The sequence below is a fragment of the Nocardia sp. NPDC050412 genome (genome assembly GCF_044458825.1).
In the GTDB taxonomy this organism is placed as follows: domain Bacteria; phylum Actinomycetota; class Actinomycetes; order Mycobacteriales; family Mycobacteriaceae; genus Nocardia.
The window spans coordinates 56377-114047 of the sequence record NZ_JBITIJ010000018.1 but is presented as its reverse complement, the minus strand read 5'-3'; the positions used below and the strand labels follow the sequence as shown (position 1 = coordinate 114047).

The 57671-nt window shown below is 66.3% G+C and carries 47 protein-coding genes (2 of these 47 only partly in view); 32 read left to right on the top strand and 15 right to left on the bottom strand.

Features of this window, described 5'->3' with window-relative positions:
* From ACIBI6_RS35350 to ACIBI6_RS35240, 23 genes are all read left to right on the top strand, one after another.
* Window positions 1–2, top strand: a 2-nt sliver of a protein-coding gene (locus tag ACIBI6_RS35350) for an SAV_6107 family HEPN domain-containing protein (RefSeq protein ID WP_396959331.1). The gene continues 439 nt to the left of window position 1, outside the view; only 2 of the gene's 441 nt are visible here; the start codon falls outside the window, past its left edge; only part of the stop codon is in view: it crosses the left edge, with 2 bases visible at window positions 1–2.
* 122 nt (window positions 3–124) lie between these two features.
* Window positions 125–547, top strand: coding sequence for a DUF3040 domain-containing protein (locus ACIBI6_RS35345; protein WP_062988705.1), 423 nt, complete (start codon window positions 125–127; stop codon window positions 545–547).
* Window positions 548–994: 447 nt separating this feature from the next.
* Entirely contained in the window at window positions 995–1426 is a 432-nt protein-coding gene (mraZ, locus tag ACIBI6_RS35340) for a division/cell wall cluster transcriptional repressor MraZ (RefSeq protein ID WP_036535307.1), read from the top strand.
* Window positions 1427–1633: 207 nt separating this feature from the next.
* Entirely contained in the window at window positions 1634–2611 is a 978-nt protein-coding gene (rsmH, locus tag ACIBI6_RS35335) for a 16S rRNA (cytosine(1402)-N(4))-methyltransferase RsmH (RefSeq protein WP_357475111.1), read from the top strand.
* A complete protein-coding gene (locus tag ACIBI6_RS35330; protein ID WP_396959269.1) occupies window positions 2608–3420 on the top strand; it encodes a hypothetical protein in 813 nt (270 codons plus the stop codon). The genes rsmH and ACIBI6_RS35330 overlap by 4 nt, the downstream gene beginning before the upstream one ends.
* A 2-nt stretch (window positions 3421–3422) precedes the next feature.
* Window positions 3423–5348 carry a peptidoglycan D,D-transpeptidase FtsI family protein gene (locus tag ACIBI6_RS35325; RefSeq protein ID WP_396959328.1) on the top strand — a complete coding sequence of 642 codons (1926 nt, stop codon included), beginning with the start codon at window positions 3423–3425 and terminating at the stop codon, window positions 5346–5348.
* A 66-nt stretch (window positions 5349–5414) separates the two neighbouring features.
* Window positions 5415–7238: a Mur ligase family protein gene (locus ACIBI6_RS35320; RefSeq protein WP_396959267.1), complete on the top strand. Its 1824-nt coding sequence runs from the start codon at window positions 5415–5417 to the stop codon at window positions 7236–7238.
* Window positions 7235–8899: a UDP-N-acetylmuramoyl-tripeptide--D-alanyl-D-alanine ligase gene (gene murF, locus ACIBI6_RS35315; protein WP_364353246.1), complete on the top strand. Its 1665-nt coding sequence runs from the start codon at window positions 7235–7237 to the stop codon at window positions 8897–8899. The genes ACIBI6_RS35320 and murF overlap by 4 nt, the downstream gene beginning before the upstream one ends.
* A gap of 103 nt (window positions 8900–9002) precedes the next feature.
* Window positions 9003–10079, top strand: a complete 1077-nt coding sequence (gene mraY / locus ACIBI6_RS35310; protein ID WP_364353243.1) for a phospho-N-acetylmuramoyl-pentapeptide-transferase — start codon at window positions 9003–9005, stop codon at window positions 10077–10079.
* Between the two features lie 49 nt (window positions 10080–10128).
* Window positions 10129–11568 carry a UDP-N-acetylmuramoyl-L-alanine--D-glutamate ligase gene (murD, locus tag ACIBI6_RS35305; protein ID WP_364353368.1) on the top strand — a complete coding sequence of 480 codons (1440 nt, stop codon included), beginning with the start codon at window positions 10129–10131 and terminating at the stop codon, window positions 11566–11568.
* The gene (gene ftsW, locus ACIBI6_RS35300; RefSeq protein ID WP_396959264.1) at window positions 11565–13043 is read left to right on the top strand and encodes a putative lipid II flippase FtsW; all 1479 of its coding nucleotides are present in this window, start codon (window positions 11565–11567) and stop codon (window positions 13041–13043) included. Before murD ends, ftsW begins: the two co-directional genes overlap by 4 nt.
* On the top strand, window positions 13040–14167 hold the full coding sequence (gene murG / locus ACIBI6_RS35295; RefSeq protein ID WP_364353237.1) for an undecaprenyldiphospho-muramoylpentapeptide beta-N-acetylglucosaminyltransferase: 1128 nt from the start codon (window positions 13040–13042) through the stop codon (window positions 14165–14167). The genes ftsW and murG overlap by 4 nt, the downstream gene beginning before the upstream one ends.
* Before the next feature lie 92 nt (window positions 14168–14259).
* Complete coding sequence (murC, locus tag ACIBI6_RS35290) at window positions 14260–15699, top strand: UDP-N-acetylmuramate--L-alanine ligase (RefSeq protein WP_364353365.1); 1440 nt, start codon at window positions 14260–14262, stop codon at window positions 15697–15699.
* A 6-nt stretch (window positions 15700–15705) separates the two neighbouring features.
* Complete coding sequence (locus tag ACIBI6_RS35285) at window positions 15706–16398, top strand: cell division protein FtsQ/DivIB (RefSeq protein WP_396959261.1); 693 nt, start codon at window positions 15706–15708, stop codon at window positions 16396–16398.
* A gap of 323 nt (window positions 16399–16721) precedes the next feature.
* Window positions 16722–17963 (top strand): cell division protein FtsZ, encoded by a 1242-nt coding sequence (gene ftsZ / locus ACIBI6_RS35280; RefSeq protein WP_364353231.1) that lies wholly within the window; start codon window positions 16722–16724, stop codon window positions 17961–17963.
* A gap of 315 nt (window positions 17964–18278) precedes the next feature.
* The gene (pgeF, locus tag ACIBI6_RS35275; protein WP_396959259.1) at window positions 18279–18974 is read left to right on the top strand and encodes a peptidoglycan editing factor PgeF; all 696 of its coding nucleotides are present in this window, start codon (window positions 18279–18281) and stop codon (window positions 18972–18974) included.
* Window positions 18971–19720 carry a YggS family pyridoxal phosphate-dependent enzyme gene (locus ACIBI6_RS35270; RefSeq protein ID WP_364353224.1) on the top strand — a complete coding sequence of 250 codons (750 nt, stop codon included), beginning with the start codon at window positions 18971–18973 and terminating at the stop codon, window positions 19718–19720. Before pgeF ends, ACIBI6_RS35270 begins: the two co-directional genes overlap by 4 nt.
* A 105-nt stretch (window positions 19721–19825) precedes the next feature.
* Window positions 19826–20602 carry a cell division protein SepF gene (locus ACIBI6_RS35265; protein WP_364353221.1) on the top strand — a complete coding sequence of 259 codons (777 nt, stop codon included), beginning with the start codon at window positions 19826–19828 and terminating at the stop codon, window positions 20600–20602.
* Window positions 20603–20726: 124 nt separating this feature from the next.
* Window positions 20727–21017, top strand: a complete 291-nt coding sequence (locus tag ACIBI6_RS35260; protein WP_040688811.1) for a YggT family protein — start codon at window positions 20727–20729, stop codon at window positions 21015–21017.
* 80 nt (window positions 21018–21097) lie between these two features.
* Window positions 21098–21961 (top strand): DivIVA domain-containing protein, encoded by an 864-nt coding sequence (locus tag ACIBI6_RS35255; RefSeq protein ID WP_364353218.1) that lies wholly within the window; start codon window positions 21098–21100, stop codon window positions 21959–21961.
* 87 nt (window positions 21962–22048) lie between these two features.
* Entirely contained in the window at window positions 22049–22249 is a 201-nt protein-coding gene (locus ACIBI6_RS35250) for a hypothetical protein (protein ID WP_062988683.1), read from the top strand.
* Window positions 22250–22543: 294 nt separating this feature from the next.
* Window positions 22544–25711 carry an isoleucine--tRNA ligase gene (gene ileS / locus ACIBI6_RS35245; RefSeq protein ID WP_396959255.1) on the top strand — a complete coding sequence of 1056 codons (3168 nt, stop codon included), beginning with the start codon at window positions 22544–22546 and terminating at the stop codon, window positions 25709–25711.
* 338 nt (window positions 25712–26049) lie between these two features.
* On the top strand, window positions 26050–26616 hold the full coding sequence (locus ACIBI6_RS35240) for an NlpC/P60 family protein (RefSeq protein ID WP_396959253.1): 567 nt from the start codon (window positions 26050–26052) through the stop codon (window positions 26614–26616).
* 130 nt (window positions 26617–26746) lie between these two features.
* Here ACIBI6_RS35240 and ACIBI6_RS35235 read toward each other — a convergent pair whose 3' ends face one another.
* On the bottom strand, window positions 26747–27622 hold the full coding sequence (locus ACIBI6_RS35235; RefSeq protein WP_364353207.1) for a UTP--glucose-1-phosphate uridylyltransferase: 876 nt from the start codon (window positions 27620–27622) through the stop codon (window positions 26747–26749).
* A 304-nt stretch (window positions 27623–27926) separates the two neighbouring features.
* Between ACIBI6_RS35235 and ACIBI6_RS35230 the strand changes: the two genes are divergently transcribed.
* The 3 genes from ACIBI6_RS35230 to ACIBI6_RS35220 all read left to right on the top strand — a co-directional run bounded on the left by ACIBI6_RS35230 (window position 27927) and on the right by ACIBI6_RS35220 (window position 33460).
* A complete protein-coding gene (locus tag ACIBI6_RS35230) occupies window positions 27927–29441 on the top strand; it encodes a DNA polymerase IV (protein WP_396959325.1) in 1515 nt (504 codons plus the stop codon).
* 96 nt (window positions 29442–29537) lie between these two features.
* On the top strand, window positions 29538–30041 hold the full coding sequence (locus ACIBI6_RS35225) for a hypothetical protein (protein ID WP_364353204.1): 504 nt from the start codon (window positions 29538–29540) through the stop codon (window positions 30039–30041).
* Window positions 30042–30208: 167 nt separating this feature from the next.
* A complete protein-coding gene (locus ACIBI6_RS35220) occupies window positions 30209–33460 on the top strand; it encodes an arabinosyltransferase domain-containing protein (protein WP_396959323.1) in 3252 nt (1083 codons plus the stop codon).
* Here ACIBI6_RS35220 and rarD read toward each other — a convergent pair.
* Window positions 33454–34422, bottom strand: coding sequence for an EamA family transporter RarD (rarD, locus tag ACIBI6_RS35215; protein ID WP_396959250.1), 969 nt, complete (start codon window positions 34420–34422; stop codon window positions 33454–33456). The two genes, ACIBI6_RS35220 and rarD, sit on opposite strands and share 7 nt — an antisense overlap.
* On the opposite strand from rarD, the gene ACIBI6_RS35210 reads away from it, so the two are divergent.
* Together ACIBI6_RS35210 and ACIBI6_RS35205 are read left to right on the top strand one after the other, a co-directional pair.
* The gene (locus tag ACIBI6_RS35210; protein WP_364353195.1) at window positions 34421–36844 is read left to right on the top strand and encodes an HAD-IC family P-type ATPase; all 2424 of its coding nucleotides are present in this window, start codon (window positions 34421–34423) and stop codon (window positions 36842–36844) included. The two genes, rarD and ACIBI6_RS35210, sit on opposite strands and share 2 nt — an antisense overlap.
* A 79-nt stretch (window positions 36845–36923) precedes the next feature.
* Complete coding sequence (locus ACIBI6_RS35205; RefSeq protein ID WP_364353192.1) at window positions 36924–37742, top strand: PhzF family phenazine biosynthesis protein; 819 nt, start codon at window positions 36924–36926, stop codon at window positions 37740–37742.
* A 49-nt stretch (window positions 37743–37791) separates the two neighbouring features.
* Here ACIBI6_RS35205 and ACIBI6_RS35200 read toward each other — a convergent pair whose 3' ends face one another.
* The 3 genes from ACIBI6_RS35200 to lspA form a co-directional block, all read right to left on the bottom strand.
* The gene (locus ACIBI6_RS35200) at window positions 37792–38451 is read right to left on the bottom strand and encodes a hypothetical protein (RefSeq protein ID WP_396959247.1); all 660 of its coding nucleotides are present in this window, start codon (window positions 38449–38451) and stop codon (window positions 37792–37794) included.
* Complete coding sequence (locus ACIBI6_RS35195) at window positions 38444–39370, bottom strand: RluA family pseudouridine synthase (protein ID WP_364353186.1); 927 nt, start codon at window positions 39368–39370, stop codon at window positions 38444–38446. The genes ACIBI6_RS35200 and ACIBI6_RS35195 overlap by 8 nt, the downstream gene beginning before the upstream one ends.
* Before the next feature lie 64 nt (window positions 39371–39434).
* Window positions 39435–40133 carry a signal peptidase II gene (gene lspA, locus ACIBI6_RS35190; protein WP_396959321.1) on the bottom strand — a complete coding sequence of 233 codons (699 nt, stop codon included), beginning with the start codon at window positions 40131–40133 and terminating at the stop codon, window positions 39435–39437.
* An 80-nt stretch (window positions 40134–40213) separates the two neighbouring features.
* Between lspA and ACIBI6_RS35185 the strand changes: the two genes are divergently transcribed.
* Complete coding sequence (locus ACIBI6_RS35185) at window positions 40214–41167, top strand: hypothetical protein (RefSeq protein ID WP_396959245.1); 954 nt, start codon at window positions 40214–40216, stop codon at window positions 41165–41167.
* A gap of 92 nt (window positions 41168–41259) precedes the next feature.
* Window positions 41260–41727, top strand: coding sequence for a VOC family protein (locus tag ACIBI6_RS35180; RefSeq protein ID WP_357474891.1), 468 nt, complete (start codon window positions 41260–41262; stop codon window positions 41725–41727).
* A 55-nt stretch (window positions 41728–41782) separates the two neighbouring features.
* Here ACIBI6_RS35180 and ACIBI6_RS35175 read toward each other — a convergent pair whose 3' ends face one another.
* The 8 genes from ACIBI6_RS35175 to ACIBI6_RS35140 all read right to left on the bottom strand — a co-directional run bounded on the left by ACIBI6_RS35175 (window position 41783) and on the right by ACIBI6_RS35140 (window position 51096).
* A complete protein-coding gene (locus ACIBI6_RS35175; RefSeq protein WP_396959242.1) occupies window positions 41783–42238 on the bottom strand; it encodes a Rieske (2Fe-2S) protein in 456 nt (151 codons plus the stop codon).
* Between the two features lie 285 nt (window positions 42239–42523).
* On the bottom strand, window positions 42524–44452 hold the full coding sequence (gene acs / locus ACIBI6_RS35170) for an acetate--CoA ligase (protein WP_396959240.1): 1929 nt from the start codon (window positions 44450–44452) through the stop codon (window positions 42524–42526).
* Between the two features lie 53 nt (window positions 44453–44505).
* Window positions 44506–46143 carry a cation acetate symporter gene (locus ACIBI6_RS35165; protein WP_364353174.1) on the bottom strand — a complete coding sequence of 546 codons (1638 nt, stop codon included), beginning with the start codon at window positions 46141–46143 and terminating at the stop codon, window positions 44506–44508.
* A complete protein-coding gene (locus ACIBI6_RS35160) occupies window positions 46140–46502 on the bottom strand; it encodes a DUF485 domain-containing protein (RefSeq protein ID WP_364353171.1) in 363 nt (120 codons plus the stop codon). Before ACIBI6_RS35160 ends, ACIBI6_RS35165 begins: the two co-directional genes overlap by 4 nt.
* Before the next feature lie 139 nt (window positions 46503–46641).
* The gene (locus ACIBI6_RS35155) at window positions 46642–48399 is read right to left on the bottom strand and encodes a cation acetate symporter (RefSeq protein ID WP_396959238.1); all 1758 of its coding nucleotides are present in this window, start codon (window positions 48397–48399) and stop codon (window positions 46642–46644) included.
* Between the two features lie 177 nt (window positions 48400–48576).
* Window positions 48577–48945 (bottom strand): hypothetical protein, encoded by a 369-nt coding sequence (locus ACIBI6_RS35150; RefSeq protein WP_364353165.1) that lies wholly within the window; start codon window positions 48943–48945, stop codon window positions 48577–48579.
* Entirely contained in the window at window positions 48942–49739 is a 798-nt protein-coding gene (locus ACIBI6_RS35145) for a LytR/AlgR family response regulator transcription factor (RefSeq protein WP_396959235.1), read from the bottom strand. The genes ACIBI6_RS35150 and ACIBI6_RS35145 overlap by 4 nt, the downstream gene beginning before the upstream one ends.
* Window positions 49740–49896: 157 nt before the next feature.
* Window positions 49897–51096, bottom strand: a complete 1200-nt coding sequence (locus ACIBI6_RS35140; protein WP_396959319.1) for a histidine kinase — start codon at window positions 51094–51096, stop codon at window positions 49897–49899.
* 180 nt (window positions 51097–51276) lie between these two features.
* Here ACIBI6_RS35140 and ACIBI6_RS35135 point away from each other — a divergent pair, with 180 nt between their 5' ends.
* On the top strand, window positions 51277–51675 hold the full coding sequence (locus ACIBI6_RS35135; protein WP_364353156.1) for a DUF3052 family protein: 399 nt from the start codon (window positions 51277–51279) through the stop codon (window positions 51673–51675).
* 213 nt (window positions 51676–51888) lie between these two features.
* Window positions 51889–55440, top strand: a complete 3552-nt coding sequence (gene dnaE, locus ACIBI6_RS35130; RefSeq protein ID WP_396959233.1) for a DNA polymerase III subunit alpha — start codon at window positions 51889–51891, stop codon at window positions 55438–55440.
* A gap of 562 nt (window positions 55441–56002) precedes the next feature.
* Here the strand turns inward: dnaE and ACIBI6_RS35125 are convergent.
* Both ACIBI6_RS35125 and ACIBI6_RS35120 read right to left on the bottom strand, forming a co-directional pair.
* Window positions 56003–57202, bottom strand: coding sequence for a Cmx/CmrA family chloramphenicol efflux MFS transporter (locus ACIBI6_RS35125; RefSeq protein WP_396959231.1), 1200 nt, complete (start codon window positions 57200–57202; stop codon window positions 56003–56005).
* Between the two features lie 188 nt (window positions 57203–57390).
* Window positions 57391–57671, bottom strand: the 3' end of a protein-coding gene (locus ACIBI6_RS35120) for a TetR/AcrR family transcriptional regulator (protein WP_364353143.1). Its footprint extends 292 nt past the window's final position; the window shows 281 of its 573 coding nt (coding positions 293–573); the start codon falls outside the window, past its right edge; the stop codon is at window positions 57391–57393.

Below are 57671 nucleotides of genomic sequence, written 5' to 3'. Positions count from 1 at the left end.
AGTTATCGGCGAGTAGGTGGTACGGCACTGATCGAACTCGTATCATTGGTGGCAGATAGTCGACCTTGGCTATCTGTCGCCTACCCGGAGGCGACAGCCACGTCCTAGTGCCGGGGGAGGTACCGTGCCACTCTCCGAGCACGAGCAGCGCATGCTCGAACAGATCGAGAGCGCGCTCTATGCTGAGGATCCGAAGTTCGCGTCGTCCGTCCGCGGCGGACGCCTTCGCTCGACCTCGAGTCGCCGCAGACTCCAGGCCGCAGCCCTGTTCGTCCTCGGTCTGTTTCTACTTGTCGCCGGCATAGCCGCTCCGGTGAAGCTCGGCGACTTTCCGATCATCAGCCTGATCGGATTCATCGTGATGTTCGCCGCGGGCGTGCTGTTGCTGCTCGGCAGTTCCAAGGGCATCGCCAAGGGCGACCGGTCGGGCAATGCCCAATCCGGTGGCGCGAGTGGCGGATCGGGCGGACGGGGACGAGGGCGCAAGTCCGGTGGTTTCTCCGAGCGCATGGAGGATCGGTTCCGCCGCCGCTTCGATCAGGAGTAGCGCGCCCGTAGCCGACATCGACATATCGAACGCGCCGCCGCACCGAACAGGTGCGGCGGCGCGTTCTCATGCGTGCACCACCTGACTGCTGACTGCTCGCCGCGCGCGGTTCCCCACAACGCCCCACGATCTTCCCCCACAACCTCCCACCGCCCACCTCCGCGCCGTCCCGTGACCGGCTGAAACCAGAGGAACCTGGGTGTTTGCTGATAGTTGTCGGGCGCTTGTCTCGCTGCGCGCGCGTGTCGCCAGAACACGGAAAAAGTTCTCCACCACCGTGATAGCTGGGGTGACCTGCGTAATCGACGACGCGGGGAGCCAGATCACCCTGAGTTTCGATTGAAAGTGGGGGAAAGTGGGGTAATGTGGAGCGCGCACAAGAGGAAGGGCATACATCCGAGGTGATCGTGCTCCCCGAAACTCGGGGTTGATCCGGGAGGTAGCGGGTTGTTTCTCGGTACCTACACACCTCGGTTGGATGACAAGGGGCGACTGACGTTGCCTGCGAAGTTTCGAGACGATCTGGCGGGAGGGTTGATGGTCACGAAGGGTCAGGACCACAGCCTTGCCGTATATCCCAAGGAAGAATTCACCGCACTCGCACGGCGGGCCGCGGCGGCATCTCGAAGCAATCCGCAGGCGCGCGCATTCGTTCGGGCACTCGCGGCCGGTACGGATGAACAGCGTCCGGACGCTCAGGGCCGGATCGTGTTGTCGGCCGATCATCGTCGCTACGCGAACCTTTCGCGGGATTGCGTGGTGATCGGATCGGTCGACTTCCTCGAGATATGGGATAAGCAGGCGTGGGAGTCCTACCTCGCCGAGCACGAGGAGGACTACGCGCAAGCGAGAGACGAGTCGCTGGGCGGAATCTTCTAGCCCTGAGCGAACGAGTGCCACGCGGCCTCTGCCCGGACGCGCGGACCCTGACGTACTTCCCCGACGCCAGGTGCCGAGGCTCCGGTCAGAGACCCCGCGGCATTCGTATTTTCGAAAGTAGCTGTGTAGCAAGGCGACCCGCAGCGAGTGATCCCACTGACACGGCTCGATGCGCAACGACGCGAGGCAGGATTCCGGGAGGTCGAGGTGAACCGTGAACAGGACGGTCCTCGCCATGTTCCGGTTCTGCTCCAGCGAGCCGACGCGCTGCTCGGCCCGGCGCTCGCCGAACCCGGCGCGGTATATGTCGACGCCACATTGGGTTTGGGCGGACACGCCGAACACTTCCTGCGGACCTACCCGAATATCCATCTCGTCGGACTCGATCGCGACACCCATGCACTGGCATTGGCCGGTGCGCGATTGGCGCCCTTCGCGGACCGAATCACCTTGGTACACATCCGATATGACGGGATCGCGGCCGCGCTGAAGCAGGCCGGATTGCCGACCACTGGTTCGGTGAGTGCCATCCTGATGGATCTCGGCGTGTCCTCGATGCAGCTCGACGAGGCCGAGCGCGGCTTCGCCTACTCCGTCGACGCGCCGCTGGATATGCGGATGGATCCGACTACCGGCATCACCGCCGCGGATGTGCTCAACACCTACAGTCACGGTGATCTGGCGCGCGTACTGAAAACCTATGGTGAGGAACGCTTCGCGGGCAAGATCGCATCCGAGGTGCTGCGCCGCCGGCAACAGAAGCCGTTCCGCACGAGCGCCGAATTGGTCGAATTGCTTTATGCCACAATTCCGGCCGCCGCCCGGCGGACGGGCGGTCATCCGGCCAAGCGGACCTTCCAGGCGCTGCGGGTGGAGGTGAACGGCGAGCTCGACTCGCTGCGCGCCGCGCTGCCCGCCGCCCTCGACTCGCTGCGGGTCGGCGGCCGGATCGTGATCATGTCATATCAGTCGCTCGAGGATCGGGTGGTCAAACAGGAGTTGGCGCCGCGCACCACATCGCGGACACCGGTCGACCTGCCGGTCGAATTGCCCGGTATGGGACCGGAATTCAAGTTGCTGACCCGAGGTGCCGAGAAGGCGACCGAACAAGAGATCGAAGAGAACCCGAGGGCGGCGCCCGTGCGGATGCGCGCGGCGGAGAGAATCCAGGAGGGGACAGCATGAGTGTGCGCACGCGTACCGTCGAGGCGCCGGGCCGGATCGCCCGCCGGGTTCAGGCCGCCGAACGGGTGAAATCGGGTGCCGCACAACGGGCCTATGCCAAACGTCGGATGCGGGCCGAGCAATCGGGGGACACTCACGACCTGCCCAAGCAGCGCGCGTCGGCGATGGCCACGCGAATCCCGTTCGTGGCGGCCATCATCGCGCTGCTCGGCTGCGGCCTCGCGCTCACCCTGCTGCTCACCACTCGTTCGGCCGAGGACAGCTATCAGCTCGGCGATGCCAGGGCGACCAACCGCAAGCTGGCCGACGAACGCGCGGCGCTGCAGCGCGAGGTCGAGGCCGCCGACTCCGCGCCCGAACTCGCCGCGCGGGCCCGTGAACTCGGGATGATCCCGGCCAAGGATCCGGCCCGACTGGTGATCGGACCCGATGGCGGGGTAACGGTGATCGGCAAGCCGACGCCCGCACAGGGCGCACCGGTGCCGCCGCTGAACAGCTCGCCGGTCGCCCCGACCGCCCCACCGACGGTCAATGCCCAGGCCCGCGGCGAACGATTGATTCCGGTGACGACCACGCCGACCGCACCACCCACCCAGCCGAATACCGGCCAGCCCGCGAATGCCCCTGCGGGACAGGCGAGCCCGACACCGGCGACGCCGCCGACGTCGACGTCGACGTCGAGTACGGTCGCGCAGGCTCCGGTGGAGACGCCGCAACCGGAAACTCCGCAGCCCGTCCCGGCGCAAGCCCAAGCGGCGCAGCCCGAGGCAGCCCAACCAGCGCCCAACCCTGACGAGGGCGCCCGATGAGCATGCGGCAGACCAGGCCCGCGTCGCGTGAGCGCCGCGGGCCGTCGGCATCCAAGGCGGGCTCGACCAGAGCCGCCGGAACATCGAGGCCGGCAACCGCATCCAGACCGCGCACGTCCGCCCCGGATCGTCCGCTGCGCCTGCGTCTCGGCGTCGGGCGGGTGATCATGCTGGTCGCATTGGCGGTCGTCGCGCTCCAATTGCTGTGGGTGCAGAGCATTTCCGCGCCCAGCCTGTCCGCGCAGGCGGCCAGCCAGCGCACCACCCGCAAGATCGATACGGCGACCCGCGGCCCGATCACCGACCGCTACGGCAAGTCCCTGGCGTACACCCTGAGCGCGCAGGCGCTGACCTTCCAGCCGGTGGTCGTGCGCAAACAACTCGCCGATGCGAAGGAGAAGTCGGCCAAGGCCCCGGATCCCGATGAGCGGTTCAAAATCATCGCCAAGACCATCCACGACAAGATCGGCAAGGATGCGCCCGCCGAATCGGCGCTGCTGGACAAGCTGAAGAGCGATACAGCCTTCGTTTACCTGGCCCGCAATGTCGATCCGCGCATCGCCTCCGATATCACCGTGCAATTTCCCGAGATCGGCGCCGAACGCCAGGATGTGCGCGAATATCCGGGCGGCTCGCTGGCGGCCAATGTGCTCGGCACCACCGGCTGGGATGGACACGGCCAGATGGGGCTCGAATCGTCGCTGGACTCGCTGCTGGCGGGTACCGACGGTTCGCACACCTACGACCGCGGCTCCGACGGTGCGGTCATTCCGGGCAGCTGGCGCGATAAGCAGCCCGCGGTAAACGGCTACTCCGTCGAATTGACCCTCGACTCGGACCTGCAGTATTACGTGCAGCAGCAGGTGCAGCAGGCCAAGGAGATGTCCGGCGCGAACGCGGCCTCCGCCGTGGTATTGGATGCGAAGACCGGCCAGGTGCTGGCGATGTCGAATGACAACACCTTCAATCCCGCGCTGGGGTCGCAGCATTGGGGCAATGCCGAAATGCAGAATCCCGCGGTGCAGGATCCGTTCGAGCCAGGTTCGGTCAACAAGATCGTGACCGCGGCCGCGGCCATCGAATACGGCTTGACCAATCCCGATGAGGTGCTGCAGGTGCCCGGTGAGATCCGGATGTCGGGCGTCACCGTGCACGACGCCTGGGAGCACGGCACCTTGCCCTACACCACCACCGGCATCTTCGGTAAGTCGTCCAATGTCGGCACACTGATGCTGGCGCAGCGGGTCGGTGAGGACCGGTTCGCGGATATGGTCAACCGCTTCGGCCTCGGCCAGCGCACCGGTGTCGGGCTGCCCGGTGAGAGCCCCGGCCAGGTGCCCGCGCGCGACCAGTGGTCCGGCGGTACCTTCGCGAACCTGCCCATCGGACAGGGCCTTTCGATGACCACCCTGCAGATGACCGGGATGTACCAGGCCATTGCCAATGGCGGTGTGCGGATTCCGCCGCGCATCGTCAAGGCCGAGACCGCCCCGGACGGCACCCGCACCGAGGAGCCGCAGCCCGACGGCGTGCGTGTGGTGAGCGCACAGACGGCGGCCACGCTGCGCACCATGTTCCAGGCGGTCGTGCAGCGCGATCCGATGGGCGTGCAAATGGGCACCGGTGCGTCGGCGGCGGTCGATGGTTATCAGGTTGCGGGCAAGACCGGCACCGCGCAGAAGGTCGACCCGAGTTGCCGCTGCTATTCGACCTCGTCGTACTACATCACCTTCGCCGGTATGGCCCCCGCGGACAACCCGCGCTACGTCATCGGCCTGATGCTCGACGCGCCGATCCGCAGCTCCGACGGCAGCGGTGGCGGGTCGGTTGCACCGCTGTTTCACAGCATCGCATCCTGGGTGCTGCAGCGCGATCGGATCCCGCCATCACTCGAGCCGTCGCGACGATTCGTTCTGCAGGCTTCATAAGATTGGAGCCGCGTTGCCCGGCGGTGAGCCGACGTCGGTAACCTGACTCGACACCCAATCCCGTCCATGCCGAATCCCGAGAGGAGCCCTGTGCCCGCGCAGTCCAGCCAGCACGTGCTCCGGCCGACCCATCCGCGGTCGACGCCGTTGTCCACCGTACTGGCCATGACCGGTGCCGGCTCGTCACGAGCCGACCTCGCGCAGATCCAGGTCACCGGCATCGAGCAGCGCTCGCATGCGGTGCGACCGGGTGATCTGTTCGCCGCACTGCCGGGCGCGCAGGCGCACGGCGCCCGTTTCGCGCGCGATGCCGTCGAACGGGGCGCGGTAGCCGTCTTCACCGACCCTGCGGGCGCCGAACTGGTGGGTGAGCTCGATGTGCCGGTGTTGGTGCGTGAGCAGCCCAGGTCGGTGCTCGGCGAACTTTCCGGCGCGCTCTACGGCAATCCGTCCGAGCGGCTGCGCATCGTCGGCATCACCGGCACCTCGGGCAAGACGACCACCGCGTATCTGGTGGAGGCCGGGCTGACCGCCGCCGGCCTGTCCACGGCGCTGATCGGCACCATCGAGACCAGGATCGGCGGTCGCCGCGTGCCGAGCGCATTGACCACGCCCGAGGCGCCGCAGTTGCACGCCATGTTCGCGCTGATGGTCGAGCAGGGCGTGGACGCGGTCGTGATGGAGGTTTCCAGCCACGCACTGGCGCTGGGCCGGGTGGACGGCGTGCGCTTCGCCGTGGGTGCGTTCACCAACCTTTCCCAGGACCACCTGGACTTCCACGCCGACTTCGAGGATTACTTCGCCGCCAAGCGCAGGCTTTTCGAAGCCGATTCGCCGATCGCCGCGCACACGTCGGTCATCTGCGTCGATGACGAATGGGGCCGGCGCCTCGCCGCCGATCTCGCGGCTCCGATCACCGTATGCACCACCGGTTCCGGCACCTGGCAGCTGACCGGCGAGGTATCCGCGCACGGCGGTGAGCAGGAATTCACCGCCGCCGGACCGGACGCGAATGTCGATGTGCGCCTGCGGCTTCCGGGGCGCTACAACATCGCCAACGGACTGCTCGCGGTCGCGGTCTGCACCGCGGCCGGTGTGGATCCCGCCGTCGCCGCGCCCGCACTGGCCACCGTCGACGTGCCGGGCCGGATGCAGCGGGTCGAGCGCGGACAGGACTTCCTGGCCATCGTCGACTACGCACACAAGCCCGCGGCGGTGGAGTCGGTGATCGCCACGCTGCGCGGTCATCTGGCGGCGGGAGCGACGAGCCCGGAGGCGGCAGGTAGTGGGGGGCCGTCGACGTCGGGCACCGGAAGGGATACGCGCATCCACGGCGGGCACCGCGAATCCGATACTGCCGCCGATACCGGTGGTCGGCTGGCCGTGGTCGTCGGCGCGGGCGGCGACCGGGACGCGGGTAAGCGCCCCCTGATGGGTGCGGCCGGTGCGCGCGGCGCCGATCTGCTGATCATCACCGATGACAATCCGCGCAGCGAGGATCCGGCCGCCATCCGCGCCGCGCTGCGCCGGGGCGCGCTGGCGGTGCCGGAGGCTGAACGCGGCGCGGTGCGCGAAATCGGGGACCGGGCCGCGGCCATCGCCGCCGCCGTCGACTGGGCCCGTCCCGGCGACGTGGTGCTGGTGGCGGGTAAGGGACATGAGGTAGGGCAGGAGATCCAGGGTGTGAAGCATCCGTTCGACGACCGCGAGGTGCTCGCGGCGGCGTTGGAGCGACGGGAGCGGGGCCCGCGGGACGACAACACCGCCGCGGGAGCGACGGGCCCGGAGGTGGCAGCGAAGCGTGACCACGCAGGGCCCCGCGAGCGCGGCCGATCCAATACTGAGCAGAGTCCGCAGGGGTCGGACGCGGAGGACTTGACGGTTTCATGATCGAGATGACACTGCGGGAGATCGCGGAGGTCGTCGGCGGCACGCTGCACGACGCCCCCGACCCGGAGGTGACGGTAACGGGTTCGGTCGAATTCGATTCGCGTCGAATCGGTTCCGGGGATCTTTTCCTGGCCCTGCCCGGTGAGCACGCCGACGGCCACGACTATGCGAAGTCAGCTGTCGACGCCGGTGCGGTCGCGGTGCTCGCGGCGCGCCCGGTTGGCGTGCCCGCGATCGTGGTGACTCCCAGTCCGGGTACTGTGCCCGCGAAATCCGTTGCGCTGGCCGGTGATTCGGATGGGTCGGGTGCCGCGGTACTGGCCGCGCTCGCTACGCTCGCCCGGGTGAGCGTCGAACGTCTTTCCGCCGCGGGAGCGACGGGCCCGGAGGCGGTAGCGGAGCTGGACCACGCAGGGCCCCGCGAGCGCGGCAAATCCAACACTGCGAGAGGCGGACTCACCGTGATCGGGGTGACCGGCTCCTCGGGCAAGACCTCGACCAAAGATCTGCTCGCGGCCGTGCTAGCGCCGCTGGGTCCGGTCGTCGCACCGCCCGGATCATTCAATAACGAACTCGGTCATCCGTGGACCGCGTTGCGCGCCGATGCCGACACCCGCTTCCTGGTGCTGGAACTGTCCGCGCGTGGACCGGGCCATATCGCCGCGCTCGCGCAGGTCGCGCCGCCGAAGATCGGTGTCGTGCTCAATGTCGGCACCGCCCATCTCGGTGAATTCGGCAGTCGCGAGGCGATCGCGCAGACCAAGGGGGAACTCGTCGAGGCATTGCCGTCGACGGGACTGGCGGTACTCAATGCCGACGATCCGCAAGTGGCTGCGATGGCCACGCGCACGCAGGCCCGCGTGGTGACGGTCGGCCAGGCGAGCAATGCCGAAATCCGCGCCACCGATGTGCATCTCGATGCCGAGGCACGCGCGGGCTTCACGCTGCACACCAGCAAGGGCAGCGTCCCGGTGCAGCTCGCCGTGCACGGCGAACACCAAGTCGGCAATGCGCTGTCCGCCGCCGCCGTCGCGCTCGAATGCGGTGCGGATCTCGACACCGTCGCGCAGGCACTCGGCGGCGCGCATGCCGCATCGGCCCGCCGCATGGATGTGCGCACCACCGCCGACGGCATCACCGTCGTCAACGACTCCTATAACGCCAATCCGGATTCGGTGCGCGCCGCGCTCAAGGCGCTGGTGACCATGTCTCGTGCGGGCGGAACCCCGCGCCGCAGCTGGGCCGTCCTCGGCGAAATGGGTGAACTGGGCGAGGAATCCGTCATCGAACACGACCGGATCGGCCGCCTCGCGGTGCGCCTGGATGTTTCCCGGCTGATCGTGGTCGGCACCGGAAGGCCATCCCACGCGATGCACCAGGGCGCGGTAATGGAAGGCTCGTGGGGCGAGGAGTCGATCCTCGTGCCCGATATCGGCGCGGCCATCGCGCTGCTCGACAACGAGGTCGAGCCGGGCGATGTGGTGCTGGTCAAGGCGTCCAAGGCGGTCGGACTGTGGGCGGTCGCCGAACATTTGACCGGTGCGGAACGTGCGGGAATTAGTCGGGGTAGCACGGAGGCGCGAGGCGTGAGCGAGCGAACCAAAGGCACAGCGGCCATCGGCCGAACGACGGAGCCGAGCGGCAGCGAGGCGGAGTCGTGAGTGAGCGAAGCGAGCGAACCATGAACGCCGTGGCTTCCTGCCGAACCATGGGCACTGCGGCATTCTGTCGAACGATTGAGCCGAGCGTCAGCGAGGTTCAGTCGTGAGACAGATTCTGTTCGCGGCTGGGATCGCGCTTGCGGTCTCCATCCTGCTGACTCCGCTATTGATACGCATCTTCGCCAGGCAGGGCTTCGGGCAGGAGATCCGGGTCGACGGTCCGGCCAGTCATCAGGCCAAGCGCGGCACCCCGACCATGGGTGGTGTGGCCATCCTGGTCGGCATGTGGGCGGGCTACCTCGGCTCACATCTGATCGGCATCGGCTACGACGCCGACGGGCCTTCCGCCTCGGGCCTTCTGGTGCTCGGGCTGACCACCGCACTCGGTGTGGTCGGCTTCCTCGACGACTTCATCAAGCTGCGCAAGCAGCGCAATCTTGGGCTGTCGGCCGCGGGCAAGTACGTCGGTCAGATCAGCGCGGCGGTACTTTTCGGTATCCTCGCCCTGCAGTTCCGCGGCGGCAACGGGTTGACTCCGGCGAGTAAGCATCTGTCCTATGTCCGCGATATCACCACGGTGTCGATGGGCGTGATCATCTTCCTGTGCTGGGTCTGCCTGCTGGTCGTGGCCTGGTCGAATGCGGTGAACCTGACCGACGGCCTGGACGGTCTTGCCGCGGGGTCGATGAGCCTGGTGCTGGGCGCCTACGTGATCATCACGTTCTGGCAGTACCGCAACGCCTGCGCGACGATCCCGGAGGCGGGCTGCTACAACGTGCGCGATCCGCTGGATCTGGCGCTGGTCTGCGCCTCGGCGGCAGCCGCGTGTGTCGGGTTCCTGTGGTGGAATGCCGCGCCCGCCAAGATCTTCATGGGCGATACCGGTTCGCTGGCCCTCGGCGGCATGCTCGCGGGCCTGTCCATTACGACGCGCACCGAGTTGCTGATGGTCGTGATCGGTGCGCTGTTCGTCGCGGAAACCGCCTCGGTGGTGTTGCAGGTCGCGGTGTACCGCACAACCCGCAATCGGCTGTTCAAGATGGCGCCGTTCCATCATCACTTCGAACTCAGCAAATGGGCCGAGACTACGGTGATCATCCGGTTCTGGCTGTTGGCGGCCATGGCGTCGGCGGTCGGACTCGGCCTGTTCTACAGCGAATATCTCTCAGCGGTCGGGTGAAGTAGCGATGGTCGAACATTCTCCGCGGGCCCTGCGAACACCGGGGCCCATGCTCGAATTCCTGCGTGGCCGCGAGGTTCTGGTGGCCGGATGGGGTGTCTCGGGCCGCTCGTTGATCGAACCGCTGCGCGACATCGGCGCACGTCCGGTGGTCACCGACGGCGGTGCCGCCGCATTGGCGGAGGCGGCCGGGCTCGGTCTGGACATCGCGACCTGCACCGAACTGGAAACCGCGGACTGGAGCCGCTTCGCACTGGTCATCACAAGTCCGGGCTGGCGGCCGGATTCGCCGGTGCTCGCCGCCGCGGTGACCGAGGGCACCCCGGTCTGGGGCGATGTCGAATTCGCCTGGTGGGTCGATCAGGCCAGGATCTATGGCCCGGTCCGCAAATGGCTGGTGGTGACCGGTACCAACGGCAAGACCACGACCACCTCGATGGTGCATTCCATCCTGCGCGCGGCCGGTATCGCCAGTGTCGCCTGCGGCAATATCGGGCTGCCGATCCTGGATGCGCTGCGCCGCAATCCCGGTCCGCAGGTGCTCGCGGTCGAACTGTCCTCGTTCCAATTGCATTGGGCGCCTTCGGTGCGGCCCGAGGCCGGTGTGGTGCTGAATGTGGCCGAGGATCACCTGGATTGGCACGGCGGCCTCGACGCCTATGCTGCCGCCAAGTCCAGGGCACTCTACGGTCGCGTCGGTGTCGTCGGACTCGACGATCCGGTGGCCGCCTCGCTGGCCCGGCGCAGTAAGGCGCGCCGGACGGTCGGCTTCCGGATCGGCGTACCCGCCGACGGCGAACTCGGTGTCGTGGACGGCAAACTGCTCGACCGCGCCTTCACCAAGGCCGCCATCCTGGCCGAGGTCGGCGATATCAGCCCCAAGGGACCAGCCGGTGTCGCCAACGCACTCGCCGCCGCCGCGCTGACCAGGGCCATCGATGTGGCGCCGCAATTCGTGCGAGAAGGCCTCATCGAGCACAAGGTCGGTCCGCATCGAGCCGCCTTCGTGCGCGATGTGGCCGGTGTCGAATTCATCGATGACTCCAAGGCCACCAATCCGCATGCCGCGCGCTCGTCGATACTCGCTCACCCGCAAGTGGTTTGGATCGCCGGTGGGCAGTTGAAGGGTGCGTCGGTCGAGGATCTGGTCGAGGAGATCGCCGATCGCCTCGCCGCCGCCGTGCTCATCGGGGCCGACGCGCCGGTGATCGCGGCCGCATTGGCGCGACACGCGCCCGAGGTCCCGGTTGTCGAGGTCCGCGCGGGAGACCATGCAGGGATGGGTGAGGCCGGTATCGATGAGACAGCCGACGCCGTGATGACGCGTGCCGTGCGCGCCGCGGCCGGGCTCGCTCGTCCCGGGGACACCGTACTGCTGGCTCCGGCCGCGGCCTCCTTGGATATGTTCGCCGATTACACCCACCGCGGGCGCAGTTTCGCCGCCGCGGTGGCCGCGCTGGAAGACGGTGACATCGGGCGGCATCTATGACCGAGACGACACGGCGGAATCGGCTGGCTGCCACCAAATTCGGCGCCTGGCTGGCGCGCCCGCTCGCGTCGTTCCATCTCGTCGTCACGATCGCGACACTGCTGACGGTGCTCGGTCTGGTCATGGTGTTGTCGGCATCGAGCGTCGAGGCGTATGTCGACGGCGGATCGGCGTATTCGCTGTTCATCCAGCAGGCCATGTTCGCCGCGATCGGCGCGGTGCTGTTCTATCTGGCACTGCGGATTTCCTTGCGCCGACTGCGGCAATGGTCGTTTCCGCTGTTCGCGATCTCGGTGCTGGCGCTATTGCTGGTGTTGATTCCCGGCATCGGCTCCGAGGTGCAGGGTGCGCGGCGCTGGTTCTTCATCGGGCCGATCTCGGTGCAGCCCTCGGAGATCGTGAAAGTGACGCTGGTGGTGTGGGGTGCGCATCTGCTCGCTTCGCGTCGCTCGGAACAGGCCGGCCTGAAAGATATTCTGGTGCCGCTGGTGCCTGCCGGTCTGCTGGTGTGTCTGCTCGTCGTGCTGGAGCCGAATCTATCGACCACCATCGCGCTGGGCATCGTGCTCGCCGCACTGCTGTGGTTCGGCGGACTGCCGGTGCGGTTGTTCGTCACTATCGCGATTTCGGGCGTGATCGCCGCAGGCGTCCTCGCACTGTCCGCGGGGTATCGCTCGGACCGGATGCGCGCCTTCTTCAACCCGGGTGATGATCCGCAGGGCATCAATTACCAAGCGCGCCAAGCGCTGTACTCGCTGGCAGACGGCGGCATCTGGGGTCGTGGCCTCGGCCAGAGCCGGGCCAAATGGCAGTACCTGCCGAATGCGCACAACGACTTCATCTTCGCCATCATCGGCGAGGAACTCGGATTTCTCGGCTGCGCACTGGTGTTGGGCCTGTTTGCACTGTTCGTCTACACCGGCCTGCGCATCGCGAGCCGTTCGGTCGATCCGTTCCTGCGGTTGCTCACCGCGACCGCGACCACCTGGATCACCGGCCAGGCGCTGATCAACATCGGCTATGTGGTCAACCTGCTGCCAGTGACCGGTCTGCAGCTGCCGCTGGTTTCGGCGGGCGGTTCGTCGCTGGCGATCACTCTGTTCATGTTCGGCATCATCGCCAATGCGGCCCGGCACGAGCCCGAGGCGATTGCGGCGCTGCAGGCCGGACAGGACGGCAGATTCAGCCGACTGCTGCGACTGCCCAAGCCGGAGGTGTACTCACCGGCGCGGGCGGATGCGGCACGTGCGCGCTCGGCCGCGGCCAAGACCAAGGCGGCCGAACAGCGGGCACGGGCCGAAGGGGCCAAGGCCGACCGGGCGCGGGGCGCACGGCCGCAGGGGCAGCGGAGTCAGTCCGAATCCGGTCGACGGCGCGTGCCAGAGAGCCGAGGGACGAGTTCACTGCGGGCGACCAGGGCGTGGGAGCCGAGCTATCCGATAAACCATGCGAGAGATCGGGGAAGATCCAGGTGAGTGCGGAGCGACCCCGCAAACCACTGTCGGTGATCGTCGCGGGCGGTGGTACCGCGGGACATATCGAGCCCGCGCTGGCCGTCGCCGACGCGCTGCGGCGACTCGACGAATCGATCCGGGTCACCGCACTCGGCACCGAACGCGGACTCGAGACCAAACTGGTGCCCGAGCGCGGCTATCGGCTGGAGTTGATCCCGCCGGTTCCGTTGCCGCGCAAGCTGAGCGCGGATCTGCTGCGGCTGCCCGGCCGTGTCCGTGCGTCGGTGGCCAAGACCAGGGCGGTCATCGATGCGGTCGAGGCCGATGTGATCGTCGGCTTCGGCGGCTATGTCGCATTGCCCGCCTACCTCGCGGCGGGCCGGGGCGCGCTCGGCCGCAGGCGCGCGGTGCCGGTGGTGGTGCACGAGGCAAATGCCAAGGCAGGTATCGCCAATAAGGTCGGCGCCAGGCGCGCGGCCAGAGTGCTCGCCGCCGTACCCGATTCGGGGCTGGCGAAGGCCGAGGTCATCGGCATTCCGGTGCGCGGGTCCATTACCTCGCTGGATCGGGCCGCGCTGCAGGCCGAAGCCCGTGCCCATTTCGGCCTGCCTGCCGAGGGCCCGGTTCTGCTGGTCTTCGGTGGCTCGCAGGGGGCGGTCTCGTTGAACAAGGCGATCTCCGGGGCGGCGCCACAGCTGGCGGCGGCGGGCGTTTCGGTGCTGCACGCGCACGGCCCCAAGAACACTCTCGAGGTCCCGCAATCGGATGAGGATGGGGCGCGGTATATCGCCGTGCCGTATCTTTCCCGAATGGACCTGGCCTATGCCGCCGCCGATGCGGTCGTCTGCCGCTCCGGTGCGATGACCGTCGCCGAGGTGTCGGCGGTCGGCCTGCCCGCGTTCTATGTGCCGCTGCCGCACGGCAACGGTGAACAGGAACTCAATGCCAGGCCGATCGTCCGCCAGGGTGGTGGCAGAATCGTCCCCGATGCCGAGCTGACCCCGAAATATGTGATCGACGAGGTGATACCGCTGCTGACCGACCGCACACGGCTGATCGAAATGAGCCTGTCCGCCGCAGGCGCCGGACACCGCGATGCCGCCGACGCGCTCGCGCGCATTGTCGTCGAGGTGAGCGGCCGGTGACCACGGGAGCCGATGCCACCGAATCCGGGGCGGTCGAATCCGGCGCCGACCAGGCGCGCTCGGCTCTGCCGCCCGAATTGGCGCGCGTGCACATGGTCGGGATCGGCGGTGCTGGCATGTCCGGAATCGCCCGCATCCTGCTCGCGCGTGGTGGCTCGGTCTCCGGTTCGGATGCCAAGGAGAGCCGCGGTGTGCTCGCGCTGCGGGCCCGCGGTGCGCAGGTGCGCATCGGGCACGATGCCAGTGCCCTCGATCTGCTGCCCGGCGGCCCGACCGCGGTGGTCACCACCTATGCCGCCATCCCGAAGACCAATCCCGAACTGGTCGAGGCGAATCGGCGCGATATTCCGGTGCTGTTGCGCCCCGCCGTACTCGCCTCGCTGATGCGCGGGCATCGCACGCTGCTGGTCTCGGGCACACACGGCAAGACCTCGACCACCTCGATGCTGATCGTGTCTTTGCAGCACTGCGGATTCGACCCGTCCTTCGCGGTCGGCGGCGAACTCAACGAGGCGGGCACCAATGCCCACCACGGCACCGGCGAAATCTTCGTCGCCGAGGCCGACGAAAGCGACGGCTCGCTGCTGCAGTACGACCCGGATGTCGCCGTGGTCACCAATATCGAATCCGATCACCTGGACTTCTTCGGCTCCGATGAGGCCTACGTCCAGGTCTTCGATGACTTCGCCGACCGTCTCGGTCCCGGCGGGCTGCTGGTGGTGTGTCTGGACGATCCCGGTTCGTGGGCGCTGGCCGAGCGAGTCGGTGCGCGGTTGGCGGAGAAGAACGTTCGGGTGCTCGGCTACGGATCGGGTGAACTGCCCGACGCGCCGGTGCCGGTGGGCGTGCGGCTGCACAGTTGGGAGCCACGCGATGTCGGCGGGCTGGCCCAATTCCAGCTCATCGATGAGGCCGCGCCGCGCACCCTGCGGCTCGCGGTGCCCGGTCGGCATATGGCGCTCAACGCATTGGCCGCGCTGCTCGCCGCGCGTGCCGCTGGGGCGGATGTGGACGAAATCATCCAGGGGCTGGAAGGTTTCGGCGGCGTGCATCGCCGGTTCCAGTTCGTCGGCCGGGAAAACGGCGTGCGCGTCTTCGACGATTACGCCCACCACCCGACCGAGGTTCGGGCGGTCCTCGGCGCGGCCGCGGAACTGGTGCAGCAGGAGGCCCGCGACGGTGCGCGCTCACGACAGGGCCGGGTCATCGTGGTGTTCCAGCCGCACCTCTACAGCCGCACCGCCACCTTCGCCCAGGATTTCGGCGCGGCGCTGAGCCTTGCCGACGAGGTCGTCGTGCTGGATGTCTACGGTGCGCGGGAGAAGCCGCTGCCCGGCGTCAACGGCGCACTCGTCGCCCAAGCCGTCACCAAACCCGTGCACTACCAGCCGGATATGTCGCGGGTCGGCCGCCAGGCCGCGGGCCTGACACTGCCCGGCGATGTGGTGATCACCATGGGCGCGGGCGATGTGACGATGCTCGGCAGCCAGATTCTCGATGGGCTGCGCGCGCGTCCGCAATACGGGCGGTGACCCGCGATGCGAACCGCGGGTGACTGGTTCGACCGGGCACACCGGGGTCGCCTACGCCTGTGGGGTCTACTCGGCGTGTGCGTCCTTACCGTTGTCGCGGTACTGGCCTGGTTCACCCCGATGCTTTCGGCGAGCACGGTCGAAATCGACGGTTTGATCGTGGTTCCCGAGGAACAGGTGCGCGACAAACTCGAGATCCCGTCCGGCCGCTCGATGTTGCGCATCGACACCGATGCGATGGCCCGGCGGGTGGCGAGCATTCCGAAGGTCCGCAGCGCACGGGTGCAGCGCGTATTTCCCTCCACCGTCAAGGTGACGGTGGACGAGCGCACGCCGGTCTTGTTCTGGGATAGCCCGCAAGGCGCGCATCTGCTGGATGCGGAGAGTGTGGAGTTCGCGATCGAGGACGCACCCATCGGCGTTGCGAAGCTCATTACCGAACATCCCGGCAGCGATGATCCGGTCACCCGGGCCGCGGCATCGGTGCTGTCGGTACTGCCTGCGGCGCTGGTCGGGCAAGTGGACGAGGTTGTCGCGCGGTCGATTTCGAATATTTCCCTGAACCTGCGCGACGGTCGCGCGGTATTGTGGGGAGGAACTAATGACGCGGAACGCAAGGCGGCCGTGGTGATGCCGCTGTTGACCCGCGATGGAACGGTGTTCGATGTTTCGAGTCCGAATCTGGTCACGGTAAAGTGATCGATACCCATTGTGCCCAGGGGTTTTTCGATGGAACTGTGACCGCAGTGGGAACAGCCCAGCGAGACCGGGGGTTCGGGGGCAACCGTTCACGATACGACGTGTTGCGCGGTGAGACGAGAGGGATCACACAAGATTCTGTCAGTCGTTTCGGCGCGCCTGCGCGCCTATCGCGGCGGCTGCGAATAGCGTTCCGCAGCAGTCGGATACTTGACATAACGCTAACCCTATGGTTGAGCTTTAGGGTTGGCTCGGACCTGCCACAGACCGAATGTCGAGAATTCGAAAACGACAGACTTTAGATCGAAGGAAGGCGAGAGCCCATGACGCCCCCGCACAACTACCTTGCTGTGATCAAGGTCGTCGGTATCGGCGGCGGCGGTGTGAATGCCGTCAACCGGATGATCGAACAGGGACTCAAGGGAGTCGAGTTCATCGCGGTCAACACCGATGCGCAGGCGCTGCTGATGAGCGATGCCGACGTCAAACTCGACGTCGGCCGTGAGCTCACCCGCGGTCTCGGCGCCGGTGCCGATCCGGAGGTCGGGCGTAAGGCCGCCGAAGATCACAAGGACGAGATCGAAGAGGTGCTCAAGGGCGCCGACATGGTCTTCGTCACCGCGGGTGAGGGCGGCGGCACCGGTACCGGTGGCGCGCCGGTCGTCGCGAGCATCGCGCGCAAACTCGGCGCGCTGACCATCGGTGTGGTCACCAGGCCGTTCTCCTTCGAGGGCAAGCGCCGTGGCAACCAGGCCGAGGTGGGCATCAACCTGCTGCGCGAATCCTGCGACACGCTCATCGTCATCCCGAACGATCGGCTGCTGCAGCTCGGCGATGCGGCGGTCAGCCTGATGGACGCCTTCCGTTCCGCCGATGAGGTACTGCTCAACGGTGTGCAGGGCATTACCGATCTGATCACCACCCCGGGTCTGATCAACGTCGACTTCGCCGACGTGAAGAGCGTGATGTCCGGCGCGGGCAGCGCCTTGATGGGCATCGGTTCGGCACGCGGCGAGGGCCGTTCGGTCAAGGCCGCCGAATCGGCGATCAATTCGCCACTGCTCGAGGCATCGATGGACGGTGCGCACGGCGTACTGCTCTCGATCGCGGGCGGTTCGGATCTGGGTCTGTTCGAAATCAACGAGGCGGCCTCGCTGGTGCAGGAAGCCGCGCATATCGAGGCGAATATCATCTTCGGCACCGTCATCGACGATTCCCTCGGCGATGAGGTTCGCGTCACGGTAATCGCGGCCGGTTTCGATGGCGGCGGCCCGGCCCGGCGCACCTTCGAGGCGGGGCGCGGCGCGATCGGTTCGGCTCGGGCCGGTGAGATCGGCCAGAGTAGCCGGGCCAGTGAGATCGCCGCCGCCGCGCGCACCGAAACCGCTTCCGCCGCAGGTCAAACCGGCTCCACCCGGGGCGCGGTGCCGAGCTACCGGGATTCCGAACGGGCCCGCACGCTGGCCGAGCCGACGGTCACGCACAACACGCGCTCGCATATCGACCCGCCGGATTCCGATGACGACGACGATGATGTAGACGTGCCGTCGTTCATGCGTCGCTAGGCCGCCGTTCGCACGATTCGGTCGCCTGGGCTGGCAGACTGGCGGTATGCCAAAGCAACGACAGATCTCGTTCGTACATGGGTAACTCATCGGGTACACCCAAAGCTCAGCCACTCCGCCAACCGCCGGACCGGTCGAGTACTGCCGAGGCACATAACGACCGGCAAAAGACTCGGGGAGGCGGGGGAGCACATGGGTAACTCGGCGGGTACGTCCAGCACCCAGCTGGGCACACGACCGTCGGCCCGCGACGGCGCCGTCGACGTGCACGACGACCGGCAAAAGTTCCGGGGAGGCGGGGGAGTCGTTCGACGAGTGACGACCACAAGGGCGGGCGGTTTCTCGGCGCCGCCATACGATTCGTTCAATCTCGGGGATCATGTGGGGGACGACCCGGCGACCGTGCAGCGGAACCGGGACCGGCTGGCCCAGGGTATCGGCCTGACACCGGATCGGCTCGTGTGGATGGAACAGATCCACGGGCGCAATGTCGAAATCATTGATGGGCCACGGGATGCACCCGTAGCGGCCACCGACGCATTGGTGACGACCGTGCCGGGTCTGGCACTGGTGGTGCTCACCGCGGACTGCGTGCCGATCCTGCTATCCGATGACGAAGCCGGTGTGATCGCGGCCGTGCACGCCGGGCGAATCGGCGCGCGCATCGGCATCGTGCCGCGGGTACTGGACGCAATGGTTTCGGCCGGTGCCCGCATCGAACGGATCGGCGCCTTCCTCGGCCCGGCCGCATCGGGCCGTCAATACGAGGTGCCCGCCGCGATGCGCGCCGATGTCGAGGCGCATCTGCCCGGCAGTGCGACAACCACCGTGCGCGGCACCCCCGCCCTGGACTTGCGGGCCGGAATCAGCAGACAGCTCACCGAAGCCGGAATCGGCGGGGTGGCCATCGATCCGCGCTGCACGATCGAGGACAAGACGCTGTTCAGTCATCGCCGCGGCGCGCCGACCGGGCGCATCGCCGGTGTCATCTGGATGCAGGCGGACACATGAGTACCGAATCCATTGCGGCCGAGGCAATGGACGGCCGGACCGCCGAACTCGCGGCGAATCTCGCCGATCTGAACAAGCGAATCGGCGCGGCTTGTCATGCGGCCGGGCGTGCTGCGGACTCGGTGCGGCTGCTGCCCGTGACGAAGTTCTTCCCGGCCACCGATATCGCCATCCTGCATCGCTTGGGCTGCAGGGAATTCGGTGAGTCCAGGGAGCAGGAGGCCACCGCGAAGGTCGCCGAACTGACCGACCTCGCGGAGGTGCGCTGGCACATGATCGGTCGGCTGCAGCGCAACAAGGCGCGGATCGTCGCGCGCTGGGCACATGCGGTGCACTCGGTCGACAGCGAACGCCTGGCAACGGCCCTTGACACCGCGGCGCGGGCCGCCTTGGACGCGGGCGAGCGCGGCGAACCGGTTCGCGTATTGGTACAGGTGAGCCTGGACGAGGATCCGGGTCGTGGTGGGGTCGCCCCGGAAGATCTTGCGGCACTGGCCGATCGGGTGGCGACCGCGCCGGGACTGCAGCTCGCGGGCCTGATGGCGATTCCCCCGCTCGACGCCGTTCCGGACGATGCTTTTGCACGCCTTGCGCATTTGCATGCCCTGGTACGCGCGGATCATCCCGAAGCGGCCGAACTGTCCGCTGGCATGTCCAGCGATCTGGAATCGGCAATCGAACACGGTTCTACCTGTGTGCGTGTCGGTACCGCCTTGATGGGCGCTCGACCGATAACCTCGGCGTAGCAAAGAAACCTCATCAGTCACATTCGACACATATGCTGGGACTGGAGAGGACTGAGCAAGACTTCAACACCCGGCCGCCACCGGGGCCGAAGGAAGGTCTATGAAATGAGCACGCTGCACAAGTTCAAGGCGTACTTCGGCATGGTTCCGCTCGAGGATTACGAAGACGACTATGTCGCCGAGCCGGCCCCCCGGGGTGTGGACGAGCGCGGCTCACGTCGTCCCCGGCCCCGTGACTATTCCGAGCGCGCCGGTTACGGCGCGGACCGCTATGCCGAAGACCGCTACGACGATGAGCCGGATTACGCTGAGCCGGCGTACAAGTCGCCGTACAAGGCGGGATATCCGGTGTCTCGGCGCGACGACTACGTCGAAGAGCCCTACGTGGACGACCGCTATGACGCGCGGCCCCGTCCCACCAGGATCGATGCCGCGCCGGGCGCGTCGCGATTCCGTGCGGGCGGCAGCGCGCCGATGTTGCGGGGAGCCACCAGGGGTGCGCTCGCCGTCGATCCCGAGGCCGAGGAGCGGCGACTGGAGGAGCGCGTGCGCCCCGAGCCCGCGCCCGCACGTCGGCCGGGGATCTTCGAGGACGGAGGTCCCTTGTCCAAGATCACGACGCTGCGCCCGCGCGACTACAGCGAGGCCCGCATCATCGGTGAGCGCTTCCGCGAGGGTAACCCGGTGATCATGGACCTGGTCGATCTGAGCAATGCCGACGCAAAGCGGCTGGTCGACTTCGCCGCCGGTCTCGCTTTCGCGCTGCGCGGCTCATTCGACAAGGTCGCGACCAAAGTGTTCCTGCTCTCACCGGCCGATGTCGATGTCTCGGCCGAAGAACGTCGCAGGATCGCCGAAACCGGCTTCTACAACCAGAAATAGCACTGTGATCCGGGGGTTCTGTTAGACCCGTTGCGTATGGGGCTGACCTTTTCGAGCGACCTACAAGCAGTCGCTAGCGGTGTGGTCACTTTGCGCGACGCGGATTTTGGGGCAGAGTGAGATCGTGGCCTTGTTTGCGGTGCTCTACTTCGTACTGTTCATCTTCTGGCTGTTGTTGATCAGCCGAGTGATCGTGGAGTTCATCCGCAGCTTTGCCCGCGACTGGCGCCCGAGCGGCTTCGTCGTCGTCATCCTCGAGGTGATCTTCACGATCACCGATCCTCCGGTGAAACTCCTGAGGCGGTTGATACCACCGGTGTCATTGGGAGGAATTCGGCTCGATCTGTCGATTATGGTCCTGCTTTTCGTCGTCTTCATCTCGATGACGTTTGTGGGCGGCCACGCCGACGGGTAGCCCTGGTGTGACAGAATGAACCGAGAAGATAGCTTGCTAGATCTGCTAGATCTCCAAAAGACGCGTGAAGGGATCCTTCCATGCCGCTGACCCCAGCCGATGTGCACAACGTCGCGTTCAGCAAACCACCGATCGGGAAGCGCGGCTACAACGAGGATGAGGTAGACGCCTTCCTGGATCTCGTGGAGCAGGAGCTCTCGCGTCTGATCGAGGAGAACGCTGACCTGCGCCAGCGGGTTGCTGAACTCGATGCGGAACTGGCCGACGCCAAGAAAAATCGTGGTCCGGCCAATGCCGCCGCAGTGAAAGCACCGGTCCAGCAAGCCCCGCCGCCCCCGCCCGAACCCATCAAGCCACCGGTGCAACAGGCCCCGCCGCCGCCTCCGATGCCGGTCGCGGCCCCGGTAGCCAAGGATGCGCCGAGCGCGGATGCGAATCTGCAGGCGGCCAAGGTGCTCAGCCTCGCCCAGGAGATGGCGGACCGGCTGACCAGCGATGCGAAGCTCGAAGCGGAGAACCTGCTGTCGAATGCCCGGGCCAACTCCGAACGCCTGGTCGGCGACGCGCGAACCCGCTCGGAGGCGATGATCGCCGATGCACGGCAGAAGTCGGATGCGATGCTCTCGGATGCCCAGACCCGTTCGGACAACCAGCTACGGCAGGCCAAGGAAAAGGCCGACGCGCTGCAGGCCGATGCCGAGCGCAAGCACACCGAGATCATGGCCACCATCACCCAGCAGCGCAGCGTGCTGGAGAGCCGAATCGAGCAGCTCAAGACCTTCGAGCGGGAGTACCGCGTGCGACTGAAGTCGTACTTGGAGTCCCAGCTCGAGGAGTTGGAGAACCGTGGCTCGGCGGTGCCGGTGGATGGCGGCGAGGCCTTCGTCGACTCCAATACCGCGAACAATCTCGCTCCCGCCTCGTTCGCCAAGGGCGCCAAGTAATCTCGTGGTAGAGAGATATCTCCGCTGTAGTTGCTGTTCGAGTAACTAGAGGTACGCCGAGCCGCCTGGCATGCCTAGGGGGTAAATATGCTCGTTTTGACGCTGGTCCTTGCCGCGATCGGGTTCGCCCTGCTCGTGGCCGCGCTGACCACTGGGTCGGTGCTATGGGCCTGGGGGTGCATCCTCATCTGCATCGTGGGTGCTGTGCTGTTGCTGGTGAGCGCGCTTTCCATGCGCAGCTCCGAGGGTGATTCCGCGCCGCCGCCTGGTCGGCATGCGAAACGGTAATTGTGGGCCCAACAAACTGGTTTGACCGTACTGGTTAGAATCAAACATGTAATCGGCGTAGATCCGGCCATCACCGGGGAGCCTTCGGAAGAACGGTGCGCACACCGCACTCAGTAGAACCGAACGGGCGAGCCCGTCACAGCTCGAAACGAGAGGTCCTGGTTGGTCGCGCGGATCGGCGCGCCGCCCGGACAAGCGGGGTGGTACCGCGGTTTCGACGCAACCGGCGTCGTCATCGTCCCCGTGCTGACACATACGCGCCACGGCGCGGCGGCACGAGGAGACGTATCCGCGATGGCGGACGAACCTTCCAGCAGCGCATACCCGCGCGTCGATCTGGCAGGCCCTTTCGAGCGACCTGCAAGCAGTCGCTACGGAACCGGCAGCGGGTCATCTTTCCCCGACCTGGAGCGTCGGGTCCTGGATGCCTGGGCCGCCGACAACACCTTCCGCGCCAGTATCGAGAACCGTTCGGGTGCAGCGGAGTTCGTCTTCTACGACGGGCCGCCGTTTGCCAATGGTTTGCCACATTATGGACATCTGCTCACCGGGTATGTCAAGGATCTCGTGCCGCGTTTCCAGACGATGCGCGGCAAGCGGGTCGATCGACGTTTCGGCTGGGACTGTCACGGATTGCCCGCGGAAATCGAAGCGGAAAAGCAGCTCGGTATCACGGACAAATCACAGATCGATGCTATGGGTCTCGCGGAATTCAACGCGGCCTGTAAATCTTCGGTTCTGCGCTACACCGGAGAATGGCGCGATTATGTGACGCGTCAGGCCCGTTGGGTGGACTTCGACAACGACTACAAGACGTTGGATCTCGACTTCATGGAGTCGGTGATGTGGGCGTTCAAGTCGCTGCACGAGAAGGGCCTGATCTACCAGGGCTTCCGGGTGCTGCCATACAGCTGGTACGAGCAGACCCCGCTGTCGAATCAGGAAACCCGGCTCGACGACGCCTACAAGATGCGCCAGGATCCGGCCGTCACCGTGGATATGGTGCTGCGCGTGCCGGGCGAGCATCCGCTGCACGAACTCGACGGGGCCAACGCACTCATCTGGACCACCACGCCGTGGACCCTGCCATCCAACCTCGCGATCGCCGTGCATCCCGATTTCCGCTACGTGCATGTGCGCGTCGGCGACGGGAAGCGCTATCTGCTGGCCGCCGAACGGGTCTCGCATTACGCCCGTGAATTGGGCGACCAGCCCGAGGTGCTCGGCGAGTTCGACGGCGCGGCTCTCGCGGATCTATCCTACGATCCGCCGTTCGACTTCTTCGTCGGTCATCCCAATGCGCATCGCGTGCTGACCGCCGACTATGTGACCGCCGAGTCCGGCACCGGAATCGTGCACCTCGCACCGGCTTTCGGTGAGGAGGATATGGATGTCGCCGCCGCCAACGGCATCGAACTCGTGCAGCCGCTGGATCCGGGCGGCAAGTTCACCTCGATGGTGCCGCCGTACGAGGGCCTGATGGTCTTCGATGCCAATCCGGTGATCATCAAGGATCTCAAGGCGGCCGGAAAGCTGCTGCGGCACGAGACGATCGAGCACTCCTACCCGCACAGTTGGCGCTCTGGTCAGCCGCTGATCTACATGGCGGTGCCGTCCTGGTTCGTCGCGGTGACCAAGTTCCGCGACCGGATGGTCGAGCTGAACAAGCAGATCACCTGGGTGCCCGAGCACATCCGCGACGGACAGTTCGGCAAGTGGCTCGAGGGTGCACGAGACTGGAATATCAGCCGTAACCGGTACTGGGGCAGCCCGATCCCGGTGTGGGTCTCCGATGATCCGGACTATCCGCGCACCGATGTCTACGGCTCGCTGGAGGAGTTGGAGCGCGACTTCGGTGTGCGCCCGACCGATCTGCACCGGCCGATGATCGACGAGCTGACCCGACCGAATCCCGATGATCCGACCGGCAGGTCGACCATGCGCCGGGTGCCGGAGGTGCTGGACTGCTGGTTCGAGTCGGGCTCGATGCCTTATGCCCAGGTGCATTACCCGTTCGAGAACAAGGAGTGGTTCGACAGCCACTTCCCGGGCGATTTCATCGTCGAGTACAATGGGCAGACCCGCGGCTGGTTCTACACCCTGCACGTGCTCTCGACCGCGCTGTTCGACAGCCCGGCCTTCAAAACCGTTGCCGCGCACGGCATCGTGCTCGGTGACGACGGACTGAAGATGAGCAAGTCCAAGGGCAACTATCCGGATGTGAACGAGGTGTTCAACCGGGACGGCTCCGATGCGATGCGCTGGTTCCTGATGAGTTCGCCGATCCTGCGCGGCGGCAATCTCATCGTCACCGAGCGCGGCATCCGCGAGGGAGTCAGCCATGCGCTGCGCCCGCTGTGGAACGCGTGGACCTTCCTGCAGCTCTACGCCTCGAAAACCGGTGTGTGGCGCACCGATTCGCAGCATGTGCTGGACCGCTACATCCTGGCCAAGTTGGCCGCGACCCAGGACGTGATGACCGAGGCGCTCGAGGTCTACGACATCGCGGGCGCTTGCGAGGAATTGCGCTCCTTCGCCGACGCCCTCACCAATTGGTATGTGCGCCGGTCGCGTTCGCGCTTCTGGGAGGAGGACCGTGATGCTGTCGACACGCTGCATACGGTGCTCGAGGTCGTCACCCGGCTTGCCGCGCCGCTGCTGCCGCTGATCTCGGAGGTGATCTGGCGCGGGCTGACCGGCGAGCAGTCGGTACATCTGGCCGATTGGCCCAAGGAGGCTGAGCTGCCGCAGGATCCGGATCTGGTCGCCACCATGGACGAGGTCCGGGTGGTCTGTTCGACGGTGCTGAGCCTGCGCAAGGCACAGAACCTGCGGGTGCGCCTGCCGCTGGCCGAGGTCACTATCGCCGCGCCCGATGCCGAGCGGCTGCGGCCGTTCGCCGACATCATCGCCGATGAGGTGAACGTCAAGAAGGTCGACCTGACCACCGATGTCGCCGTGCACGGCCGTTTCGAGCTGGTTGTGAACGCACGGGCCGCCGGCCCGCGCCTCGGCAAGGATGTGCAGACGGTGATCAAGGCGGTGAAGGCGGGTGAATGGTCCGAGAACGCCGCAGGTGTGGTCACCGCGGCGGGCATCGAACTGCTGCCGGAGGAGTACACCCAGCGCCTGGTCGCGGCCGAGCCGGAGTCCACCGCGGCCCTGCCCGGCAATGCCGGTCTGGTCGTGCTCGATTCGGTGGTGACCGAGGAACTCGAGGCCGAGGGCTGGGCCCGCGATGTGATCCGCGATCTGCAGGAGACGCGAAAGTCCCTGGGGCTGGCGGTATCCGATCGCATCACCGTGGTGCTCGCGGTGCCCGCCGATAAGCAGGTCTGGGCACAGACCCACCGCGACCTCATCGCGGGCGAAATCCTGGCCACCGAGCTGAATTTCGGTGATCCGGGCGCGGATGCCGCCGAAATCGTCGGTGGTGTGCGCGTATCGATCGCGAAGGTCTGATACGGCCGTTCCTTGGAACGAGGTGGTCGGGGCGGGATCTCGAGAGCCCGCCCCGACCCGCGTCCATGATCTTCTCTGGTGTGATGTAGATCACATGCTGAGAATTAGCTGATTCGTTGTCGTGATCGCACAATGCCCGGCACAATCTGCATGTTGCTGCTGGTGTGCAGATCGACTTCTGTGACCGCAGTGAATGTTCGTACTTGAACTGCTCTACCTGAAATACCTTGCGCCACACGTGAATACGTAGGTGGCGCAGGTCTGTGGCGTGCGGATCCCCTTCCCTGACGGCGAGGCCGGTACCGCGCGTTGACCGGGTCGACGGAAGGGACGAGCACATGATCACCGCGCACAAAAGGGCATTGCGGCGGATAGCTGTTGGGTTTCTGGTATCGACTGTCATGGCGCTCGTCCTCGCTGGACCGGTGCGTGGTGATACCGGAAGCGGCTCCGGTTCGGGTAGTTCCGGCTCCGGTAGTTCCGGTAGTTCCGGCTCCGGTAGTTCCGGCTCCGGTAGTTCCGGTAGTTCCAGCGGTTCCGCTGCCCTGCCGCTGCCGAGTGTCGCCGGACTCGGCGCACTGACCGCGGCCTACACTCAGATCGGCAAACCCTACGAATGGGGCGCCACCGGCCCGTTCGCCTGGGATTGCTCGGGTCTGGTCCAGTGGGCATTCCGTCAGGTCGGGGTGAAACTACCGCGCACTACCTGGGAGCAGGCCAAGGTCGGTGCCACGGTTCCGTTCCCGGCCCTGTCGCTGGGTGATGTCGTAATCCTGAATGACGACGCCTCGCATGTCGGCATCTACGCGGGCTCCGGGCAGGTCCTGGACGCGCACGACTGGGGCGTTCCGGTTGGTCTGCATCCGCTGCGCGATTTCGACATCTACACCATTCGTCGCTTCTGATTCGGATCGGCTACGTTCCCACGACCATCGCGCTCGCCCGTAGAGCAACGATGCGGAACGTGAGGGCGTGTTCCAGTGCTGGCCCGACGACAAGGTCGTGATCGTCGCCCTGCGCGAGGCGAGCCCGATATCAGTCGACGAGCTGGCGCAGTAGTGGTCCGTACTGGGGATGCGCCAGAGCCGAGGCGAATTGGGCCACCAGATAGTCGGCGGGATTGCCGGTGTCGTACCAGCGGCCCTGGATGACCTGGCCGAAGACCGGGTTGTCGGCGGCGTGCACATTGATCGCATCGGTGAGGTACACCTCGCCGGTGCGATGTTCGTACCACTGCTCGGTCTGTCTGCGCAGTTCGCAGATGATGCCGGGGGTGACGACATAGCCACCGATCGCGGCATAGTTCGACGGTGCGTCCTCGGGCTTGGGCTTTTCCCGCAGCCCGGTGATGCGCAGCAGGCCGTTGCCCTGGTCGTCCGCGACGACCGGGACGCCGTAGCGCTTGGATTCGGACGGATCCATCGGCATCAGCGCGAGCACCGGCGCGCCGGTCGCCTCGTAGGCGTCGATCAGCTGCTGGGCGCGCGGTACCCCGGCGACGAAGACGTCGTCGGGCCACAGCACCAGCATCGGCTCGTCGCCGAGATTGCGGGCGGCATTGAGCACCGGGGTGCCGTTGCCGTAGGGCCCGTGCTGATCGAGGTAGGTGATGTGCCCGAGCCGGGACAGCTCGCCGACCTCCTCCACCGCATCGGCGAACGCGTCCTTGCCGTCGGCTCGGAGCTGGGCCACCAGGGCTGGATTGGGGCGGAAATGGTCCTGGATCAAGGACTTTCCGCCGCTGACCACAATGGTGATATCGGTGATTCCGGATGCGACCAGCTCCCGGACGGTGTGCTCGATGACCGGCTTATCGCCGACCGGCAGCATCTCCTTGGGGATGGCCTTGGTCAGCGGGAGCAGCCGGGAGCCGATTCCGGCGGCCGGTATCACGGCCTTGCGGATCTTCATGGTCCGATCATCACATACCCGAGCGGGTCCGAACCGGTGATCCCCACGCTTGGGTTGGGCATGTCGAGTCGGCAACATATCGGTATCGGTCCTGGTCACGGATGGTTGGGCAGGGCAGAGCGCCGCACCCGCCCGGTCGTCGCGGCGCACCGATCGGTAGCAATCTCGCAGAAACTACTCGGCTGACGTCCACCTGGAACCCAGGTTGCTTGCCGAATTCACAGGTTTACGCCGGGTTGCGCGGTGGGCCGACCTGTCGGTGCGGCGGCGTAGATTCCGGTGCGTGAGCACCGACAACACCGCTATGGCCGCCGGGCGAGGCGCGTCCGTGCGTACGGCGCGGCGGTGGGTGCTGCATATCGATATGGATGCCTTCTTCGCTTCGGTCGAACAATTGACCCGACCCACACTGCGCGGGCGCCCGGTGCTGGTCGGCGGAACCGGCGGTCGCGGTGTGGTCGCGGGGGCCAGCTATGAGGCGCGGGTATTCGGTGCGCGCTCGGCCATGCCGATGCATCAGGCGCGGCGCTTGGTCGGGGTGACCGCGGTGGTGGTGCCGCCGCGCGGTGCTGTCTACAGCGTGGTCAGTGCGCGGGTGTTCGACGCACTGCGCAGCCGCATCCCGGTGCTGGAGACACTGTCGTTCGACGAGGCGTTCGGTGAGCCGGCCGAGTTGGTGGGCGCGACCGTCGAGCAGGTGCGCGAATTCGGTGAGCAGCTGCGCGCGCTGGTGCGGGAGCGGACCGGGTTGGTCGCCTCGGTCGGTGCGGGTACCGGTAAGCAGCTGGCCAAGATCGCCTCCGGTATGGCCAAACCCGATGGGGTACGGGTGGTTTCGCCGGATGAGCAGCAGCAACTGCTGGCCGGGCTGCCGGTGCGCAAGCTGTGGGGGATCGGTCCGGTGGCCGAGGGCCGCTTGCGTTCGCTCGGTATCGAGACAGTCGGCGCCTTCGCGGCGCTGCCGGAATCGGAGGCGGTGTCCATCCTCGGCGGCAGCGTCGGCGCGGCACTGCACCGGCTGGCCCGCGGCATCGACGACCGGCAGGTCGCCGAACGGGCCGAGGCCAAACAGATCAGCGCTGAGAACACCTATGAGACCGATATCGTCACGATGGCCCAGCTACGTCCGGCGATCGAGACCATGGCAGCGGCCGCGCACCGTCGGCTGGAAAAGGACGGCCGGGCCGCACGCACTGTGGTGCTGAAGCTGAAGAAGTCCGATATGAGCATCGTGACCAGGTCGTTCACCCTGCCGTACGCGACGACCGAGCTGGCCACGTTGATGACGGCGGCGCAGCGCTCGGCCATTGATCCGGCCGAACTCGGGCCGATTCGGCTGGTCGGGGTGGGTTACGGCGGGCTGTCGACCGTTCGGCAGGAGTCGTTGTTCCCAGAGCTCGATCAGGCCCCGGTCGAGGATGCGGGCAGCTGGGAGGGCGACGCGCCGCACTCCGATAGTTGGGATACTCAGCGGGGGCCATCGGCAGCCGAGGACGGTGCGACAGAGCTCGGCGCGGGTGCGTCGGTCGGGCCGCTCGGCGTCGAGCTGGCAGAGACCGCGACCTTCCCGGTCCCCGGGACTACGCAGTCGAGCGTCGGTGCAGCTCAGGGCGATTCGCCGATGCGCAGCGCGACGCTGTGGTATCGCGGACTCGATGTCACGCACCCCGAATTCGGGCACGGGTGGGTGCAGGGCGCCGGGCTCGGTGTGGTTACTGTTCGGTTCGAGACCAGCTCGACAGGGCCCGGTCCGGCGCGTACCTTTGCCGCCGACGACATCAGTCTGTCCCGGGCGGATCCGCTCGGCAGTCTCCGCTGACAGGTAGCCTGGGTCATTCGTGCAGCGTCGCCGATTCGGGTGACGGCTGCCGTTGGTGGAACGACATGTACCTACTCGAACGTAAAGGACGAGCAGTTGAAGCTTCGTAAGACTGGACGCATCGCCATCGCCGGCCTGGCCGTCGTCGCCGCACTCGGCATGACCGCCTGCAGCGATGACAAAGACAGCAAGCCGGCCGCGAAGACAAGTACCAGCGCCAAGGCCTCGGCCAGCGCGAGCTCGAACACCAATCTGCCGCCGGTCCCCTCCGTCGCGGAACTGAACACGCAGCTGCAGCGTGCGCTGGATCCGTCGGTGCCCAATTCGGAGAAGCTCGACGGCGTGCAGGGCGCCGAGGCCGATCCGGAACTGCCGAACCGGCTGGCCGAGGCCGCCAAGGGCGCCAATGTCACTATCACGGTCACCGATGTGACCGGCTTCGGCGACAGCGTCAATGCCAAGGCCAAGGTACTGCTCAACGGCCAGGAGAACATTATCGATGTGCCGTTCGTCGCGGAGGACGGCAAGTGGAAGATCCAGAAGGCCTGGGCCTGCACCATGCTGACCAACCTCGGCCAGCAGTCGGCGGCCTGCGGCTGAGTTCCCTCCGTAGCGACTGCTTGCAGGTCGCTCGAAAGGGTCAGCTGTCGCGGCCGGCCCGGTGTCGGCCGCGACAGCTGTGTACATGCTGAGAATCAATGCCGCACGCCGGCAAGAACTTTCGTTTGAAATAGTTACCGTTAGGATCAGGCCCCGTGGCTGACACGATGGTGTGGGCGGGGCAGCCGTCCGTCGAGGAATCCGAACTCGGGACGGCACAATCGAAGACGCGCTGGGGTTGGGCCGGGCCGATCGCGCTGATCGCGGGTCTGCTGGGCGCACTGTTCGCGGTGGCGGTGCCGCTGCTGCCGGTCCGGGTGGACGCGGCGACGCTGACCTGGCCACAGGCAGGGTCGGCGCGCAGCATCGAGGCGCCGCTGATCTCCTATGCACCACTGACTTTCGACGCCACCCTGCCATGCACGGCGATCAACCAGCTCAGCGCCAAGGGCGGCACCCTTGTGGCGACCGGACCCGATCACGCGCCGGATCTCGAGCGCTACGGATTCGTCGCCCGAGTGCAGGCTGGAGCCGACACTCCGGCGCGGCTGGATGTGGTGCTGCGCAATCAGGCATTGCTCAGTGTGCCGGTGACCGAATTGGTTCCGGGCTGTGAACTCACCGTGCACGCCGATAGCACCAGCGCGACCGCCACCTTGGTCGGATTCGAAGCGCCCGGATTCCCGGTGGTGCTCAATGGCGACTACCGACCGCAGATGGTGGGCATCTTCAGCGATCTGGCCGCGGCCGATGGTGCGCGCGTCACCGCCGAACTCGATACCAGGTTCTCCTCGACGCCCACGCCGGTGAAACGCGCGGCGATCTGGCTCGCGGTGCTGTGCACGATTGTCGCGCTCGTCGCGCTGTATCGGCTCGATCGGCTGGACGGTCGGCGGGTGCGCCGCTTCCTGCCGCAGCGCTGGTGGACATTCACCCTGCTCGACGTGGTGGTGCTGGGCACCATGGTGGTCTGGCACTTCATCGGGTCGACCACCTCCGATGACGGCTATCAGTTCGGTATGGCCCGTGCGTCGGGTGTCGCGGGTTATATGGCCAACTACTTCGCCTACTTCGGGGTGCCCGAAAATCCGGTCGGCACACCGTATTACGACCTGATCCGGATCATGACGCAGGTCGGCATCGCCAGTCCGTGGGTGCGGCTGCCCGCGCTGTGCTGCGGTGTGTTGATGTGGCTGCTGCTCAGCCGCGAGGTGGCGCCGCGGCTCGGTGTCGCGGTGCGTCGCAACCGGGTCGCGATGTGCAGCGGTGCACTCGGTTTCCTGACCATCTGGCTCGCCTATGACAACGGACTGCGTCCGGAACCGCCGGTTGCGCTGGGACTACTGCTCACCTGGTGTCTGGTCGAGCGTGCCATTGCCACGCGGCGGTTGTTGCCCGCCGGATTCGCGATCCTGGTTGCGGCCTTTGCCTGCACGGCCGGGCCGTCGGGTGTGATCTGTATCGCGGCGCTACTGGCGGGATTGCGACCGGTCGCGCGAATCATCATGGACCGCACCGGGACTCGGGGATCGTTGCGTTCCCGAGTGGTCGGCTACGCCGTGCTGCTCGCACCGCTGCTGGCCGCCGGTATCGTGGTGCTGGCGATCATGTTCGCCGACCAGCCGTTGGCGGCGATGTTCGAGATGAAGCGGATCCACCACATCGTCGGCCCGGATGTCGAGTGGTTCAATGAATATCTGCGCTATCAGTACCTCTTCCAGGGCGAGACGGACGGCTCCGTCGGCCGCCGGATCGGTGTGCTCGTGATGCTCGCGGGGCTCATCGTGTGTGTCATCGTGCTGCTGCGCAAGGGCGGTCGGATTCCGGTGCTGGCCGCGGGGCCGACCCGGCGCATTCTCGGTGTCACCGTCGGCGCGCTGCTGCTGATCATGGTCACGCCGACCAAGTGGACCCATCACTTCGGTGTCTACGCGGGCGTCGCCGGTGCTGTCGCCATGGTGACCGCGATGGCCGTGGCCCCAAGGGTTTTGCGGGCGCCGCGCTACCGTGCGCTGTTCGCCGCGGTGGTGGCATTTCTGCTCGCATTGGTATTCTCCGGGCCCAATAAGTGGTGGTACGTCTCGTCTTACGGCATTCCGTGGTGGGACAAGCCGCCGGTGATCGCTGGTATCGAGCTCAACAAATTGTTCCTGCTCGCGGCCGCCGTACTGCTGGCCGTTGCCGCGTGGTGGCATGTGCGGGCGCCGGAGCCCGGTACCCCGCATCGGGTTTCGCGTCTCGCATGGCGAGTGTCGGTACTTCCGCCGCTGACCATCGCGCTGGCGCTGCTCGTGGTCTGGGATGTCGGCTCTTTCGCCAAGGCGGCCGTGGCCCAGGGCCCGGCGTTCTCGCTGGCGCGCTCGAATATCGAGGCACTGACCGGGAAGACGGCGGGTCTGGCCGGTCATGTGCTAGTGGAGACCGATCCGAATGCGGGCATGCTGCGGCCGCTGACCGGCGATGCGGTGAGCACGCTGTCGGGCTCCGGCACCGGATTCACCGGTTCGGGCGTGGCCGCCGATCTGCGTCCCGACGACGATTCGAGTCCGACCGGCAGCATCGCCGATGCTTTGAGCAGTAAGTCGGCTTCGGAGAACACAGCCGGAACCGCCTCCGCCGCACTGCCTTTCGGACTGAACCCGGCGACGACGCCGGTACTGGGCAGCTACGGCTCCGGAGATGCGGGGCCCGCCGATCTGACCACCGGCTGGTATCGACTTCCCGAATCCGGTGATCGTCATGGCATTATCGCGCTGACCGCGGCGGGCCGGATCCGCTCGGTCGACGCCGACGGCATCGTCACCCCGGGGCAGACCCTCGAAATCGAATACGGTGCAACCGATTCCGCGATGACCGCGCAGCCCATGGGCAAGGTCGCCCCAATCGATATCGGACCGGCGCCGTCGTGGCGCAACCTGCGTGTACCGTTCAGCGAAATCCCCAGCGGCGCGGACGTGATCCGCATCGTCGCCGTCGACCGAGACCGCAATCCCAAGCAGTGGCTGGCCGTCACCCCGCCGCGGGTACCACAGACCAGAACGCTGAACGATGTTGTCGGCTCACAGGTTCCGGTTCTCACCGACTGGATGGTCGGCCTGCAATTCCCCAACCAGCGGCCCTACGATCACCGCGACAATATCGCCGAGGTCCCGGCCTACCGCATCCTGCCGGACCGACCTGGCGCGGAAATCACCACTCTGTGGCAGAGCCACGACGGCGGCGGACCGCTCGGCTGGTCCAATATGCTGCTGCGTCCGCGCACCCTGGCCACCTACCTGGACCAGGACTGGCATCGAGACTGGGGCGAACTTCAACAACTGGTCCGCATCGATCCCAAGGCCGACCCCGCCGAACCCGAAATCACCCAGCAGGACCACTCCGGCCTGTGGACCCCGGGCCACATCAACACCGCCTACTGACCGGCGCCGCGGCGGTCGGCTGAACGGGCCGGTGCGGGCTGGGCGGTCCGCACCCGCCGCCGACCACGCACCAGCGCGTCGGCGGTGAAAATCGCCAGTGCCGCCCAGATGAGCGCGAACCCGGCCCACCGCGACGCGGGCATCGGCTCATGCGCGACGGCCACGCCCCAGGCCATCTGCAGCGCGGGCGTGAGGTATTGCAGCAGTCCCATGGTCGAGAGCGGAACCCGTTGCGCGGCAACGGCGAACAGCAACAGCGGCAGCAGGGTGACCGGACCGGTCGAGATCATCAGTCCGGAATGTGTGATGCCGCTGGCGAATTCGCTGCGCCCGGTCATCGCGAATACGATGACGAAGGCCAGCGCGAACGGTGCGGCGACCAGACCCTCGGCCGCGATTCCGTGCAGCGCGTCCAACGGAATCACCTTTTTCACCAGCCCATAGGTGGCGAATGAACAGGCCAGTGCCAGCGCGATGAGCGGCGGTCTGCCGTAGTCGACGGTGAGCACGGCGACCGCCACCGCACCCAGCCCCAGCGCCGCCCATTGCGCCCTGGCCAATCGCTCACGGAAGATCAGCACGCCGAATGCCACCGTCACCAGCGGATTGATGAAATACCCCAGCGCACACTCCACCACATGTCCGGAGGTGACGCCGTAGACGTACACGCCCCAGTTGATCGATAGCGCCGCGATGGCCACCGCTGCCATCCGCCAGGTCCGTGGGGCGATACCGCGCAGTCCACCGAGCTGCCCGGTTATCGCCAGCACGATGAGCACCAGCACCAACGTCCACAGAATCCGCTGCGCTACCACTTCGGCCGGATTGGCGAAGGCCAGCAACCCGAAGTACGCCGGAAACAGCCCCCAGATCAGAAATGCGCCTGTACCGAACACCACACCCGGGACCGCTCTGCTTCGCTGCACGCTACCGACGGTAGTTCTCGGTAGCCTGGCGGTCATGTCGATAACCGTGCCCCATACGGCCGTCACCGGGCTGACCGCGGCGGAGGTCGAGCAACGTCGCCGCGACGGGCTGACCAATGATGTGCCGGACCGGGCGAGCCGATCCGTACGCGACATCGTCCGTGCCAATGTTTTCACCCGGATCAATGCCATCCTCGGTGTGCTGTTCATCCTGGTGCTGGCGACCGGCTCGATTATCGACGGGATGTTCGGTCTGCTGATCATCGCCAATAGCGCGGTCGGCATCATTCAGGAGGTCCGCGCCAAGCGCACCCTGGACCAGTTGGCCATTGTCAGCCAGGCCAAGCCGACCGTGCGCCGGGACGGACAGTCGCTCGAGGTGGCGCCGAAGGAGGTCGTCCTCGACGATCTGATCGAGCTCGGACCCGGCGACCAGATCGTCGTCGACGGTACGGTCGAGGAGTCCGCACTGCTCGAGGTCGACGAATCCCTGCTCACCGGTGAGGCCGATCCGGTGGATAAGCAGATCGGCGCGTCGGTGATGTCGGGCAGTTACGTCGTCTCGGGTTCCGGCGCCTACCGCGCGACGAAGGTCGGCCGGGACGCCTACGCTGCCACACTGGCCGAAGAGGCGAGTAAGTTCACGCTGGTCAAGTCCGAATTGCGCAGCGGTATCGACACCATCCTCAAGGTCATCACCTATCTGTTGATCCCGGCGGGGCTGCTGAGCATCTACAACCAGTTGTTCTCCAGTAAGGAGTCCTGGCGGCCCGCCGTCACCGGCATGGTCGCGGCGCTGGTGCCGATGGTGCCCGAGGGCCTTGTCCTGATGACCTCGGTCGCCTTCGCGGTCGGCGTGGTGCGACTCGGCAGGCGCAAATGTCTGGTGCAGGAATTGCCCGCTATCGAGGGGCTGGCCCGCGTCGATGTGGTGTGCGCGGATAAGACCGGCACGCTCACCGAGAACGGAATGCGCCTGTCGGATATCAAGACGCTCGGCACATTCGACGACGCCGAGGTCCGACAGGCTCTGGCCGCCATGGCCGCCGACGATCCGCGCCCGAATGCGAGCGTGCAGGCCATCGGGGAGGAGCTCGCCGATAAGCCGAATTGGCACCACACCGCGGTCGCACCGTTCTCCTCGGCGAAGAAGTGGAGCGGGTTCTCCTACGGCGAGCACGGCGACTGGCTGCTCGGCGCGCCCGATGTGCTGCTCGACCCGAGGTCCGAAGATGCCCGTGTCGCAGAGGAACTCGGTTCGTCGGGCCTGCGCATTCTGCTGCTCGCTCGCAGTGACCGTCCGGTCGACGCCGCCGACGCACCGGGCGCTGTCGACCCCGCAGCCCTGGTCGTGCTCGAGCAGAAGGTGCGCCCCGATGCCCGCGAAACCCTCGATTACTTTGCCAGCCAGCAGGTTTCGATCAAGGTGATCTCCGGCGACAACGCCGTGTCGGTCGGCGCGGTGGCATCGTCACTGGATCTGCGTGGCGGCGATCACGCGGTCGACGCTCGCGAGTTGCCCGAGGACCGTGCCGCACTCGCCGATGTGCTCGAGCGCGAGACCACCTTCGGTCGGGTGCGCCCGGACCAGAAGCGAGCCATGGTGAGCGCCTTGCAATCTCGCGGCCACACCGTCGCCATGACCGGTGACGGTGTGAACGATGTACTGGCGCTGAAGGATTCCGATATCGGTGTGGCTATGGGGTCGGGCAGTCCGGCCACCCGCGCGGTAGCCCAGATCGTGTTGTTGGACAACAAATTCGCCACACTGCCGTATGTGGTCGGCGAGGGGCGCCGGGTGATCGGCAATATCGAGCGGGTCTCGAATCTGTTTCTCACCAAGACCGTGTACTCGGTGCTGCTCGCCTTCCTGGTCGGCATCGCCGGAGTCGGTTCGCAGATCTTCGACTACGATCCGATCGGATATCCGTTCCTGCCGAGGCATGTCACGATCGCGGCCTGGTTCACCATCGGTATTCCGGCCTTCATCCTCTCGCTGGCTCCGAACAACGAACGCGCCCGCTCCGGATTCGTCTCGCGCGTCATGCGTTTGGCGATTCCCTCCGGTGTGGTGATCGGCGTCGCCACCTTTGTCGCGTATCTGATCGCCTATGCGGGTCCGCATGCCACCTTCGAGCAGAAGGAGCAGGCGGGCACCACCGCGCTGATCACCCTGATCATGATCGCGGTGTGGGTGCTGGCCATCGTGGCCAGGCCGTATGTGTGGTGGAAGGTGGTGCTCATCGGCGCCTCGGTCCTCGCCTATGTGCTGTTGTTCACAATCCCGTTCACCAGGCATTTCTTCAAACTCGACCCCTCGAATATCGAGCTCACCACCGCGGCGTTCATCTGCGGCGCGGTCGGCATCGTGCTCGTCGAAGCCGCCTGGTGGATCGCCGCCGCAGTTCAGGGGGACAAGCACACGCTACTCCCGAGTTCACCGGGCGGGGGCGCCTGAACAACTGGACGGCTGACCCGCCGCGCCGCGAGATACCTTGTGCGAAGCGGTCATTCAGGGTTGGAGTACCTTCTCGACTATGGAGGTTTTGCTGCACCAGATCGACGCGTTCGCCGACGCACCGTTCTCGGGCAACCCGGCCGCGGTCATGCCGCTGTCGGCATGGTTGTCGGACGAGCTGTTGCAACATCTGGCCGAGGAGAACAACCTCGCCGAGACCGCCTTCTATACCTCGCAACTACCAGTCGAGGCGGGTGATCCCCCCGGAGAGTGGCCCGCTGTGCACCTGCGCTGGTTCACCCCGACCAAGGAGGTCGATATGTGCGGCCACGCCACCATGGCGACGGCCGCGCAGATTCTCGAGGACATCCATCCCGGCGAGGACCGGGTGAGCTTCTTCACTCGCAGCGGCTGGCTACACGTCGACCGCACCGATGACGACGAATACGTACTCGACCTACCCGCGCTGGAATCCGAGGAGGTCACGCCCGATCCGGCGCTGGTGGATGCGCTCGGCGTCCGTGCGGTGCGCGCCTTCTCCGGATTCGACGAGGTGGTCGTGGTGGGTTCCGAACGCGAAGTGCGCGAGGCGCGGCCGAATTTCGCGGCCTTCCCACCGCTGGCCTTCGATGCGGTGATCACCGCGCCGGGCGATACCGTGGACTTCGTCTCTCGGGTCTTCGGTCCGGACCTCGGTGTGGCCGAGGATCCGGTCACCGGATCGGCGCACGCACAGCTGGTTCCGCTGTGGAGCCGCGAATTCGGCCGGACCGAACTCAGCGCCCGCCAGCTGTCCCGGCGCGGTGGCAGGCTGCGCTGTGAACTCGCGGGCGATCGGGTGCTGCTCATCGGCCGCTGCAGGCGGTACCTGGATGGTGTTGTGGCACTGCCGGATTGACCAGTCCGGCGCGGAATGCTGCGCGCCGGGACCACGGCCTCGCTGACGGTTACTGATCCGGGAGGGGGCCGTCATCGGTACCGGGCAGTGCGATGTCCTCGTACTCCGGCAGTAACGGAACAATGGCGAAACTGGTCGCGACCGCATCGGTGGGTAGGGCGTGTACGGCGCGGATTCCGTTCTGGGCCGCCAGATTTCGGAGTTCGGGCAGCGATCCGCGGACTACGAGACCGACGGTGCATGCGCACCCGGCGCGCAGCCGAGCCGCCGACACCGCATTGATGCGGTCGGTGCGTTCGCCGGCCGCGTGCTGTGCCAGCAGTTGCCAGGCGGCATTGTCGGCGGACGCCACCGCTACCGCATTTCCCGCAGGCAGTTGCACCGTGACGATCGGGGTGTTCACCCGCGGGATCGACACATGGTGGCTTGCCGCGGCAATACGCAGGCCGCCACTGTGTGCCGGAATCTGGTCGGGGGTAAGGGGTTCGGTGAAGGAGACCAGCGCCCAGTGCTCCTCGGTATCCGAACCGGACAGCGAATCCTGTGCCCGCGCAACATAATCCGCGACGTGCTCGCCCCGTTCCGGGCCGAGCCGGTCGGTCGAAATGCCGGTCGGTCGTGGGGGATCGAGTACGCCGAGCACCACGATCAGCACCGCGAAACCGACGGCTGCGACGGCGATGGCAATGCGGCGCAATGTTTCAGGCATTGCGCAACACGTCGAGGGCGTTCTTCAGGTCAGCCGGATACTCGCTGGTGATCTCCATATACCGGCCATCGGCCGGATGGTTGAACCCCAGCGAACGCGCATGCAGCCACTGCCGCTCCAGCCCCAGCCGCTCCGCCAGTCGCGGATCCGCACCATAGGTGAGATCACCACAGCAGGGATGGCGGATCGCGGAGAAATGCACCCGGATCTGGTGGGTGCGCCCGGTTTCCAGATGAATATCGAGCAGGCTGGCCGCCTGGAACGCCTCGACGGTGTCGTAGTGGGTAATGCTCGGGCGTCCGTCCGCGGTGACCGCGAACTTCCAGGCATCGCCGCGGGCCCGGCCGATCGGCGCATCGATGGTGCCGCTGCTCGGATCCGGATGTCCCTGTACCAGTGCGTGATAGCGCTTATCGATGGTGCGCTGCTTGAATGCCCGCTTCATCACGGTGTACGCGTGTTCGGACTGTGCGACGACCATGACTCCGGAAGTGCCGACATCGAGGCGGTGCACAATGCCCTGCCGCTCATGCGCGCCCGAGGTCGAGATGCGATAGCCCGCCGCGGCCAGTCCGCCGACCACCGTCGGCCCGGTCCAACCGACGCCGGTGTGCGCCGCGACGCCGACCGGCTTGTCGACCGCGACGATGTCATCGTCGGCGTAGAGGATCTTCATACCCTCGACCGGCTCGGGCTCGATGGTGAGTTCCCGCTTCGGTTCCGGGAATGCGACCTCCAGCCAGGCCCCCGCCACCAGCCGATCGGATTTGCCCGCGGCGACGCCGTCGAGTTGCACCGAACCCTCCTCGGCCAGCGCGGCGACGGCGGTGCGGGACAGCCCGAGCAGTCGGGACAGTCCGGCGTCCACGCGCATGCCGTCGAGTCCGTCGGGTACCGGCATGCTTCGGGTTTCCCTCATGCCTGCACCTCGCTGGCGCTCGGTTCCGGCATGATCGAAGCCCGCTGTGACATGGTTCGCTCGCTCACGCCGCATTTCCCTTGCTGTTGGCCGCACCGTTGGCGTCGTTGCCGGATGGCTCGTCCGGCTCCGTGGTGGTTTCGGCGGCGGTCTCTTCGGTGTGACCGTGTCCGGCGCGTGTGCCATCGGGTTCGAAGCCGAAGACCGTCAGCACCACCAGCAGGATCGCACCGCACACGATCGAGGAGTCGGCCAGATTGAATACCGGCCACCAGCCGACGGCGATGAAGTCCACCACATGTCCCTGTAGCGGTCCGGGCGCACGGAACAACCGGTCGACCAGATTACCGAGCGCACCGCCGAGCACCATGCCGAGCCCGATCGCCCACCACAGCGAGCGCAGCGTGCGCCCGATCCGGATCACGCCGATCACCACGGCCGCGGCGACCAGGGTCAGCAGCCAGGTCATGCCGGTGGCCATCGAGAAGGCCGCGCCCGGGTTGCGTACCAGTGACAACCGCGCGAAATCGCCGATGATCGGCACCGGATCGCCCGGGGTCAGCTCGGCCACGACAATGGTCTTGGTGAGCAGGTCCAGGCCGAGCAATACCGCGGCGATGATCAGCAGCGTGCGTAGCCGCAGCGGTGCGGCGGGCTTCCCCGGTTCGGCGGTCGGGGTCGCAATTTCTGCGTCGTCGCTGGGGGGTACCGCGTTATCGACGGAGTTGTCCTCGGGCGGCCGGTCGTCACTCACGCCGACCATCATCTCTCGAGTAACGATTCGCGCTACGCACGCGGTCACCTGCATGTCCCAGCTGACACTCAGGAAGCGGTCGTACTCTGATGCTCGTGACGGTGTTGTCTTCGCCCTACGTACCCCGAATCGCGCGCTCGGGTGTGCTGCTGATGGTGCTCGCGGTCGGATTGTCCGCGTTCGGTGTCGGCTGCAGTGACGGTGCCGATTCGCGCGTCGAGTCCGACAGCACCGAGCCAGTCGGCATCGGCAAGGAAGTGACCGTGCCGATTTCGGCGGCGGTCGCCACCGTCGTCTCTGCGGGGGAGGAGCCGCGGTCGCTGCTGCGTCCCGGCTATCCGGCGGGCACGGTGCAGCAGGTGACGCTGCGCACCGACCATCACATCGAGCAGCAGATCAATGATCAGCCGCCGAGTGATTTCTCCTCGCCCGCGCTGACGATTCCGATGACGGCGCAGACCGATAGTGACGGTGTCGAGCTGACTCTCGGCACCATCTCCAGCCCGGACCCGTCGCTGGCCAAGGCGCTCACCGCCGCCGACGGTTCGCACGCCGGATTCGATATGAGCGAACTCGGCGCGATCACCGCGCTGCGGCTGGCCCCGGCACCGGACACCTCCAATACCGCCCGCGCCGCCTTGGAACAGGCCTTCTACCAGGCGGTATACCGCTCGATCACCTTTCCCGACCAACCGGTCGGTGAGGGTGCGGTGTGGACGGTGCGTCAGGAGGTCGACGGCGGTGTCGCACTGGATCAGGTGACCACCGCAACACTGACCAAACGCGAAGGCGACCGGCTGACCATCGAACTCGAGGTGACCCAGAAACCGAAGTCGCAGGTGTGGCCGCTGCCCAATAATGCGGGCACCCTCGATATCAAGGACTACGTCATGCAGGGCTCGGGCACGATCACCGTCGATCTCGGTCTGCCGCTGCCGGTCGCGGGCTCGATCACTGTCGGCGGACATCAGGCCTACCGCGATCCGCGCAGCGCGAGCTTGCTGCAGCAGACGATCAATACGCAGGTCACCTGGAACGAATGACTCCGTAGCGGTTTGCGCCGATCAGGCATGTCGTGCCCGGGTGAGGAATAGGCTCGCACCTGTCCGACAAACGCCTCGATCGGAGGTAACTCATGTCCGATGTGAAACCGATCCCCGAGGGTTATCCGGTGGTCTCGCCGGGATTGGCAATCGATGGAGCCGCTGCCGCCATCGACTTCTACAAGAATATTTTCGGCGCATCGGAGCGGATGCGCATGCCCGGACCGGACGGCAAGATCGCGCACTGCGAACTCACCTTCGGTAATTCGCTCATCATGGTCGGCGATCCGGCTCCGGATATGGATTTCCTCGACCCGAAGACGGTTGGCGGCACGCCGGTCAACCTCTACGTCTATGTCGAGGACGCCGATGCCGCCTTCAGCGCCGCCCTGGCCGCGGGCGCCAAGGAACTCACCCCAATGACCACCCAGTTCTACGGCGATCGCAGTGGTGCGTTCGAGGATCCGTGGGGCCACCGGTGGACCGTAGCCACGCACGTCGAGGATGTGCCGCCGGATGAGATGGACCGGCGGATGGCCGAATTGTTCGGCGGGGCCTGAGCGTTCGTGGGGTAGGCCGCGCGGCCGGTGTGCCGCGCGGCGGGTAGCGCGCTGGTTACCCCAGGATGATCGAGTCACCCTCGACGTGAACGGATTTCGGGGCGAGCGGCTGGGTAGCCGGGCCATTGACGATCGAGCCGTCGAGACCGAATTTGCTGCCGTGGCAGGCACAGTTGATGGTGCCGCCGGAGACCGTCGCGACCTTGCAACCGGCATGTGTGCAGGTCGAGGACAGGCCGACGAAGGATCCGGCATTCGGCTGGGTCACCACCACATCGCCCTTGATCACACCGCCGCCGATCGGCACCTCGGAGGTCGAGGCGATGGCATTCGGCTGTCCGACGGCGACATTCGGTCCGGTCGATCCGGCGGCGGCCCTGGGGGGTGCGGCCGCGGGTACGTCGTTCTTGCCGTAGGTGGTGCATGCGGTGAGGGCGGCCACGGCGGCTGCCGCACCTGCTCCCGCGACCACGACGCGGCGGCGGTCGAGGACGAGATCATCGTTGTTCATATCGGACTCCGATCAGAAGGCGATGCCGTTGTGCTGGAAGAACCACAGCGCTGAGGTGAGCCAGAGGCCGGTCAGATGCCTTGTTCACGGTTACCGTTTCGCCGTTGACGATGGCCGCCGCATCCGGCCCGAGGCCAGCGCCGCGGTTCGATCTGTCTACGTGGTAGACCCGGCGAGCGGTTCAACGCCGACATCCGCAGTAGCGGTCCAGCGCTCTGACGTGGAGCGGCGGACCCGGTCCCCCTCATCGACGTGGTGGCCGGGTCCGCCGCTGGGGGGCGGCGCCTATCCGCGGGCGATGGCCTCGAAGACCTTCGGATCGACGAGGGTCGACGTATCGCCGAGTTCTCGACCCTCTGCGATATCGCGGAGCAGGCGGCGCATGATCTTGCCGCTACGGGTTTTCGGGAGTTCCGGGACGATATGAATCTCCCTCGGTCGGGCAATCGGGCTGATCTCCCGGGAGACAGCGGCTTTCAGCTCACCGATCAGCGCATCGCCGGAATCGTGCGCGCCCGCGGTGAGAATGACGAAGGCGACGATGGCTTGTCCGGTGGTCGCATCGTTCGCGCCGACCACCGCGGCCTCCGCGATCGACGCATGTCCGACGAGCGCGGATTCGACCTCGGCGGTGGAGATCCGGTGACCGGAGACATTCATGACGTCGTCGACGCGGCCGAGCACCCAGAGGTCGCCATCGTCGTCGAATTTGGCGCCGTCACCGGCGAAATACCAACCGCGGTCGGCGAATCGGTCCCAGTAGGTCTCGCGGAACCGGTCCATATCACCCCAGATACCGCGCAGCATCGAGGGCCACGGCTGGTCCAGCACCAGCAGTCCGGAGCGGCCGTGCTCGAGTTCGGCCCCGTCATCGTCGACGATCTTCGCGGAGATACCGGGTAGCGGGGTCATGGCCGCGCCCGGTTTGGCCGCCGTCACGCCGGGCAGCGGGGAGATCATGATGGCACCGGTCTCGGTCTGCCACCAGGTGTCCACAATCGGAGTTCTATTGCCGCCCAATATGTCTCGGTACCAGCGCCACGCTTCCGGATTGATCGGTTCGCCGACGCTGCCGAGCAGCCGCAGCGAGGTCAGGTCGTGCGCATCCGGAATCTCGCGACCCCACTTCATGAAGGTCCGCACCAAAGTGGGGGCGGTGTAATAGATGGTGACGCCATACTTTTCGATGATCTCGAAATGCCGGTGCTCATCGGGGGAGTTCGGGGTGCCCTCGTAGACGACCTGGGTTGCGCGATTGGCGAGCGGACCGTAGACGATGTAGCTGTGGCCGGTGACCCAGCCGATATCGGCTGTGCACCAGTAGACGTCCTGTCCCGCTCGGTGATCGAAGACGTTGTGGTGGGTGTAGGCGGCCTGGGTCAGATAGCCGCCGGTGGTGTGCAGGATGCCCTTGGGTTTTCCGGTGGTGCCGGAGGTGTAGAGGATGAACAGCGGATGTTCGGCGTCGAAGGCCTGCGCCTCGTGATCGGGGGAGGCGTCGGTGACGGTGTCGTGCCACCACAGATCGCGGCGATCGGTCCACGGCACCTCGATGTTGGTGCGGCGCACCACGAGTACGTGCTCAACGGTGTGCTCGCCATCGGCCAGCGCCTCGTCGACAGCGGCCTTGAGGGGTGCGGCGGTACCGCGCCGCCACTGCCCGTCGGTGGTGATCACCAATCGGGCCCCGGCGTCGTCGACCCGCTGGCGCAAGGCGGTCGGCGAGAATCCGGCGAATACCACCGAATGGGTGAGCCCGAGCCGGGCGCAGGCGAGCATGGCGACGATCGCCTCCGGCACCATCGGCATATAGATGGCGACTCGATCGTCGGTCCGCAGCCCGAGCTCGGTGAAATAGTTTGCCGCCCGGGATACTTCGGCGAGCAGCTCGGCGTAGGTGATGTCGCGAGAGTCACCCGGTTCGCCCTCCCAGTGGATGGCCACCTGATCGCCGAACCCGTCGAGTACGTGCCGGTCCACGCAGTTGTAGGCGACATTGAGTTTGCCGTCGACGAACCATTTCGCGACAGGCGCGTCGCTCCAGTCGAGGATCTGCGTCCACGGCTGATGCCAGTGCAACCGCCGAGCCTGTTCGGCCCAGAAATCCAGCCGATCGGCGGCGGCGCGATCGTACAGTGCCGCATCGGCATTGGCGCTCGCGGCGAATGCCGCATCCGGCGGGTAGGTGGTCGGGTCGGTGGTTGCACTGGTCAACGTCGATCAATCCTCTCGAAACAACAAGGGCGGCAGGCTCACCTCGGATGCGGTCAGTGCACGATCGCCTTTTCCGCGCCGACACCGGTGAGCGAGCGAACCTCCATCTCGGCCTGTTTCGCCGGATCCTCCGGCTTGCGCCCGCCGAGGAAGGTGCCGACCACGCCGAGTGCGAAAGCCAGTGGGATGGAAACGATTCCGGGATTCGACAGCGGGAACCAATCAAAATCCGAACCCGGAATCATCGAGGTCTTCGTCCCGGATACCGCGGGTGAGAACACGATCAGCACAATCGTCGAGATCAGGCCGCCGTACATGCTGAACAGGGCACCGGTGGTGTTGAACCGCTTCCAGAACAGCGAGAACACGATGGTCGGCAGATTCGCCGCCGCCGCGACCGCGAAGGCCAGCGCCACCAGGAAGGCGATGTTCTGACCGTTGGCCAGGATGCCGAGGCCGATGGCCAGCGCACCGATCACCACCGCGGTGATCCGGGAAACCCTGACCTGCTTGTTCTCGTCGACCTGCCCCTTCTTGATCACGCTCGCGTAGATATCGTGCGCGAACGACGCCGATGCGGTGATGGTCAAGCCCGCGACGACCGCGAGGATGGTGGCGAAGGCGACCGCGGAGATAATGCCGAGCAGGATTACGCCGCCGAGTTCGAAGGCAAGTAGCGGCGCCGCCGAATTCTGTCCGCCCGCCGCGGCGAGAATGCGATCCGGTCCGACTATCGCGGCCGCACCGTAACCGAGCACCAGGGTGAACAGGTAGAACGCGCCGATCAGGCCGATCGCCCAAACCACCGAGCGCCGTGCCTCTTTCGCGGTCGGCACGGTGTAGAAGCGCATGAGCACATGCGGTAGACCCGCGGTGCCGAGCACCAGCGCCAGGCCGAGGGAGACAAAGTTCAGCTTGGAGGTCGCGCTGCCGCCGTACTGGGCACCAGGGGCGAGCACGTCACGGGCGGCCACGCCCTTGGTCTTCGAGCCGTGCACCGCGTCCTGTGCCGAGCCGAGGATGTCGGAGAAGTTGAAGCCGAATTTGGCGAATACCATTACCGTCATCAGCGCCGCGCCGGTAATGAGCAGCACCGCCTTGATGATCTGCACCCATGTGGTGCCCTTCATGCCGCCGACCAGGACGTACACGATCATCAGCACACCGACGACGGCAATGACGATGCTCTGTCCGGTCTTATCCGAGATATCGAGCAGCAGCGCGACCAGACCGCCCGCGCCCGCCATCTGCGCCAGCAGATAGAACAGCGAAACCGCGAGCGTGGTCAGTGCGGCGGCGGTGCGGACCGGCCCTTCCTTCAGTCGGAAGCTCAGCACATCAGCCATGGTGAATTTGCCGGTGTTCCTGAGCATTTCGGCGACCAGCAGGAGTGCGACCAACCAGGCCACCAGGAAGCCGATCGAGTACAGGAACCCGTCGTAGCCGTATACCGCGATGGCGCCCGCGATGCCGAGAAAGCTTGCGGCGGAAAGGTAATCGCCCGCGATGGCGATGCCGTTCTGCGGGCCGGAGAAGCCGCGACCGCCGGTGAAGTAGTCGGCGGCGGTGCGGTTATTGCGGCTGGCCCGGATCACCACGACCATCGTGATCGCCACGAACAGGCCGAAAATGGCGATATTCGCGGCGGGATTGCCGACCGTTTCCGCGGCCGACAGATATTGCGTCCTCACGCCTGGTCTCCCTCGAGATAGTTGCGGATCGACGCGGCGCGCGGATCCAGTTCCTTATTGGCGAACCGGACATACAGCCAGGTGATCACGAACGTCGAGACGAATTGCCCGAGGCCGAGTAGCAGGCCGAGGTTGATATCGCCGATGACCTGGGTGGCCATGAAGTCGTGCGCGTAGGCGCCGAGCAGCACAAAGCTCAGGTACCAGACCAGGAACAGTGCGGTCATCGGAAAGATGAAGCGGCGCAACCGGCTTCGCAATTCCTGGAACTGGGGACTCGACTGGACGGCGGTGAAATCCTCCGCGGTCGGCGTGCGCCGCGGAGGCGTGCCATCTTTGTCGAGGTCGATACTGGTCATCGCAGGGTCCTAGCGTGTGACGTGGCTTACTACCCGCCGACCATAAAGGGACGCTCGTGCGGGATTCACGATGTGGCGTGGATCACTCTGTGAAGGCGTTGGTTTGTGCGGTGAACGGTCGGCTGGCCGCGACGAACGGTCAGCGGCTCAGCCCGATGGCACGCTCGCGGTCCGCGCCCATGCCGAGGCGCTCTGGTGCGTGCATCCGGACGAAGATGCGTCCCACCGTGCGGGCATTCTGCCCCCGCGTCAGCACGCTGACCAGGATCATCGACGCGAATGCCAGCGGTACGCTGAGCGCCGCCGGATAGCCGAGAACAGCAGCGAGCCAGCCGTTCGCGAGTTCGTCGGAGATGCCGCCGGTCACCGAAACCGCCGTCGCGCCGCCCGCCGCCAGACCGCCCGCGATCAGTCCGGTGGCCGCGCCCTTGGCCGTCAGACCACGCCACCAGATGCCGAGCACCAGCAGCGGACACAGCGTCGAGGCAGCCACCGAAAAGGCGAGCGCGACCGTGCGGGACAGATCCAGCGACACCACCATGATCGAAACACCAAGGGGCACAGCACCGGCGAATACGGCGGCGGCCCGAAAATCGCGAATCCGGCCGCGCAGCATATCCGTACTGAGCACACCCGCGATGCTGACCAGCAGTCCGGACGAGGTGGAAAGGAACGCCGCGATCGCACCTGCCGCGGCAAGTGCCGCCAGCAGTTGTCCCGGCAGGCCAGCCAGCACTGATCCGGGCAGCAGCACGACTGCGGCGTCGGAGGTTCCGGTGATAAGCAACTGCGGCACGTACAGCCGCGCGAAAACCCCCAGCAGAATGGGGAAGAGGTAGAACACCCCGACCAGGCCGATCACCGCGAGTGCGGTGGTGCGCGCCGCGCGACCATCGGGATTCGTATAGAACCGCACCAGCACGTGCGGAAGTCCCATCGTGCCCAGGAAAGTGGCGATGATCAGCGAATACACCTGGTAGGTGGGATGGGTGCCGCCGAATCCGCCGCCGGGCGCCAGCCAGGCCGCACCGTCCGTCGGCGCTCCGGCCACCACCGGCACGGCCGAGCCCGCCTCCAGGGTCAGTTCGGTGCCCGCCGCCAGTTCGTGTGTGCCGGGTGTGAGTAGGGCCGGGCCGTCCACCTTGCGATCGTCGAGCGTCCCGGTGATCGAAACCTGTTGCGGCGCGCCGACCCGCACCACCACGCCGGTGCTGACATCAACCGTGGTGCGTTCGGTGACCACCGGGGGAGCGGGTGTGCCGAGTTCGCGATCCTCGGCCAGAAAATGTCCGAGCAGCACCAGCGCCAGGATCGCCACGGCGGTCAGTTTCAGCCAGTACTGGAAGGCCTGTACCAGCGTGATCGATCGCATGCCGCCACCGGCTACATTCGCGATGATGATCGCGCCCACCGCTACCGCGCCGACCCATTTCGGCACATTCAGCAGGATGTGCAGCGTGAGCCCGGCGCCCTGGAACTGCGGAATGAGATATACCCCGCAGACCAGCACCACCACGACCGCTGCCAGTCTGCGCAGCCGAAGCGAGCCGAGCCGGAACTCCGCGAAATCGGGCACCGTGTACGCACCCGATCGGCGCAGTGGTGCGGCCACGAACAGCAGTAGGCCGAGATATCCGGCGGTGAACCCGACCGGATACCAGAGGGCGTCCGCGCCGTATTTCGCGATCAGTCCCGCGACACCGAGAAATGAAGCGGCCGAGAGGTATTCGCCGGAGATCGCGGCCGCATTCCAGCGCGGCCCGACGCTGCGTGAGGCGACGAGGAAGTCGGAGGTGGTGCGCGCCAACCGAACACCGTAGACGCCGATCGCTACCGTGGTGAGGGCGGCGAACAGTAGTGCGAGCACCGTGAGCGCTGGGGCCGTCGCCGTGTTCACGCCATGCCCCGATCCGTTCCGGCATCCGGTCGGCAGTGCTGGCGGGCGGCGGGCCGTGATGCGGCACGACCCCTTTCCTCGCCGCCGACCGAGTTGCCGCCCATTCGACATGTCGTGGCGCATGGGCGCTCGGCCGAGCGGCGGTGCGCGAGTGTTGTCGCGGCGCGAAACATCAGGTCAATCCTCGGCCAATTCCAGGAAGTCCTGCTCATTGCGTTCGGCGAGACGGACATAGAGCCGCCCGACGCCGTACAGCACCGGATAGACGGCGATACCGAGCAGCAGCCACGGCAGCCGAACCCCGAGCAGCACAAAAGATCCCACCGACCCGAGCCGGAAAAGCACCGGAAGCGAACACAATACGAGCACCATGACCAACCCGACGCGCACCGCCAACCCCAATTGCGCGCGAATCAGACCGCCGATCAGCGCCTCGCCGATCTCGGTCTGCTCGACCACTTCCGTGCGGGTCCGCACGCGTCGCGCGCCGCGGCGTTCGGCGAGCACGACGCGCTGTCTGGGCGGACGCGGCTGGGCAGTGGTCACGGATTCGTCCACTGCTGTCGCGGGCCGTGCACCAGCCGCTGCTTCAGCTCCCGCACCTGTCGACGGCTCACCGGCAATTCCACCGCCGCGGCTTTGCCGTCGGCCCGCAGCCGGACCACCGTTCCGGTGCCGACCGAGCGCAGCCCGGTCACCAACCGCAGCGCCACCAGATAAGATCGGTGCACCCGCAGGAATCCCGCGTTCTCCCACCGGGATTCCAACGCCGACAATGGAATCCGCACCAGATGGGATCCCCGACTGGTGTGCAGTCGGGCGTAATCGCCCTCCGCCTCCACCCAGCTCACGCTCGATCGGTGCACGAGCGTGGTGACTCCGCCCAATTCCACCGGAATCACTTCATTGGGGTCGGCACGCGGTTCCGCGATCGCCGGGGCCGGTGCCGCGCGCGCCGTGACGATCCGGCGCACCGCCTCGGTCAACCGCGCCTCCCGCAGCGGTTTGAGTAGATAGTCCACCGCTCCCAGATCGAAGGCCGCGATCGCCTGATCATCGTGCGCCGTCACGAACACCACCGCGGGAGGGTTCGCGAACTCGGACAGGATGCCCGCCAATTCCATGCCATCCAGCCCGGGCATATTGATATCGAGGAAGACGGCATCGATCGGATGCGCCCGCATCAGCCGCAGCGCACTTGTCGCATCGCTCGCGCTGTGGATGTCACCGACCCCCGACTGCGCGCGCAGCAAATACACCAGCTCATCCAGAGCGGGCTTCTCGTCGTCCACGGCGAGCACACGCAGTGCGGCGGCGGACTGGTCGGTGGTCCGAGTCACAGTCGTTCCATGGTATGCGGAGCCCCTCCACAGTCGGCCCGGATACCTGGACCAGGGCTGAATCGGGACCGAGTCCACGCGCGCCTTCGTCAGTGCGGCCGTGAGACCGCGCAGTCGTGGCGGCGCGCAGTCGTGCGCCGTGCGAAGTGACCTGTGGTCAGGCCTGGATGCCCGCGCGGAATTTGGGCACGCGGAGGCTGACCTTGGTGCCCGCGCCAGGGGCGGTCTCCACGATCAAACCGTAGTCATTGCCGAAGGCGGCACGTAAGCGGTCGTCGACATTGGCCAGGCCCACGTGGGCGGATTCGCCGGAGCCCGCCGGGCCGGTTCCGGTTTCGATGGCGTCGAGGGCACCGGAGCGCAACAGATCCGGATCCATCCCGATGCCGTCGTCCTCGACGCTGATCACGCAGTCGGTACCGGCATCGGCCGCGACAATGGTCACCGTGCCGCCGCGTGTCGCCCCGGCCAAGCCGTGCCGAACCGCGTTCTCCACCAATGGTTGCAGCGCCAGGAACGGCAGTACGACGCCGAGCACTTCCGGTGCGATCTGCAACCGCACCTGCAAAGCATCACCGAACCGAGCGCGCTCCAGCGCCAGATACCGCTCGATATTGCGTAGTTCGTCCGAGAGCACCGTGAATTCGCCCGCGGCACGGAAGGAATATCGGGTGAAGTCGGCGAACTCCAGGATCAGCTCGCGCGCCCGATCGGGATCGGTACGCACAAATGACGCGACGGTATTGAGCGCGTTGTAGATGAAATGCGGACTGATCTGGGCCCGCAACGCGCGCACCTCGGCCCGATCGAGTCGGGCGCGCGAGGCGTCCAATTCCGCCAATTCCAGCTGTCCGCAGGCATATCGCGCCACCTCGGCGACCGCCCCCAGGCGTCCTGGTTCCGGCTTTCCGGTGGTTACCACCCCCAAAGCACCTGCCACCCCGGCGTTTTCGATGAGCAGCGGCTGCGCGATCAGCGTCCGCCCGGCATGTTCGCCGCGACCCGGTCCTGACACCAGCACCGGGCGCTCGGTCGCCACCGCCCGCCTGGCCGCATCGGCGAAGGGCTCGGCCAGATCCGAATGCGGCCCGTCCCAAGCCAGCAATGTGCCGTCCGCGTCGGCCACCCCCAACGCGTCGGCTCCGGTGAGTATCCGAAGATGCGGTGCGGCCTCCTGCGCGGAGCGATCGTTGAGCCCCTGGCGCAGCGGCCGCGCGGCCAGCGATGCGGTGTGCAGCGCCGAGTAGACCGCCCGCTCGGCCGGTGTGGTCACCACCCTGCGCGTCCGAGACCACACCAGTAGCGCGCCGACGATCAGCACGCATGCCGTACCGACCGCGACAACGGCGGTGGTCACAGTACCCCCGCTGTCCGGTTCTGCCGCTGCCATACCATCGCCCGATTATGGCGCTGCCCGCGGTGAGTGCGTGGTCGACCGCGCGGATCGGGGCCGACGACCGCGCCGAGCTATGCGCGCCCTCTAGTCCGAACGGACGAACAGGTCCACCAGGCAATCCCATCGGCATACAGTCGTGCCATGACGGCGGGCTACTCCGGAACCCCTTTGGCCAAGAAACTCGGCATCAAGGCCGGCCACCGAGTGGTGCTCCTGCATGCCGCGCCGGGCTGGCGGATCCCGGAGCTTCCGCCCGAAGTGGAAATCGCCGCCGATCAGCCGGATCGGGCCGAGGTGGTGCTCGCCTTCTACCGCACCCATGCCGAACTCGCCGACGAGGCATCGGATCTCGCCGCCCGGCTGGCCAAGGGGGCGATGCTGTGGATCGCCTGGCCGCGCAAGGCGGGCGGGCACGTCAGCGATATCGCCGAGAACGATCTGCGCGAACTGCTGTTGCCCATCGGCGTCGTGGATGTGAAGGTGGCCGCGCTCGACAACGATTGGTCCGGTTTGAAATTCGTCTGGCGCAAGCGCGCTTGATCGATGGCTCGCGTAGTGTCGAGCGATCCGCGGACCACCCCACTGTCGCGGAAATCGGACAGCCGCATAGTGGGTCGCGGGACTCGCCGGTGATCTTCACCACCGACACGCCGGGCACCTGCGACAGCCCGGCGCGGGAAGCCGAACTCGTCGGTGGGGACCCCTAGAATCGCTACACCAACCCCCGTCGAGACCTTGGGAGGAAGGACCGTCTTGGCCGCCTCGTCCGGATCGTTCGTTCACCTGCACAACCACACCGAGTACTCCATGCTCGATGGTGCGGCCAAAATCTCTCCGCTCTTCGCCGAGGCGAAACGGCTGGGAATGAACGCGGTCGGGATGACCGACCACGGCAATATGTACGGGGCCTCGGAGTTCTACAACTCCGCCAAGAAGGCCGATATCAAGCCGATCATCGGCATCGAGGCCTATATCGCACCGGGTTCTCGATTCGACACCAAGCGTGTGCAATGGGGTGATCCCAGTCAGAAGGGCGACGACGTCTCCGGTTCCGGCGCCTACACCCATATGACCATGGTTGCGGAGAACGCGACCGGCCTGCACAACCTGTTCAAGCTGTCCTCACTCGCCTCCCTGGAAGGTCAGCTCGGCAAGTGGGCGCGCATGGACGAGGAGATCATCGCCGAGCACGCCGCGGGCATCATCGCCACCACCGGCTGCCCGTCGGGTGAGGTGCAGACCCGGCTGCGCCTCGGCCACGACCGCGAGGCCCTGGAGGCGGCGGCCAAATGGCAGGAGATCTTCGGACCGGACAATTTCTTCCTCGAGATCATGGACCACGGCCTGTCCATCGAGCGCCGGGTCCGCGAGGGGCTGCTCGAGGTCGGCAAGAAACTCGGGATCCGGCCGCTGGCCACCAATGACTGCCACTACGTCACCAAGGACGCCTCGACCAACCACGAGGCGCTGCTGTGCATCCAGACCGGTAAAACACTCAGCGACCCAACGCGTTTCAAGTTCGACGGCGACGGCTACTACCTGAAGTCCGCGGAGGAGATGCGGGCGATCTGGGATATGGAGGTGCCCGGCGCCTGCGATTCCACCCTGCTGATCGCCGAGCGGGTGCAGCCCTATGACGAGGTGTGGCAGCACCGCGACCGGATGCCGATCTTCCCGGTGCCCGATGGCCACGACCAGGCCAGCTGGCTGCGCCGCGAGGTCGACCTCGGACTGCGGCGACGCTTCCCGGACGGTGCGCCCCAGGAATATCTGGACCGCGCCCAGTACGAGATCGGCGTCATCCTGGAGATGGGCTTCCCGGCCTACTTCCTCGTCGTCGGTGACCTGATCAATCATGCCCGCGATGTCGGCATCCGGGTCGGTCCCGGCCGTGGTTCCGCAGCCGGTTCGCTGGTCGCCTATGCGCTCGGTATCACCAATATCGACCCGATTCCGCACGGTCTGCTCTTCGAGCGCTTCCTCAATCCCGAGCGTGTATCGATGCCTGATATCGATATCGACTTCGACGATCGCCGCCGCGGTGAGATGGTCCGCTACGCGAGTGAGAAATGGGGCACCGACCGCGTCGCCCAGGTCATCACGTTCGGCACCATCAAGACCAAGGCCGCCATCAAGGACTCGGCGCGTGTGCTGTTCGGTCAGCCCGGCTTCGCCATCGCCGACCAGATCACCAAGGCGCTGCCGCCGCCGATCATGGCCAAGGACATCTCGGTATCCGGTATCACCGATCCGGAACACGAGCGGTACAAGGAGGCCGCCGAGGTTCGCGAACTCATCGCGAGCAATCCCGATGTCGCCAAGATCTACGAAACAGCGCGCGGCCTCGAGGGCCTGATCCGCAATGCGGGTGTGCACGCTTGCGCGGTCATCATGTCCTGTGATCCGCTCACCGACGCGATCCCGGTCTGGAAACGCCCCCAGGACGGTGCGCTCATCACCGGCTGGGACTATCCGTCGTGTGAGGCCATCGGCCTGCTGAAGATGGACTTCCTCGGTCTGCGCAACCTGACGGTGATCGGCGACGCGCTGGAGAATATCCAGGCCAACCGCGGCATCGACTTGGATATGGACCGGTTGCCGCTCGACGATGCGCGCACCTACGAATTGCTTTCCCGCGGCGAAACTCTCGGCGTATTCCAGCTCGATGGTGGACCCATGCGCGATCTGCTGCGCCGCATGCAGCCGACCGCATTCGAGGACATCGTGGCCGTCGGCGCGCTGTATCGCCCCGGCCCGATGGGCATGAACGCGCACAACGACTACGCCGACCGCAAGAACGATCGGCAGGAAGTCAAGCCGATCCATCCGGAGCTGGAGGAGCCGCTCAAGGAGATCCTGGGTGAGACCTACGGCCTGATCGTCTACCAAGAGCAGATCATGCATGTCGCGCAGAAAGTGGCCGGCTATTCGCTCGGTCGAGCAGATATTCTGCGCCGCGCGATGGGTAAGAAGAAGGCCGAGGTGCTGGCCGCGGAGTTCGAGGGCTTCGAGGAGGGCATGCAGGCCAACGGATATTCCAAGGCGGCCATCAAGGCGCTGTGGGACACCATCCTTCCGTTCGCCGGTTACGCGTTCAACAAATCGCACGCCGCCGCCTACGGCCTGATCTCATACTGGACCGCATATCTCAAGGCGAACTATCCCGCCGAATATATGGCGGCCCTGCTCACCTCCGTCGGCGACGATAAGGACAAGGCCGCGGTCTACCTGTCCGATTGCCGCCGCCTCGGCATCACCGTGCTGCCGCCGGATGTCAACGAATCCGAGATGAACTTCGCCTCGGTGGGTAAGGACATCCGCTTCGGCCTCGGCGCGGTGCGCAATGTCGGCGCCAATGTTGTCTCCTCGATCATCCAGGCGCGCAAGGAGAAGTCGAAGTTCACCGATTTCTCGGACTATCTGAACAAGATCGATGCCATCGCCTGCACCAAGAAGGTCACCGAATCCCTCATCAAGGCAGGCGGATTCGATTCGCTCGGACATCCGCGCAAGGGCCTGCTGTTGGTGCACTCCGATGCCATCGATGCGGTGATGTCCACCAAGAAGGCCGAGGCGATCGGCCAGTTCGATCTGTTCGGGGGGCTCGATGACGGCGACGAATCGGTGGCCTCGATCTTCAACGTCAAGGTGCCCGATGACGAGTGGGAGACCAAGCACAAACTGGCGCTCGAGCGGGAAATGCTAGGCCTGTACGTGTCCGGACATCCACTCAACGGCGTCGAACATGTGCTTGCGGCACAGGCGGATACGGCTATTCCCGCCATTCTCGAGGGCGATATCAAGGATGGCGCCCAGGTGACCATCGGCGGCATCCTCGCCTCGGTCAACCGCCGCATCAATAAGAACGGCCTGGCCTGGGCCTCGGCGCAGATCGAGGATCTGACCGGTGGTATCGAGGTCTTGTTCTTCCCGCAGGCCTATTCGGTGTACGGCGCGGATGTGGTGGAGGACGCGGTCGTGCTGGTGAAGGCCAGAGTATCGGTACGTGATGACCGAATCTCCTTGATCGCCAATGATCTCGCCGTCCCCGACCTCTCCTCGATCGGTGTGGCCAAGCCGCTGGCGGTTGTCATGCCGACGCGCCTGTGCACACAGGACAAGATCGGCGAACTCAAGCGCATCCTGTCCAGGCATCCGGGCACTGCGGACGTCCACGTCCGCCACGTGGGCGCACGCGACAACACGTCACTGTGGAAATTGGATGACAGCCTGCGGGTTTCACCGTCCTCGGCCCTGATGGGCGACCTGAAGGCCTTACTCGGTCCGGGCTGCCTCGCGGGCTGACGCAGTTCGTCTGAATCGGTAGCGTCGGCGATTGCGGCGGCTACGCGCACGTTTCGTGTGGCGGCCGCCCCTTCTCGACGGTGCCGCCCCTTCTCGACGGTGCCGCCCCTCCTCGACGGTGCCGCCCCTCCTCGACGGTGCCGCCCCTCCTCGACGGCCGCACCGTCCGCAGCATCGGCGAGGCCGCCAGCGGCCGCCGCATTTCGGAGATCCGTGCGTGTTTTCGGCGCGAATCTGGGCGGGACGCGAAGACGGTGCGCGGGTACGAGTAGTCCACCGGGACCGGGCGAAACGCTTAACTGCCCGAACCCGCGCACGGGTTCGGGCAGTTGCGGCGACGAGCAGTCCGCGCGATATTCACTGTCGGCGGGGTCCGATCGAGAAGCGTTGCGATGGTGCGTATTCAGACCGTGAGCCCGATCATGGCGCAATCCACCGGGCTGACCGTCCCGACCCGCTGGGTCCGGCGGTGTAGCGCGGCCGCCCAACCAACGGTGGCCCGTGCCGCACCGCGCGGACCGCGCCCGATTCAGGCGATGATTTCCACCTGGGGTTATGCGTTTCAGACGGTAAGCTCGGCCGTTGCCCGATCCGCTGGTCCGATGGTGTCGACCTGCTGGCCCCGGCGGTGTAGAGCCGCCGCCCAAGTGACGGTGGCCAGTGCCGCGACGGCGAGGGCAGCGCCGATCCAGGCGATCGAGGGGTAGCCGAGGCCGCTGCCGATGGCCAGGCCGCCGAGCCATGGGCCGATGGTGATGCCGACATTGAATGCGGAGAAGTTGACCGCGGTCGCGAGGGTGGGTGCAGCCCCGGCCAATGCGAATACTCGGGTGTTCAGTGCCGGATTCGTGGCGAATCCGAAGGCGCCCAATAGGAATACGAGGATTACGACCGGTGCGGGCATGGTCGCGGTCAGCGCCAGCACTGCCGAGATGATGATCAACCCGATCATGCCGATGGTCAGTACGCGGAACGGATGGGCATCCGCGGTCCGGCCGCCGACGGTGATGCCGATCAGCGCGCCGATGCCGTACAGCGTGAGTACCAAGGGAATCCAGCTCTCCGCGATTGCGGTGGTGCGGGACAGGAGTGCGCCGAGGTAGGCGAAGGTCACCAATTGCGCGCCGGTCGAGAGTGCGGTTGTGCTGTAGGACAGCCAGAGGCGCGGATTGATCATGGTTCGCAGTTCGCGGCGCAGGTTCGGCACCTCGGCGGGACGTCCGCCGGGAATCTTGGCCGCTACCCCGGCCATGGCAAGCGCCGACAGCACGGCCACCGCCCAGAATGCGGCCCGCCAGCCCAGATGCTGGCCGATCACCGTACCCGCCGGGAGCCCGACGATATTGGCCACGGTCAGCCCGCCCGCGACAATACTCATTGCCCGACCGCGCGCGTTCTCCGCTACCAGGCTCAGCGCCGTGGTCGCGGCGACCGCCCAGAATCCGGCGTAGACGAATGCGCCGACCACCCTGGTTGCGAAGAGCACCCAGTAGCCCGGGGTCAGCGCGGCCACCACATGCGCGGCGATGAACACCCCGAGGAAGGTCAGCAGTGCGGTGCGGCGTGGCCAGCGCAGGGTGATTACGGCTAGCGCTGGCGCGCCCACCAGCATGCCCAGTGCGAATGCCGAGATCAGCAGGCCCGCTTGGGGGATGGAGACGCCGAGGTCGGCGGCCATTTGGGTGAGCAGGCCGGAGAGCATCAGCTCCGAGGTGCCCTGGGCGAATATCGATAGCCCGAGTATGTAGACGGCGAATGGCATGGGGCCCTCTCGTATTTTGGATTGATCAGTTCAAAATATTGACAAAGGAATGCGGCGCCTGCGTCGGCGTGCCGGACACACCGGTGGTCTTGCCCATGTTCGTGCGAACGGAATCCGTTGCAGCGGTGGCGCTAGTGGGGCGGCCACCTCGCAAGACCTGTGAATCTTGGTGGTGGCCGAGGTTGGTCTCAGAGCACGCGCAATGCGGTTGTGGCGATGGCCTCCAGGGTGTCCTTATCGGCTCCGCCGCGCGCCGCGACGCGCATACCGCTGATCGTGGTGATCACGAAATGGGCTAGCGTGCGAGCATCTTTGCCCGCATCGATCTCGCCGGACCGCTGACCTGCCCGGATAACCGCGGTCAGTGCGTCGAGCCTGCGCTCCAGGTCGGCGCGCAATGTCGCCGCCACGGCTGGATCGCGCGGTGCCAACTCGACCGTCGAGTTGACCACCAGGCAGCCGACGGGGT

Bases quoted from the DNA above. Each gene is read 5' to 3' on its own strand.
- ACIBI6_RS35135 (WP_364353156.1), top strand. From the start codon at position 51,277: ATGACGGCGGGCTACTCCGGAACCCCTTTGGCCAAGAAACTCGGCATC.
- ACIBI6_RS35220 (WP_396959323.1), top strand. From the start codon at position 30,209: ATGGTGTGGGCGGGGCAGCCGTCCGTCGAGGAATCCGAACTCGGGACG.
- murD (WP_364353368.1), top strand. From the start codon at position 10,129: ATGCTCGAATTCCTGCGTGGCCGCGAGGTTCTGGTGGCCGGATGGGGT.
- ACIBI6_RS35180 (WP_357474891.1), top strand. From the start codon at position 41,260: ATGTCCGATGTGAAACCGATCCCCGAGGGTTATCCGGTGGTCTCGCCG.
- ACIBI6_RS35175 (WP_396959242.1), bottom strand. From the start codon at position 42,238: ATGAACAACGATGATCTCGTCCTCGACCGCCGCCGCGTCGTGGTCGCG.
- murF (WP_364353246.1), top strand. From the start codon at position 7,235: ATGATCGAGATGACACTGCGGGAGATCGCGGAGGTCGTCGGCGGCACG.
- ACIBI6_RS35200 (WP_396959247.1), bottom strand. From the start codon at position 38,451: ATGCCTGAAACATTGCGCCGCATTGCCATCGCCGTCGCAGCCGTCGGT.
- ACIBI6_RS35250 (WP_062988683.1), top strand. From the start codon at position 22,049: ATGCTCGTTTTGACGCTGGTCCTTGCCGCGATCGGGTTCGCCCTGCTC.
- ACIBI6_RS35210 (WP_364353195.1), top strand. From the start codon at position 34,421: ATGTCGATAACCGTGCCCCATACGGCCGTCACCGGGCTGACCGCGGCG.
- ACIBI6_RS35125 (WP_396959231.1), bottom strand. From the start codon at position 57,202: ATGCCATTCGCCGTCTACATACTCGGGCTATCGATATTCGCCCAGGGC.
- ACIBI6_RS35185 (WP_396959245.1), top strand. From the start codon at position 40,214: ATGCTCGTGACGGTGTTGTCTTCGCCCTACGTACCCCGAATCGCGCGC.
- ACIBI6_RS35255 (WP_364353218.1), top strand. From the start codon at position 21,098: ATGCCGCTGACCCCAGCCGATGTGCACAACGTCGCGTTCAGCAAACCA.
- murC (WP_364353365.1), top strand. From the start codon at position 14,260: ATGGTCGGGATCGGCGGTGCTGGCATGTCCGGAATCGCCCGCATCCTG.
- ACIBI6_RS35160 (WP_364353171.1), bottom strand. From the start codon at position 46,502: ATGACCAGTATCGACCTCGACAAAGATGGCACGCCTCCGCGGCGCACG.
- ACIBI6_RS35240 (WP_396959253.1), top strand. From the start codon at position 26,050: ATGATCACCGCGCACAAAAGGGCATTGCGGCGGATAGCTGTTGGGTTT.
- ACIBI6_RS35285 (WP_396959261.1), top strand. From the start codon at position 15,706: ATGCGAACCGCGGGTGACTGGTTCGACCGGGCACACCGGGGTCGCCTA.
- ftsW (WP_396959264.1), top strand. From the start codon at position 11,565: ATGACCGAGACGACACGGCGGAATCGGCTGGCTGCCACCAAATTCGGC.
- ACIBI6_RS35265 (WP_364353221.1), top strand. From the start codon at position 19,826: ATGAGCACGCTGCACAAGTTCAAGGCGTACTTCGGCATGGTTCCGCTC.
- ACIBI6_RS35205 (WP_364353192.1), top strand. From the start codon at position 36,924: ATGGAGGTTTTGCTGCACCAGATCGACGCGTTCGCCGACGCACCGTTC.
- ACIBI6_RS35270 (WP_364353224.1), top strand. From the start codon at position 18,971: ATGAGTACCGAATCCATTGCGGCCGAGGCAATGGACGGCCGGACCGCC.
- ACIBI6_RS35230 (WP_396959325.1), top strand. From the start codon at position 27,927: ATGGCCGCCGGGCGAGGCGCGTCCGTGCGTACGGCGCGGCGGTGGGTG.
- ACIBI6_RS35235 (WP_364353207.1), bottom strand. From the start codon at position 27,622: ATGAAGATCCGCAAGGCCGTGATACCGGCCGCCGGAATCGGCTCCCGG.
- lspA (WP_396959321.1), bottom strand. From the start codon at position 40,133: ATGGTCGGCGTGAGTGACGACCGGCCGCCCGAGGACAACTCCGTCGAT.
- ACIBI6_RS35320 (WP_396959267.1), top strand. From the start codon at position 5,415: ATGCCGAATCCCGAGAGGAGCCCTGTGCCCGCGCAGTCCAGCCAGCAC.
- ileS (WP_396959255.1), top strand. From the start codon at position 22,544: ATGGCGGACGAACCTTCCAGCAGCGCATACCCGCGCGTCGATCTGGCA.
- rarD (WP_396959250.1), bottom strand. From the start codon at position 34,422: ATGACCGCCAGGCTACCGAGAACTACCGTCGGTAGCGTGCAGCGAAGC.
- ACIBI6_RS35330 (WP_396959269.1), top strand. From the start codon at position 2,608: ATGAGTGTGCGCACGCGTACCGTCGAGGCGCCGGGCCGGATCGCCCGC.
- ftsZ (WP_364353231.1), top strand. From the start codon at position 16,722: ATGACGCCCCCGCACAACTACCTTGCTGTGATCAAGGTCGTCGGTATC.
- ACIBI6_RS35195 (WP_364353186.1), bottom strand. From the start codon at position 39,370: ATGAGGGAAACCCGAAGCATGCCGGTACCCGACGGACTCGACGGCATG.
- ACIBI6_RS35325 (WP_396959328.1), top strand. From the start codon at position 3,423: ATGCGGCAGACCAGGCCCGCGTCGCGTGAGCGCCGCGGGCCGTCGGCA.